Source organism: Geobacillus sp. YF-1, assembly GCF_052692335.1.
On sequence record NZ_CP199850.1, the window covers coordinates 92,501 to 147,651 of the forward strand.

The 55,151-nt window shown below is 52.8% G+C and carries 68 protein-coding genes, 2 rRNA genes and 2 other annotated features (1 of these 72 cut by a window edge); all 70 genes read left to right on the forward strand.

Annotation, left to right across the window (positions count from 1 at the left end):
* Positions 1-936 (forward strand): 23S ribosomal RNA (locus ACTVIM_RS00485); it begins 1,995 nt to the left of the window's first position.
* A 222-nt stretch (positions 937-1,158) separates the two neighbouring features.
* A 5S ribosomal RNA gene (gene rrf / locus ACTVIM_RS00490) occupies positions 1,159-1,275 on the forward strand.
* 238 nt (positions 1,276-1,513) lie between these two features.
* A complete protein-coding gene (locus ACTVIM_RS00495; protein ID WP_033021074.1) occupies positions 1,514-1,975 on the forward strand; it encodes a CtsR family transcriptional regulator in 462 nt (153 codons plus the stop codon).
* Between the two features lie 15 nt (positions 1,976-1,990).
* Positions 1,991-2,539 (forward strand): UvrB/UvrC motif-containing protein, encoded by a 549-nt coding sequence (locus ACTVIM_RS00500; protein WP_033021072.1) that lies wholly within the window; start codon positions 1,991-1,993, stop codon positions 2,537-2,539.
* A gap of 4 nt (positions 2,540-2,543) precedes the next feature.
* Positions 2,544-3,635 (forward strand): protein arginine kinase, encoded by a 1,092-nt coding sequence (locus ACTVIM_RS00505; RefSeq protein WP_445613336.1) that lies wholly within the window; start codon positions 2,544-2,546, stop codon positions 3,633-3,635.
* Positions 3,632-6,067: an ATP-dependent protease ATP-binding subunit ClpC gene (gene clpC / locus ACTVIM_RS00510; RefSeq protein ID WP_033021066.1), complete on the forward strand. Its 2,436-nt coding sequence runs from the start codon at positions 3,632-3,634 to the stop codon at positions 6,065-6,067. The genes ACTVIM_RS00505 and clpC overlap by 4 nt, the downstream gene beginning before the upstream one ends.
* 79 nt (positions 6,068-6,146) lie before the next feature.
* Positions 6,147-7,517 carry a DNA repair protein RadA gene (radA, locus tag ACTVIM_RS00515; protein WP_445613337.1) on the forward strand — a complete coding sequence of 457 codons (1,371 nt, stop codon included), beginning with the start codon at positions 6,147-6,149 and terminating at the stop codon, positions 7,515-7,517.
* 194 nt (positions 7,518-7,711) lie between these two features.
* A complete protein-coding gene (locus tag ACTVIM_RS00520) occupies positions 7,712-8,806 on the forward strand; it encodes a PIN/TRAM domain-containing protein (protein ID WP_445613338.1) in 1,095 nt (364 codons plus the stop codon).
* Between the two features lie 20 nt (positions 8,807-8,826).
* Positions 8,827-9,513: a 2-C-methyl-D-erythritol 4-phosphate cytidylyltransferase gene (ispD, locus tag ACTVIM_RS00525; protein ID WP_144972344.1), complete on the forward strand. Its 687-nt coding sequence runs from the start codon at positions 8,827-8,829 to the stop codon at positions 9,511-9,513.
* Between the two features lie 15 nt (positions 9,514-9,528).
* Positions 9,529-10,011: a 2-C-methyl-D-erythritol 2,4-cyclodiphosphate synthase gene (gene ispF / locus ACTVIM_RS00530; RefSeq protein WP_033021056.1), complete on the forward strand. Its 483-nt coding sequence runs from the start codon at positions 9,529-9,531 to the stop codon at positions 10,009-10,011.
* A 226-nt stretch (positions 10,012-10,237) separates the two neighbouring features.
* Complete coding sequence (gene gltX / locus ACTVIM_RS00535) at positions 10,238-11,710, forward strand: glutamate--tRNA ligase (RefSeq protein ID WP_445613339.1); 1,473 nt, start codon at positions 10,238-10,240, stop codon at positions 11,708-11,710.
* A gap of 71 nt (positions 11,711-11,781) precedes the next feature.
* Positions 11,782-12,016 (forward strand) — a binding site (T-box leader).
* A 192-nt stretch (positions 12,017-12,208) separates the two neighbouring features.
* Positions 12,209-12,883 carry a serine O-acetyltransferase gene (gene cysE / locus ACTVIM_RS00540; protein ID WP_033021051.1) on the forward strand — a complete coding sequence of 225 codons (675 nt, stop codon included), beginning with the start codon at positions 12,209-12,211 and terminating at the stop codon, positions 12,881-12,883.
* Positions 12,861-14,264 carry a cysteine--tRNA ligase gene (gene cysS, locus ACTVIM_RS00545; RefSeq protein ID WP_033021049.1) on the forward strand — a complete coding sequence of 468 codons (1,404 nt, stop codon included), beginning with the start codon at positions 12,861-12,863 and terminating at the stop codon, positions 14,262-14,264. The genes cysE and cysS overlap by 23 nt, the downstream gene beginning before the upstream one ends.
* A 3-nt stretch (positions 14,265-14,267) precedes the next feature.
* Entirely contained in the window at positions 14,268-14,690 is a 423-nt protein-coding gene (locus tag ACTVIM_RS00550) for a Mini-ribonuclease 3 (RefSeq protein ID WP_445613340.1), read from the forward strand.
* Positions 14,690-15,427 carry a 23S rRNA (guanosine(2251)-2'-O)-methyltransferase RlmB gene (gene rlmB, locus ACTVIM_RS00555; RefSeq protein ID WP_445613341.1) on the forward strand — a complete coding sequence of 246 codons (738 nt, stop codon included), beginning with the start codon at positions 14,690-14,692 and terminating at the stop codon, positions 15,425-15,427. The genes ACTVIM_RS00550 and rlmB overlap by 1 nt, the downstream gene beginning before the upstream one ends.
* Before the next feature lie 3 nt (positions 15,428-15,430).
* The gene (locus ACTVIM_RS00560; RefSeq protein ID WP_033021043.1) at positions 15,431-15,943 is read left to right on the forward strand and encodes an NYN domain-containing protein; all 513 of its coding nucleotides are present in this window, start codon (positions 15,431-15,433) and stop codon (positions 15,941-15,943) included.
* 69 nt (positions 15,944-16,012) lie between these two features.
* Positions 16,013-16,663, forward strand: a complete 651-nt coding sequence (gene sigH, locus ACTVIM_RS00565; protein ID WP_144972358.1) for an RNA polymerase sporulation sigma factor SigH — start codon at positions 16,013-16,015, stop codon at positions 16,661-16,663.
* 70 nt (positions 16,664-16,733) lie between these two features.
* On the forward strand, positions 16,734-16,865 hold the full coding sequence (locus ACTVIM_RS00570; RefSeq protein WP_255358694.1) for a hypothetical protein: 132 nt from the start codon (positions 16,734-16,736) through the stop codon (positions 16,863-16,865).
* 36 nt (positions 16,866-16,901) lie between these two features.
* Positions 16,902-17,084: a preprotein translocase subunit SecE gene (secE, locus tag ACTVIM_RS00575; RefSeq protein WP_033021039.1), complete on the forward strand. Its 183-nt coding sequence runs from the start codon at positions 16,902-16,904 to the stop codon at positions 17,082-17,084.
* 111 nt (positions 17,085-17,195) lie between these two features.
* Positions 17,196-17,729: a transcription termination/antitermination protein NusG gene (nusG, locus tag ACTVIM_RS00580; RefSeq protein WP_033021037.1), complete on the forward strand. Its 534-nt coding sequence runs from the start codon at positions 17,196-17,198 to the stop codon at positions 17,727-17,729.
* 238 nt (positions 17,730-17,967) lie between these two features.
* Positions 17,968-18,393 (forward strand): 50S ribosomal protein L11, encoded by a 426-nt coding sequence (gene rplK / locus ACTVIM_RS00585; protein WP_033842689.1) that lies wholly within the window; start codon positions 17,968-17,970, stop codon positions 18,391-18,393.
* Positions 18,394-18,556: 163 nt separating this feature from the next.
* Entirely contained in the window at positions 18,557-19,258 is a 702-nt protein-coding gene (gene rplA, locus ACTVIM_RS00590; RefSeq protein WP_033021026.1) for a 50S ribosomal protein L1, read from the forward strand.
* Positions 19,259-19,305: 47 nt separating this feature from the next.
* Positions 19,306-19,464 (forward strand) — a sequence feature (ribosomal protein L10 leader region).
* 51 nt (positions 19,465-19,515) lie between these two features.
* On the forward strand, positions 19,516-20,016 hold the full coding sequence (gene rplJ, locus ACTVIM_RS00595; protein ID WP_445613342.1) for a 50S ribosomal protein L10: 501 nt from the start codon (positions 19,516-19,518) through the stop codon (positions 20,014-20,016).
* Positions 20,017-20,069: 53 nt separating this feature from the next.
* On the forward strand, positions 20,070-20,438 hold the full coding sequence (gene rplL, locus ACTVIM_RS00600; protein WP_033008641.1) for a 50S ribosomal protein L7/L12: 369 nt from the start codon (positions 20,070-20,072) through the stop codon (positions 20,436-20,438).
* 111 nt (positions 20,439-20,549) lie between these two features.
* The gene (locus tag ACTVIM_RS00605) at positions 20,550-21,152 is read left to right on the forward strand and encodes a class I SAM-dependent methyltransferase (RefSeq protein WP_033842686.1); all 603 of its coding nucleotides are present in this window, start codon (positions 20,550-20,552) and stop codon (positions 21,150-21,152) included.
* 408 nt (positions 21,153-21,560) lie between these two features.
* The gene (gene rpoB, locus ACTVIM_RS00610; RefSeq protein ID WP_033021017.1) at positions 21,561-25,133 is read left to right on the forward strand and encodes a DNA-directed RNA polymerase subunit beta; all 3,573 of its coding nucleotides are present in this window, start codon (positions 21,561-21,563) and stop codon (positions 25,131-25,133) included.
* A 113-nt stretch (positions 25,134-25,246) separates the two neighbouring features.
* A complete protein-coding gene (gene rpoC / locus ACTVIM_RS00615) occupies positions 25,247-28,846 on the forward strand; it encodes a DNA-directed RNA polymerase subunit beta' (protein WP_033021013.1) in 3,600 nt (1,199 codons plus the stop codon).
* 132 nt (positions 28,847-28,978) lie between these two features.
* Positions 28,979-29,227 carry a 50S ribosomal protein L7ae-like protein gene (locus ACTVIM_RS00620; protein ID WP_445613343.1) on the forward strand — a complete coding sequence of 83 codons (249 nt, stop codon included), beginning with the start codon at positions 28,979-28,981 and terminating at the stop codon, positions 29,225-29,227.
* 91 nt (positions 29,228-29,318) lie between these two features.
* Positions 29,319-29,741, forward strand: coding sequence for a 30S ribosomal protein S12 (gene rpsL, locus ACTVIM_RS00625; protein ID WP_033021009.1), 423 nt, complete (start codon positions 29,319-29,321; stop codon positions 29,739-29,741).
* Positions 29,742-29,780: 39 nt separating this feature from the next.
* Positions 29,781-30,251, forward strand: coding sequence for a 30S ribosomal protein S7 (gene rpsG, locus ACTVIM_RS00630; protein WP_033021007.1), 471 nt, complete (start codon positions 29,781-29,783; stop codon positions 30,249-30,251).
* 171 nt (positions 30,252-30,422) lie between these two features.
* Positions 30,423-32,501 (forward strand): elongation factor G, encoded by a 2,079-nt coding sequence (fusA, locus tag ACTVIM_RS00635; RefSeq protein WP_445613344.1) that lies wholly within the window; start codon positions 30,423-30,425, stop codon positions 32,499-32,501.
* A gap of 125 nt (positions 32,502-32,626) precedes the next feature.
* Complete coding sequence (gene tuf, locus ACTVIM_RS00640; RefSeq protein WP_033021003.1) at positions 32,627-33,814, forward strand: elongation factor Tu; 1,188 nt, start codon at positions 32,627-32,629, stop codon at positions 33,812-33,814.
* A gap of 439 nt (positions 33,815-34,253) precedes the next feature.
* Positions 34,254-34,562: a 30S ribosomal protein S10 gene (rpsJ, locus tag ACTVIM_RS00645; protein WP_008881945.1), complete on the forward strand. Its 309-nt coding sequence runs from the start codon at positions 34,254-34,256 to the stop codon at positions 34,560-34,562.
* A gap of 20 nt (positions 34,563-34,582) precedes the next feature.
* Positions 34,583-35,224, forward strand: a complete 642-nt coding sequence (rplC, locus tag ACTVIM_RS00650) for a 50S ribosomal protein L3 (RefSeq protein WP_033021002.1) — start codon at positions 34,583-34,585, stop codon at positions 35,222-35,224.
* A gap of 29 nt (positions 35,225-35,253) precedes the next feature.
* On the forward strand, positions 35,254-35,877 hold the full coding sequence (gene rplD / locus ACTVIM_RS00655; protein WP_033021001.1) for a 50S ribosomal protein L4: 624 nt from the start codon (positions 35,254-35,256) through the stop codon (positions 35,875-35,877).
* Positions 35,877-36,164: a 50S ribosomal protein L23 gene (gene rplW / locus ACTVIM_RS00660; RefSeq protein ID WP_033020999.1), complete on the forward strand. Its 288-nt coding sequence runs from the start codon at positions 35,877-35,879 to the stop codon at positions 36,162-36,164. Before rplD ends, rplW begins: the two co-directional genes overlap by 1 nt.
* Before the next feature lie 35 nt (positions 36,165-36,199).
* A complete protein-coding gene (gene rplB / locus ACTVIM_RS00665) occupies positions 36,200-37,030 on the forward strand; it encodes a 50S ribosomal protein L2 (RefSeq protein WP_033020998.1) in 831 nt (276 codons plus the stop codon).
* Between the two features lie 33 nt (positions 37,031-37,063).
* The gene (rpsS, locus tag ACTVIM_RS00670; RefSeq protein WP_003247570.1) at positions 37,064-37,342 is read left to right on the forward strand and encodes a 30S ribosomal protein S19; all 279 of its coding nucleotides are present in this window, start codon (positions 37,064-37,066) and stop codon (positions 37,340-37,342) included.
* A gap of 18 nt (positions 37,343-37,360) precedes the next feature.
* On the forward strand, positions 37,361-37,702 hold the full coding sequence (rplV, locus tag ACTVIM_RS00675) for a 50S ribosomal protein L22 (protein WP_033020996.1): 342 nt from the start codon (positions 37,361-37,363) through the stop codon (positions 37,700-37,702).
* A gap of 3 nt (positions 37,703-37,705) precedes the next feature.
* Positions 37,706-38,362: a 30S ribosomal protein S3 gene (gene rpsC, locus ACTVIM_RS00680; RefSeq protein WP_033020994.1), complete on the forward strand. Its 657-nt coding sequence runs from the start codon at positions 37,706-37,708 to the stop codon at positions 38,360-38,362.
* A 2-nt stretch (positions 38,363-38,364) separates the two neighbouring features.
* Positions 38,365-38,790 carry a 50S ribosomal protein L16 gene (gene rplP / locus ACTVIM_RS00685; RefSeq protein WP_011229627.1) on the forward strand — a complete coding sequence of 142 codons (426 nt, stop codon included), beginning with the start codon at positions 38,365-38,367 and terminating at the stop codon, positions 38,788-38,790.
* Positions 38,790-38,990 carry a 50S ribosomal protein L29 gene (gene rpmC, locus ACTVIM_RS00690; RefSeq protein ID WP_011229628.1) on the forward strand — a complete coding sequence of 67 codons (201 nt, stop codon included), beginning with the start codon at positions 38,790-38,792 and terminating at the stop codon, positions 38,988-38,990. Before rplP ends, rpmC begins: the two co-directional genes overlap by 1 nt.
* Positions 38,991-39,015: 25 nt before the next feature.
* Positions 39,016-39,279 carry a 30S ribosomal protein S17 gene (gene rpsQ, locus ACTVIM_RS00695; RefSeq protein ID WP_033008672.1) on the forward strand — a complete coding sequence of 88 codons (264 nt, stop codon included), beginning with the start codon at positions 39,016-39,018 and terminating at the stop codon, positions 39,277-39,279.
* 49 nt (positions 39,280-39,328) lie between these two features.
* The gene (gene rplN / locus ACTVIM_RS00700; RefSeq protein WP_033020993.1) at positions 39,329-39,697 is read left to right on the forward strand and encodes a 50S ribosomal protein L14; all 369 of its coding nucleotides are present in this window, start codon (positions 39,329-39,331) and stop codon (positions 39,695-39,697) included.
* Positions 39,698-39,733: 36 nt separating this feature from the next.
* Complete coding sequence (rplX, locus tag ACTVIM_RS00705) at positions 39,734-40,045, forward strand: 50S ribosomal protein L24 (RefSeq protein ID WP_033020989.1); 312 nt, start codon at positions 39,734-39,736, stop codon at positions 40,043-40,045.
* A gap of 27 nt (positions 40,046-40,072) precedes the next feature.
* Positions 40,073-40,612, forward strand: a complete 540-nt coding sequence (gene rplE, locus ACTVIM_RS00710; protein WP_033020988.1) for a 50S ribosomal protein L5 — start codon at positions 40,073-40,075, stop codon at positions 40,610-40,612.
* A gap of 26 nt (positions 40,613-40,638) precedes the next feature.
* Positions 40,639-40,824, forward strand: coding sequence for a type Z 30S ribosomal protein S14 (locus tag ACTVIM_RS00715; protein WP_003247599.1), 186 nt, complete (start codon positions 40,639-40,641; stop codon positions 40,822-40,824).
* A gap of 32 nt (positions 40,825-40,856) precedes the next feature.
* Complete coding sequence (gene rpsH / locus ACTVIM_RS00720) at positions 40,857-41,255, forward strand: 30S ribosomal protein S8 (protein WP_012820490.1); 399 nt, start codon at positions 40,857-40,859, stop codon at positions 41,253-41,255.
* Positions 41,256-41,287: 32 nt separating this feature from the next.
* Positions 41,288-41,824, forward strand: a complete 537-nt coding sequence (rplF, locus tag ACTVIM_RS00725) for a 50S ribosomal protein L6 (protein WP_033020986.1) — start codon at positions 41,288-41,290, stop codon at positions 41,822-41,824.
* Positions 41,825-41,857: 33 nt separating this feature from the next.
* A complete protein-coding gene (gene rplR, locus ACTVIM_RS00730) occupies positions 41,858-42,220 on the forward strand; it encodes a 50S ribosomal protein L18 (RefSeq protein ID WP_033020984.1) in 363 nt (120 codons plus the stop codon).
* A 19-nt stretch (positions 42,221-42,239) separates the two neighbouring features.
* Positions 42,240-42,740: a 30S ribosomal protein S5 gene (rpsE, locus tag ACTVIM_RS00735; RefSeq protein WP_033020982.1), complete on the forward strand. Its 501-nt coding sequence runs from the start codon at positions 42,240-42,242 to the stop codon at positions 42,738-42,740.
* Positions 42,741-42,753: 13 nt separating this feature from the next.
* Positions 42,754-42,942, forward strand: a complete 189-nt coding sequence (gene rpmD / locus ACTVIM_RS00740; RefSeq protein WP_025039211.1) for a 50S ribosomal protein L30 — start codon at positions 42,754-42,756, stop codon at positions 42,940-42,942.
* A gap of 25 nt (positions 42,943-42,967) precedes the next feature.
* Positions 42,968-43,408, forward strand: a complete 441-nt coding sequence (rplO, locus tag ACTVIM_RS00745) for a 50S ribosomal protein L15 (protein WP_033020979.1) — start codon at positions 42,968-42,970, stop codon at positions 43,406-43,408.
* Positions 43,408-44,700 (forward strand): preprotein translocase subunit SecY, encoded by a 1,293-nt coding sequence (secY, locus tag ACTVIM_RS00750; RefSeq protein WP_061912140.1) that lies wholly within the window; start codon positions 43,408-43,410, stop codon positions 44,698-44,700. The genes rplO and secY overlap by 1 nt, the downstream gene beginning before the upstream one ends.
* Before the next feature lie 40 nt (positions 44,701-44,740).
* Entirely contained in the window at positions 44,741-45,394 is a 654-nt protein-coding gene (locus tag ACTVIM_RS00755; protein ID WP_445613345.1) for an adenylate kinase, read from the forward strand.
* Positions 45,391-46,137 (forward strand): type I methionyl aminopeptidase, encoded by a 747-nt coding sequence (gene map / locus ACTVIM_RS00760; RefSeq protein WP_033020971.1) that lies wholly within the window; start codon positions 45,391-45,393, stop codon positions 46,135-46,137. Before ACTVIM_RS00755 ends, map begins: the two co-directional genes overlap by 4 nt.
* 103 nt (positions 46,138-46,240) lie before the next feature.
* Complete coding sequence (gene infA / locus ACTVIM_RS00765; protein WP_011229642.1) at positions 46,241-46,459, forward strand: translation initiation factor IF-1; 219 nt, start codon at positions 46,241-46,243, stop codon at positions 46,457-46,459.
* Between the two features lie 36 nt (positions 46,460-46,495).
* The gene (rpmJ, locus tag ACTVIM_RS00770; RefSeq protein WP_011229643.1) at positions 46,496-46,609 is read left to right on the forward strand and encodes a 50S ribosomal protein L36; all 114 of its coding nucleotides are present in this window, start codon (positions 46,496-46,498) and stop codon (positions 46,607-46,609) included.
* Between the two features lie 21 nt (positions 46,610-46,630).
* Positions 46,631-46,996: a 30S ribosomal protein S13 gene (rpsM, locus tag ACTVIM_RS00775; protein WP_033020970.1), complete on the forward strand. Its 366-nt coding sequence runs from the start codon at positions 46,631-46,633 to the stop codon at positions 46,994-46,996.
* A gap of 25 nt (positions 46,997-47,021) precedes the next feature.
* Positions 47,022-47,411, forward strand: coding sequence for a 30S ribosomal protein S11 (rpsK, locus tag ACTVIM_RS00780; protein ID WP_011229644.1), 390 nt, complete (start codon positions 47,022-47,024; stop codon positions 47,409-47,411).
* A gap of 141 nt (positions 47,412-47,552) precedes the next feature.
* The gene (locus ACTVIM_RS00785; protein WP_033020967.1) at positions 47,553-48,497 is read left to right on the forward strand and encodes a DNA-directed RNA polymerase subunit alpha; all 945 of its coding nucleotides are present in this window, start codon (positions 47,553-47,555) and stop codon (positions 48,495-48,497) included.
* 109 nt (positions 48,498-48,606) lie between these two features.
* Positions 48,607-48,969 (forward strand): 50S ribosomal protein L17, encoded by a 363-nt coding sequence (gene rplQ / locus ACTVIM_RS00790; RefSeq protein ID WP_033020965.1) that lies wholly within the window; start codon positions 48,607-48,609, stop codon positions 48,967-48,969.
* A gap of 117 nt (positions 48,970-49,086) precedes the next feature.
* Complete coding sequence (locus tag ACTVIM_RS00795; protein WP_445613346.1) at positions 49,087-49,926, forward strand: energy-coupling factor ABC transporter ATP-binding protein; 840 nt, start codon at positions 49,087-49,089, stop codon at positions 49,924-49,926.
* Positions 49,902-50,774 (forward strand): energy-coupling factor ABC transporter ATP-binding protein, encoded by an 873-nt coding sequence (locus ACTVIM_RS00800; RefSeq protein WP_033020960.1) that lies wholly within the window; start codon positions 49,902-49,904, stop codon positions 50,772-50,774. The genes ACTVIM_RS00795 and ACTVIM_RS00800 overlap by 25 nt, the downstream gene beginning before the upstream one ends.
* Positions 50,767-51,564 (forward strand): energy-coupling factor transporter transmembrane component T family protein, encoded by a 798-nt coding sequence (locus tag ACTVIM_RS00805; RefSeq protein WP_033020958.1) that lies wholly within the window; start codon positions 50,767-50,769, stop codon positions 51,562-51,564. The genes ACTVIM_RS00800 and ACTVIM_RS00805 overlap by 8 nt, the downstream gene beginning before the upstream one ends.
* A 12-nt stretch (positions 51,565-51,576) precedes the next feature.
* The gene (truA, locus tag ACTVIM_RS00810; RefSeq protein WP_445613347.1) at positions 51,577-52,338 is read left to right on the forward strand and encodes a tRNA pseudouridine(38-40) synthase TruA; all 762 of its coding nucleotides are present in this window, start codon (positions 51,577-51,579) and stop codon (positions 52,336-52,338) included.
* 303 nt (positions 52,339-52,641) lie between these two features.
* Positions 52,642-53,079, forward strand: a complete 438-nt coding sequence (rplM, locus tag ACTVIM_RS00815; protein ID WP_033020954.1) for a 50S ribosomal protein L13 — start codon at positions 52,642-52,644, stop codon at positions 53,077-53,079.
* 22 nt (positions 53,080-53,101) lie between these two features.
* Positions 53,102-53,494, forward strand: coding sequence for a 30S ribosomal protein S9 (gene rpsI, locus ACTVIM_RS00820; protein WP_012820498.1), 393 nt, complete (start codon positions 53,102-53,104; stop codon positions 53,492-53,494).
* Positions 53,495-53,872: 378 nt separating this feature from the next.
* Positions 53,873-54,313 carry a YbaK family protein gene (locus ACTVIM_RS00825; RefSeq protein ID WP_445613348.1) on the forward strand — a complete coding sequence of 147 codons (441 nt, stop codon included), beginning with the start codon at positions 53,873-53,875 and terminating at the stop codon, positions 54,311-54,313.
* A 66-nt stretch (positions 54,314-54,379) separates the two neighbouring features.
* Positions 54,380-55,096, forward strand: coding sequence for an N-acetylmuramoyl-L-alanine amidase CwlD (gene cwlD, locus ACTVIM_RS00830; protein ID WP_445613349.1), 717 nt, complete (start codon positions 54,380-54,382; stop codon positions 55,094-55,096).
* The last annotated feature ends 55 nt before the right edge of the window (positions 55,097-55,151 follow it).

Consider the following 55,151-nt stretch of genomic DNA (forward strand, 5'->3'; position numbering starts at 1 on the left):
ACGAAAGGTGTAACGACTTGGGCGCTGTCTCAACGAGAGACCCGGTGAAATTATACTACCTGTGAAGATGCAGGTTTCCCGCGACAGGACGGAAAGACCCCGTGGAGCTTTACTGCAGCCTGATATGGAATTTTGGTATCGCTTGTACAGGATAGGTGGGAGCCTAAGAAGCCGGAGCGCCAGCTTCGGTGGAGGCGCCGGTGGGATACCACCCTGGCGGTATTGAAATTCTAACCCGCACCCCTTCAGCGGGGTGGGAGACAGTGTCAGGTGGGCAGTTTGACTGGGGCGGTCGCCTCCCAAAAGGTAACGGAGGCGCCCAAAGGTTCCCTCAGAATGGTTGGAAATCATTCGGAGAGTGCAAAGGCACAAGGGAGCTTGACTGCGAGACGGACAGGTCGAGCAGGGACGAAAGTCGGGCTTAGTGATCCGGTGGTTCCGCATGGAAGGGCCATCGCTCAACGGATAAAAGCTACCCCGGGGATAACAGGCTGATCTCCCCCAAGAGTCCACATCGACGGGGAGGTTTGGCACCTCGATGTCGGCTCATCGCATCCTGGGGCTGTAGTCGGTCCCAAGGGTTGGGCTGTTCGCCCATTAAAGCGGTACGCGAGCTGGGTTCAGAACGTCGTGAGACAGTTCGGTCCCTATCCGTCGCGGGCGTAGGAAATTTGCGAGGAGCTGTCCTTAGTACGAGAGGACCGGGATGGACGCACCGCTGGTGTACCAGTTGTCCCGCCAGGGGCACCGCTGGGTAGCTATGTGCGGACGGGATAAGCGCTGAAAGCATCTAAGCGTGAAGCCCCCCTCAAGATGAGATTTCCCATCGCGTTAGGCGAGTAAGATCCCTCGAAGATGACGAGGTCGATAGGTCCGAGGTGGAAGCGTGGCGACACGTGGAGCTGACGGATACTAATCGATCGAGGGCTTAACCTAGAAAAGCGGAGGACCCCCGCCGATCGGTGAAACGCGCTGGAGGGCCTGCGAGGAGGCTATACCGCCATAGCAGGACCGAAGCGTCGCGAGCCGATGGCGGCCGGAGCTAGACAGTACGAAGCGCGGCTTCTTCCGACGGTTATCTAGTTTTGAAGGAATGCGTTCCTTCTTGACAGGAATTAATTTTCTGGTATAATGATTCATGAAAAACGGAATGGCTTGCCTAGTGGTGATAGCGGAGGGGAAACACCCGTTCCCATCCCGAACACGGAAGTTAAGCCCTCCAGCGCCGATGGTAGTTGGGGCCAGCGCCCCTGCAAGAGTAGGTCGCTGCTAGGCAGTAGATCTTTTAGCACGCCTTTTCTTTTCGGAGAAAAGGCGTGCTTTTTGTTTATCTGTTTTTTTGACGTTTTGCCATTGGAAAAAGAGGATATTCTATAGATGCCCGCTGTTTTTCAGTAACGCTTGCATTTTTTCGCCATACATTATATAGTAAAAGTAAGGTCAAATATAGTCAAAGTCAACGGATGGATTTGATCGTCTGAGCAGTTCGGTTGTAAGGAAGGTGGGAGGTAGAGTGCCAAACATTTCCGACATTATTGAGCAATATTTAAAGCAAGTTCTCAATATGAGTGATCAAGATATTGTAGAAATTAAGCGAAGTGAAATCGCCAGTAAGTTTCAATGCGTTCCGTCACAAATCAATTATGTCATCAACACAAGGTTTACCTTGGAAAGAGGATATATTGTTGAAAGCAAACGCGGCGGCGGCGGGTATATTCGGATTATGAAGGTAAAGACAAAAAGTGAGGCGCAGCTCATTGATCAGCTGCTTGAGCTCATTGGTTCTCGCATCAGCCAGTCGAATGCTGAGAATATGGTGAAACGTCTCGTTGATGAAAACGTGATTTCGGAGCGCGAGGCAAAAATGATGTTAAGTGTCATGGATCGCTCCGTTTTATACATTGACCTGCCTGAACGGGATGAACTGCGAGCGCGCATGCTGAAGGCGATGTTGACGTCGCTGAAATATAAATAGGGGGAGGGGAAGTCTTTGGTTTGCCAAGAATGCAAGCAACGGCCGGCTACGATGCATTTTACGAAAATCGTCAACGGAGAAAAAACGGAGTTTCATCTTTGCGAACAATGCGCTAAGGAGCACGGCCATATGTTTATGTTATATGGCCACGACGATTTTCCACTCAACAACTTGTTGGCGGGGTTACTCAACTTCGAGGCTCCGGTGAAGGAGATGACGGCGAACGCGTTTCCAAACCCGGATTTGCTGCAGTGCCAGACATGCCAGATGACCTATCATCAGTTTACACAAATTGGGCGGTTCGGCTGTGCGGATTGTTATCGAACATTTGCCCGTTACTTGCCGCCGATCTTGAAACGGCTTCATAGCGGCAATACGGCCCATTCAGGGAAAATTCCGAAGCGAAAAGGGGGCGTGCTTCATTTGCGCAAGCAGCTTGCCGCTCTGAAACAAAAGCTTCAGGAATTGATCGCCCGCGAGGAATTTGAGCGGGCGGCAGAGGTGCGTGACCAAATCCGCTCGTTGGAAAATGAACTTCGCCAGCGCGGAGAGGGGGATATGTAACGGCATGTCGTTTGAGAAATTTTTCAATACTGCGGTCAGTTCGTGGATGAGTCAAGAGGGACCGGATTCGGATATCGTCTTAAGCAGCCGCATCCGGCTGGCGCGCAATATCGTTGATTTTCGTTTTCCGACGCTGTTCAGCAGCGAGGAGGCAAGACAAATCGTCTCGCTGTTCGAGCGGGCGTTTGCGCACCGCTCTTATAGGGAGGCGGGGCGTTTCGAGCTGTTGAAAATGTCGGAGCTTCAGCCAATTGAAAAGAGGGTTTTGGTGGAAAAACATTTGATCAGTCCTCATTTGGCGGAAGATTCGCCGTTTGGCGCCTGCCTGCTCTCGGAGAACGAAAAAATCAGCATCATGATTAACGAAGAGGATCATATTCGCATCCAATGCCTGTTCCCCGGTTTGCAGCTTGCTGAGGCGCTGGAAGCAGCGAGCGAATTGGACGATTGGATTGAAGGGCATGTCAACTACGCCTTCGATGAACGGCTTGGCTATTTGACAAGCTGTCCCACCAATGTGGGGACGGGGTTGCGGGCTTCGGTAATGATGCATCTTCCGGCGCTTGTCTTGACGCAGCAAATGAACCGCATTGTTCCGGCGATCAATCAACTCGGTCTTGTCGTTCGCGGGACATACGGCGAAGGGAGCGAGGCGTTGGGGAACATTTTCCAAATTTCCAACCAGATCACACTCGGCAAATCGGAGGAAGATATTGTCGCTGATTTGCATATGATCGTCCAGCAGCTGATCGCCCAAGAACGAGCGGCGCGCCAGGCATTAGTCAAAACTTTGGGCATACAATTAGAAGATAAAGTGTTCCGTTCATACGGCATATTGGCCAACTGCCGCGTCATCGAATCAAAAGAGGCGGCGCAATGTTTGTCCGATGTGCGTCTTGGCATTGATTTAGGATATATCCAAAACATCTCGCGCAACATTTTAAATGAGCTGATGATTTTGACGCAGCCAGGATTTTTGCAACAGTACGCCGGTGGGGCGCTCCGCCCGGAAGAACGCGACGTCCGCCGTGCAGCGCTGATTCGAGAACGTCTAAAAATGGAAGAAAGAAGAAAGATGGAGGGTGATGAACGATGATGTTTGGCAGATTTACGGAACGGGCACAAAAGGTGCTGGCGCTGGCGCAAGAAGAAGCCATTCGCCTTGGCCATAACAATATCGGGACCGAACATATTTTGCTCGGATTGATTCGTGAAGGGGAAGGAATTGCAGCCAAAGCGCTCATGGCGCTCGGACTAGGCCCTGAAAAAATTCAAAAAGAAGTCGAATCGCTCATCGGCCGTGGCAATGAAGCGTCGCACACGATTCATTATACGCCGCGGGCGAAAAAAGTCATTGAGCTGTCGATGGATGAAGCGCGGAAGCTTGGCCATTCCTATGTCGGCACGGAACATATTTTGCTTGGGCTCATCCGTGAAGGGGAAGGGGTAGCGGCCCGTGTGCTGAACAACTTGGGCGTCAGCTTGAACAAAGCGCGCCAACAAGTGCTGCAGCTGCTCGGCAGCAACGAATCGATCTCAGGCCATGGAGGCGGAGGGGCCTCACATGTGAGCACGCCAACGCTTGACAGCCTCGCTCGCGACCTGACGGCGATCGCTCGCGAAGGTCGCCTTGATCCGGTTATCGGCCGGAGCAAAGAGATTCAGCGCGTCATTGAAGTATTAAGCAGACGGACGAAAAACAACCCGGTGCTGATTGGGGAGCCGGGAGTCGGAAAAACCGCGATCGCTGAAGGGCTGGCGCAGCAAATCGTCAATAACGAGGTGCCGGAAACGCTGCGCGACAAACGGGTGATGACGCTCGATATGGGAACGGTTGTCGCCGGAACGAAATACCGTGGCGAGTTCGAAGACCGTTTGAAAAAAGTGATGGATGAAATCCGGCAGGCGGGCAACATCATTCTGTTCATCGATGAACTGCATACGCTGATCGGCGCCGGCGGGGCGGAAGGAGCGATCGACGCGTCGAATATTTTAAAACCGGCGTTGGCGCGCGGAGAATTGCAATGCATCGGAGCGACGACGCTTGATGAATATCGGAAGTACATCGAGAAAGATGCTGCTCTTGAACGTCGTTTCCAGCCGATTTATGTCGATGAACCGACTGTTGAAGAATCGATCCAAATTTTAAAAGGGCTGCGCGACCGCTATGAGGCGCACCATCGTGTTTCCATTTCCGATGAAGCGATTGAGCAAGCAGTGAAGCTGTCCGATCGTTACATTACCGACCGTTTCCTGCCCGATAAGGCGATTGACTTGATCGACGAAGCTTGCTCGAAAGTGCGCCTCCGTTCGTTTACAGCGCCGCCGAAGCTGAAAGAGCTCGAGCAAAAGCTCGAGGAAGTGCGGAAGGAAAAAGATGCTGCCGTGCAAAGCCAAGAGTTTGAAAAGGCGGCTTCGCTGCGCGATATGGAACAACGGCTGCGCGAAGAGTTGGAAGAGACGAAACGGGCGTGGAAGGAAAAACAAGGGCAAGAAAACTCGGAAGTCACGGTGGAGGATATCGCTGCGGTTGTGTCAAGCTGGACCGGCATCCCGGTATCGAAACTGGCCGAAACGGAAACAGAACGATTGCTCAAGCTTGAGGAGATTTTGCATGCCCGCGTCGTCGGCCAAGATGAGGCGGTGAAAGCGGTGGCGAAAGCGGTGCGCCGCGCCCGCGCCGGTCTGAAAGATCCGAAACGCCCGATCGGTTCGTTTATTTTCCTCGGCCCGACCGGCGTTGGGAAAACGGAATTGGCTCGCGCCTTAGCAGAAGCGATGTTTGGCGATGAAGACGCCCTGATCCGCATCGACATGTCGGAGTATATGGAAAAACACTCGACATCGCGGCTCATCGGTTCACCGCCGGGGTATGTCGGCTACGAAGAAGGCGGCCAGCTGACAGAAAAAGTGCGCCGCAAGCCGTACTCCGTCATTTTGCTCGATGAGATGGAAAAGGCGCATCCGGATGTGTTCAATATTTTGCTGCAGGTGCTGGAAGACGGGCGCTTGACTGACTCGAAAGGACGGACGGTCGACTTCCGCAACACGATCATCATTATGACGTCGAACGTTGGCGCCGACGCGCTGAAGCGGAACAAATACGTCGGATTTAACATTCAAGATCAGCATCAGCAGTATAAAGACATGAAAAGCAAGGTGATGGACGAACTGAAAAAGGCGTTCCGTCCAGAGTTTTTAAACCGGATCGACGAAATTATCGTCTTCCATTCGCTTGAAAAAGAACATTTGAAACAAATTGTCCGCCTGATGGCCGATACGCTTGTGAAACGCCTGAAGGAACAGGATATTGACTTGGAGTTGACCGAGGCGGCCATTGAGAAAATTGCCGCTGAAGGGTTTGATCCGGAATACGGCGCTCGCCCATTGCGCCGCGCCTTGCAAAAGCATATCGAAGATCGGTTGTCGGAAGAGTTGCTAAAAGGCACGATCGCCAAAGGGCAGACAGTCGTCGTCGATGTCAAAGACGGGGAGTTTGTCGTGCTGGCGAAACAGGCGGTTGTGTAAGGGAAGGGGTATGCGGCAGTTTGCTGCCCATACCTTTTTTCTCATCTTGCCGATCCGGCGATAGAAGGGGTTTGTAGAAATGGTCAAAAAGAAAACGAAGTTTGTTTGTCAAGAGTGCGGCTATGAGTCGGCCAAATGGCTCGGCCGCTGTCCAGGATGCCAAACGTGGAATTCGTTTGTGGAGGAAATCGAGCGGGCGGTTTCTGGGCGCGGCGCGTTTTTTCACACTGAACCGTCCAGTTCGGCCCAACCGGTTCCGATTACCGCGGTCACAGCTACGCAAGAGCCGCGCATCCGAACGAACAGCGCGGAACTCGATCGCGTGCTCGGCGGCGGGATCGTCAAAGGTTCGCTCGTCTTGATCGGCGGTGACCCTGGGATTGGCAAATCGACGTTGCTGCTGCAGACGTCGGCCCAGCTCGCCGCGGCCCGCCACAAGGTGTTGTATATATCCGGGGAGGAATCAGTGAAGCAGGTGAAGCTGCGCGCCGGGCGCCTCCACGCCGAATCAAATGAACTATATGTGTTAGCCGAAGCGAATATGGAATATATTGTAACAGCGGTGGAAACGATTCAGCCTGCCTGTGTGATCATCGATTCCATTCAGACGGTGTACCGAACCGATATTACGTCAGCCCCGGGCAGCGTCGCCCAAGTGCGCGAATGTACGGCCGAGCTGATGAAAATCGCCAAAACGAAAGGCATCGCCATTTTCATTGTCGGCCATGTGACGAAAGAAGGGGCGATCGCCGGGCCGCGCTTGCTTGAACATATGGTTGATACGGTTCTTTATTTTGAAGGGGAGCGGCATCATACGTACCGTATTTTGCGGGCGGTGAAAAACCGCTTCGGTTCGACGAATGAAATCGGCATTTTTGAAATGCGCGACATCGGGCTGCGAGAGGTGGAAAACCCGTCGGAAGTGTTTTTGGAAGAGCGGTCGCGTGGAGCGGCGGGCTCAACGGTCGTCGCGGCCATGGAAGGGACGCGCCCGGTGCTCGTTGAAATTCAGGCGCTCGTTTCGCCGACGAGTTTTGGCAACCCAAGGCGAATGGCGACCGGCCTCGATCACAACCGCGTTTCGCTGCTGATGGCGGTGCTTGAAAAGCGGGTCGGGCTGCTGTTGCAAAACCAAGACGCCTACTTGAAGGTAGCGGGCGGGGTAAAGCTTGACGAACCGGCCATTGACTTGGCGGTCGCCGTTAGCATCGCCTCAAGTTTTCGCGACCGGCCGACCCATCCGGCCGATGTGATCATCGGCGAGGTTGGCTTGACCGGCGAGGTGCGCCGTGTCTCGCGCATTGAACAACGGGTGCAAGAGGCGGCCAAACTAGGGTTTTCGCGCGTCATTGTGCCAAAAAACAATATCACGGGCTGGCAGCCCCCCGACGGCATCCAAGTAATCGGCGTATCACATGTCGCTGAGGCGCTCGAGCATACGATGTTATAAAGCGGGCGAAACGTGAACCCTTTTTGCTTCCATCAACGTAAGAAAATCATGGGCGCAAACTGCCGCGGCATCATCGGCATTTCTATTGTTACAAGTTGATGTCGAATGTTCAAAAATAGTGAAAAATGGTCTTCCAATTGGTTTCAAACATGGGAAACTGTTTATAATGTTAAATAGGAGGTGAAAATGGGCCGATGGTGAAACGGATTGTACAATTGTTTTTTCTTGCCGTAGGCGGAACGTTAGGCGCCATGTTTCTGCCCGATTTGTTTCAGTTGTTGAATGTAAGCGGCCTGCCGCTTCTTCATCATTCATATTTGTTGGCGCTCTTGGGGGCCGTTCTGTTCTTTTTGCTGACGTTTTGGCTTGTGGATTATGTCGTCGATATGATCCGATGGGTTGAGGAAACATTGGTGAAAGCGCCAGCCGTCGATGTGCTGTTTGGCAGCCTTGGGTTGATTTTTGGTCTCATTATCGCGTTTTTCATTGTCATGCCGTTGCAGTCGTTTCGCATTGAAGTGCTCAATACAGTGCTGCCGGTTTTTTTGACCATTTTGCTCGGCTATTTAGGGTTTCGCGTTGGTTGGAAGAAACGGAATGAGCTAATGAATTTATTTTCGCTTTCCAACCGCATGACAAAGAAAAAAAGCGCAGAGGTTGAGAACGAACCGTCAAAAGGCGGCGCCGTCAAAATTTTGGACACGAGCGTCATCATCGATGGGCGGATTGCGGACATTTGTCAAACCGGCTTTTTGGAAGGACCGCTTGTCATCCCGCGATTTGTCCTCGAAGAATTGCAGCATATCGCCGATTCGTCCGACGTGCTGAAGCGGAACCGCGGCCGCCGCGGCTTGGACATTTTGAACCGCATTCAAAAAGAAATGGCCATGAAAGTAGAAATTCATGAAGCGGATTTTAATGATGTCCAAGAAGTCGACAGCAAGCTTGTCAAATTGGCTAAGCAGCTGCAAGGGGTCGTTGTGACGAACGATTTCAATTTAAACAAAGTATGTGAGCTGCAAAACGTGCGCGTCTTAAACATCAACGACTTGGCGAACGCGGTCAAACCGGTCGTGCTGCCGGGGGAAGAGCTGAACGTGCACGTCATCAAAGACGGCAAAGAGCATAACCAAGGTGTCGCCTATTTGGACGATGGGACAATGATCGTTGTGGAAGATGGCAAAGAATATATCGGCAAACGGGTTGACGTTTTGGTGACTAGCGTGTTACAAACATCTGCGGGGAGAATGATTTTTGCCAAGCTAAAACTGTTGCAAAAAGCGCTTTAGAAGAATAGGGGAAACGTCCAATGAAGTATGAAGCGATCGTGTTGGCGGCCGGACAAGGAAAGCGGATGAACGCCGGCATGAACAAGCAATTTCTTGAACTTGGCGGCGAACCGCTCATCGTTCGGACATTGAAAGTGTTTGACGGCGATGAGCGGTGCGCCGGCATTGTGCTCGTCGTCAACCCGGCTGAACGACAGCGGTTGGCGCAACTGCTTGAACGTTATCGCATCCGCAAAGTCACAGCGCTGGCCAACGGCGGACAGGAGCGGCAGCATAGCGTGTATAACGGGCTGCAGGCGCTCAAGGGAGAGGGGATCGTCCTCATCCATGACGGCGCTCGCCCGTTTATTCGCGTCCGGCAGTTGCATGAGCTGGCCGATGCCGCGGTTCAAGACGGGGCGGCCATTCCAGCCGTGCGGGTGAAAGACACGATTAAAAAAGCGAACGGCTTGTTTGTTGAAGAAACGATCGATCGTTCCAGCTTGTGGGCGGTGCAAACGCCACAAGCTTTTCGTCTGTCTTTGATCATGGAGGCGCACGAGGCGGCGAAACGGGATGGTTACCTAGGCACGGATGATGCCAGCCTCATCGAACGGCTCGGCAAGCCGGTGAGGCTTTTGGAGGGAGACTATCAGAACATTAAGTTGACAACACCGGACGATCTGCTGTTTGCCGAAGCGATTTTAGCAAGCCGCCTTGTCGAGTAGAATGGGGGAAAAGATATGTTTCGCATTGGACAAGGGTTTGACGTTCATCAGCTCGTGGAAGGGCGCCCGCTTATCATCGGTGGTGTTCATATCCCATATGAGAAAGGGTTGCTCGGTCATTCTGATGCCGATGTGCTGTTGCACGCGGTGGCCGATGCGTGCCTCGGCGCGATTGGCGCTGGCGACATCGGGCGGCACTTCCCTGACACCGATCCGCGTTATAAAGATGCTGATTCAGCCGAACTGCTTGCTCGCGTATGGGGGCTCGTTCGGCAAGAAGGCTATGTGTTGGCGAACATGGACTGTACGATTATTGCCCAAAAACCAAAGATGGCCCCGTATATTGAGGAGATGAGGGCGATCATCGCCCGGCTGCTCGAAGCTGAGCGTTCGCAAGTGAATGTGAAGGCGACGACGACAGAAAAACTGGGATTCACTGGGCGCGAAGAAGGCATTGCTGCCCAGGCGGTCGTATTGCTGCAAAAGAGCGGGGCGTAATATTAGGGTGCTGCGATGCCGTATGATGACCGCTTAGGAAGCGGCGGCATGACGGATCCGGAAGCGTTCCGGCCTCGTGTTTTTCCGCTGGGGCGTGAAGGCGTCGAGCGGAAGAGGCCGGCGTCCGGCGGCACAGCGCTGATGAGGCGAGCCGTCCGTTTTGAACATTGCCGCGATAAACGGTACAATAATAGCACAAGTTTGATGGAAGTGGAGGGGTTGGACGATGGCAAAAGAGGTGCGCGTGCGCTATGCGCCGAGCCCGACCGGCCATTTGCATATCGGCGGGGCGCGAACAGCGTTGTTTAATTATTTGTTTGCCCGCCACCACGGTGGAAAAATGATCGTCCGCATCGAGGATACGGATCTTGAACGGAACATTGAAGGCGGCGAACAGTCGCAGCTTGAAAACTTACAATGGCTTGGCATCGACTATGATGAGTCGGTCGACAAAGACGGCGGCTACGGTCCGTACCGGCAGACGGAGCGGCTCGATATTTATCGGAAATATGTGAATGAATTGCTTGAGCAAGGCCATGCGTACAAATGTTTTTGCACGCCGGAGGAGCTTGAACGGGAACGCGAGGAACAGCGGGCCGCCGGCATCGCCGCTCCGCAATACAGCGGCAAATGCCGGCATTTGACCCCGGAGCAAACGGCGGAGTTGGAAGCGCAAGGAAAGCCATATACCATTCGCCTCAAGGTACCGGAAGGAAAAACGTATGAGTTTGACGACTTGGTGCGCGGAAAAGTGACGTTTGCGTCCAAGGATGTCGGCGGTGACTGGGTGATCGTCAAAGCGAACGGCATTCCGACGTACAACTTTGCGGTCGTCATTGATGACCATTTGATGGAGATCAGCCATGTGTTCCGCGGCGAGGAACATTTGTCCAATACGCCGAAGCAGCTCATGGTATACGACTATTTCGGCTGGGAGCCGCCGCAGTTCGCCCATTTGACGCTGATTGTCAACGAGCAGCGGAAAAAACTGTCGAAGCGCGATGAATCGATCATTCAGTTCGTTTCGCAATACAAAGAGCTCGGCTATTTGCCAGAAGCGATGTTCAACTTTTTCGCGCTGCTTGGCTGGTCGCCGGAAGGGGAAGAAGAAATTTTTACGAAAGACGAATTGATCCGCTTGTTTGACGTCTCTCGGCTGTCGAAATCGCCGTCGATGTTTGATACGAAAAAGCTGGCCTGGATGAACAACCAATACATGAAACAGCTCGATCTCGATCGGCTCGTTGATCTCGCTTTGCCGCATTTAGTGAAAGCCGGGCGCCTGCCGGCGGATATGACGGAGGAGCAGCGGCAATGGGCGCGCGATTTGATCGCCTTGTACCAAGAGCAAATGAGCTACGGGGCGGAGATTGTTCCGCTGTCCGAGCTGTTCTTCAAGGAAGAGGTCGACTATGAAGAGGAAGCGCGTCAAGTGCTGGCCGAGGAGCAGGTGCCGGAAGTGCTGTCTGCCTTTTTAGCGAACGTGCGGGAGCTTGAACCGTTTACGGCCGATGAGATTAAAGCAGCGATCAAAGCGGTGCAAAAGTCGACCGGACAAAAAGGGAAAAAGCTGTTCATGCCGATCCGCGCCGCAGTGACCGGACAAACGCACGGGCCGGAGCTGCCGTTTGCCATTCAGCTGCTCGGCAAACAAAAAGTGATCGAGCGGCTGGAGCGGGCGCTGCAGCAAAAATTTTAACTCCGCTTTGCACGTTCAGGCGGTAAATGTGATATAATAATACAAAGTTTTTGGTGGAACAAGTTCATCATGATAAAGCGTTGACGAGGAAAAGTAGGAGGCATCGGCATTCCAGAGAGAGCCGTCTTGGCTGGGAGCGGCTTATGTGCGGTGCCATCCGAAATGCGCCTCGGAGCCTCCTTTCGAACCGGAACAGAGACGTTCTGCAGTAGAGGGGAGCGGAGCATCTCCGTTATCGGACTCGAGTGAGCGAAGCGCCCCCCGTTTCGCTAAACAGAGTGGAACCGCGCCAACAGCGTCTCTGTGTCTTCGGCACAGAGACGTTTTTTATTCGAGACAGCTTAGGAGGCTGGTGAAAAACGGTTGTTTCTCTTGAGCAATGGGGGAACGCTTGAAAGGCGATCCTGATGCGACAAGGCTTATCTATTTGAGAAACGGGCTTGATAAGCGACTTGTCCCCTTAAATCACCGGTCTCTTAGAAGTGGAGGGAGGATGTCATGTTTAAAACATTGAAAGAGGACATTGAAGTCATTTTTGAACAAGACCCGGCGGCGAGAAGCTATTTGGAAGTCATTTTAACGTATTCCGGCCTTCATGCCATCTGGGCGCACCGGATCGCCCACGCGCTTTACAAGCGGAAATTTTATTTCCTTGCCCGCTTGATTTCACAAATCAGCCGCTTTTTCACCGGCATTGAAATCCATCCGGGCGCGAAAATCGGCCGCCGCTTTTTCATCGATCACGGCATGGGCGTGGTGATCGGCGAGACGTGCGAAATCGGCGACAATGTCACGGTCTATCAAGGGGTCACATTAGGCGGGACAGGAAAAGAAAAAGGGAAGCGCCATCCGACGATTAAAGATAACTGTTTGATCGCTGCCGGCGCGAAAGTGCTCGGATCGATTACGATCGGGGAAAACTCGAAAATCGGCGCCGGCTCGGTCGTGTTAAAAGACGTGCCGCCCAATTCAACCGTCGTCGGCATCCCGGGCCGTGTCGTCGTGCGCGACGGGGTAAGGGTGAAGAAAGATTTAAACCATACTGACCTGCCTGATCCGATCGCCGACCGGTTCCGGGAGCTTGAAGAGGAAATCGCTCGGCTGAAAAGCGAGCTTGAGGCATTGAAACAACAAGAAAGGAAGAACGAGTATGAGCAGCATACGGCTTTATAATACGTTGACGCGAAAAAAAGAACCGTTTGAGCCGTTGGAACCGAACAAGGTGAAAATGTATGTGTGCGGCCCGACGGTGTATAACTATATTCATATCGGCAATGCGCGGGCCGCCATCGTTTTTGACACGATCCGCCGCTATTTGGAGTTCCGCGGCTATGATGTGACGTATGTATCGAACTTTACCGATGTTGATGACAAGCTGATCAAAGCGGCTCGCGAGCTCGGCGAGAGCGTTCCGGCAATCGCCGAGCGGTTCATTGAGGCGTATTTTGAGGACATTCAAGCGCTCGGCTGCAAAAAAGCGGACATCCATCCGCGCGTGACCGAAAACATCGGTACGATTATCGAATTTATTCAGACGCTCATTGACAAAGGATATGCCTACGAAGTCGAAGGCGATGTGTATTACCGGACGCGCAAGTTCCGCGAATACGGCAAGCTGTCCCATCAATCGATCGATGAGCTGCAAGCGGGGGCGCGCATTGAAGTTGGCGAGAAAAAGGACGATCCGCTTGATTTTGCCCTTTGGAAAGCGGCGAAAGAAGGGGAGATTTCATGGGACAGCCCATGGGGGAAGGGGCGGCCCGGCTGGCATATCGAATGCTCGGCGATGGCGCGCAAATATTTGGGCGATACGATCGATATTCACGCCGGCGGCCAAGACTTGACGTTTCCGCACCATGAAAACGAAATCGCCCAGTCGGAGGCGCTGACCGGCAAACCGTTCGCGAAATATTGGCTGCACAATGGGTATTTAAATATTAACAACGAAAAAATGTCGAAGTCGCTTGGCAATTTCGTGCTCGTTCACGATATCGTCCGGCAGATCGACCCGCAAGTGCTGCGCTTTTTCATGCTGTCGGTGCATTACCGCCATCCGATCAACTACAGCGAAGAGCTGCTTGAGAGCGCGCGGCGCGGGCTTGAGCGCCTGAAGACGGCGTACAGCAATTTGCAGCATCGCCTGCAGGCAAGCACGAACTTGACGGACAATGATGAGGAATGGTTGTCGCGCCTTGCTGACATCCGCGCTTCGTTCATCCGTGAAATGGACGACGATTTCAACACCGCAAACGGCATTGCGGTATTGTTTGAATTGGCGAAACAGGCCAACTTGTACTTGCAGGAAAAAACGACGTCCGAGAAGGTCATTGCCGCGTTTTTGCGCGAGTTCGAGCAGCTGACGGGCGTACTGGGACTTACCTTGAAACAGGAGGAGCTGCTTGATGAGGAAATCGAAGCGCTGATCCAAAAGCGCAATGAAGCGCGAAAAAATCGCGATTTTGCCTTGGCTGACCGCATTCGCGACGAACTGAGAGCCAAAAACATCATTTTGGAAGACACGCCGCAAGGAACGAGATGGAAACGAGGATCGTAAGCGATGATGCCGTTTGAGACAGTCGAGAATGCAGGGCAGTTAAACGGTTTGGCGCTCGCTTACATCGGCGATGCGGTCTATGATGTGTACGTGCGCCGCCATTTGCTCGCGGCTGGGAACGTTCGGCCGCATGAGCTGCACCGGCGGGCGGTTCGCTATGTGTCGGCGCGGGCGCAAGCGAAAGTCATTTTCGCGCTGCTTGACGAAGGCGTGCTGACCGATGAGGAAAAAGAGATTGTTCGCCGCGGCCGCAACGCCAAATCCGGCACGATCCCCAAAAATACCGATGTGCAAACGTATCGGCACAGCACGGCCTTTGAAGCGCTGATTGGGTATCATTTTTTAGTGAATAACGAAGCGCGGATTATGGAATTGATCAGCCGTTCCTTTGCCATTATTGAAAGGGAAGAAAGGGCGTTGGAATGATGGACTACATTATCGGTAAAAATCCGGTCATTGAAGCGCTCAAAGCGGGGCGTGACATCAATAAAATTTGGATCGCTGAAGGGGCGCAGCGCCATACCGTCGAACCTGTGCTTGAATGGGCGAAACGGCGGGGCGTGCTCGTTCAATACGTCCCGAAACGCAAGCTGGACCAAATGGCGGAAGGGGCCCATCAAGGGGTGATCGCCCAGGCGGCGGCTTACCGCTACTATGAAATCGATGACTTGTTCGCTCGCGCCGGCGAGCGGGGCGAGGCGCCGTTTTTTCTCATTTTGGACGAGCTTGAGGATCCGCACAATTTAGGGGCGATCATGCGCACCGCTGACGCCGTCGGGGCGCATGGCCTCATCATTCCGAAGCGGCGTTCGGTCGGGCTGACCCCAACGGTGGCCAAGGCTTCGACCGGGGCGATTGAGCACGTTCCGGTCGCGCGTGTCACAAACTTGGCGCGGACGATGGACGAGCTGAAAGAGCGCGGCGTCTGGATCGCCGGCACCGATGCGGCTGCCAAAGATGACTACCGTTCGCTCGATGGCACGATGCCGCTGGCGCTCGTGATCGGCAGCGAAGGGAAAGGGATCAGCCGGTTGGTGCTGGAAAAATGCGATTTTTTGGTTCGGCTGCCGATGCGCGGGCACGTCACCTCGCTCAACGCCTCTGTCGCCGCCAGCCTGCTCATGTACGAGGTGTACCGGAAGCGGTATCCGTTAGGGGAATAGCCGATGAACATTTTGATTGTCGACGGCTATAACATGATCGGGGCATGGCCGGCGCTGCGCCGGCTGAAAGAAGAGGGCGATCTGGCAGCGGCAAGGGATTTGTTAATTGCGAAACTGGCCGATTATAAAGGATTCACCGGCGATCATGTCGTCATTGTGTTTGACGCCCACCTCGTGCAAGGCAATGAAAAAAAATATAAGCATTATGATATTGACGTCATTTTTACAAAAGAGCATGAGACGGCCGATGAGCGGATTGAACGGTTGGCAAAAACATTGATGAACGCGCGCACGAAAGTGTACGTCGCTACCTCCGACTACACCGAGCAGTGGACGGTGTTCAGCCAAGGGGCCTTGCGCAAATCGGCCCGCGAGCTGTTATATGAGGTTGAATCGGTCGAGCGGGACATTTCCAAAAAACTGAGCGATATCAAACAGCACACCCCAACCTCGAAAATGCCGCTCAGTGACCAAGTTGCCGAAATCTTCGAAAAATGGCGAAGAGGGCAAAAATGAGCGGTTGACGCTGTAAAAATTTGTCCTGTATAATAACTAATAGCGAGTTATGCGGTCGGGGGGATCAGCGTGGGGGAATGCGTCAACGTACATAAAATCAAGGATTATCGCCACCTTGATGACGAACAGCTTGTTGCGCTTGTTCATGAGGGGGATGGGGAAGCGCTCGATTTTTTGATCCATAAGTACCAAAATTTTGTGCGCGCTAAGGCCCGCTCCTATTTTTTGGTCGGCGCTGACCGGGAGGATATCGTGCAGGAAGGGATGATCGGCCTGTATAAGGCCGTCCGCGACTTCAAGGGGGACAAGCTTTCTTCGTTTAAAGCGTTTGCAGAACTTTGTATCACTAGGCAAATGATCACCGCCATTAAAACGGCGACCCGCCAAAAGCATATTCCGCTCAATTCATATGTGTCTTTGGACAAACCGATTTATGATGATGAATCGGACCGCACGCTGATGGACGTGCTGTCCGGCACGCAGGCGACCGATCCGGAACAGCTGATCGTCAACCGTGAGGAAGTAGGGGACATTGAGTTGAAGATGGCTGAGCTGTTAAGCGACCTCGAGCGGAAAGTGCTCGCGTTATATTTGGATGGGCGCTCGTACCAAGAAATTTCCGAAGAATTGAACCGCCATGTCAAGTCGATTGATAACGCGTTGCAGCGCGTCAAGCGGAAGCTGGAAAAATACTTGGAATATCGTGAAGTTCATTTGTAGGTGGCGTGTCGGCAGCGACAAGGAGAAAAACATGACATTGACAGCGGAACGGACAGTATGATAAATTTTTATGGACATCTGGCTGAAACAGGCGGAACGTTGGAGCGTCGAACAGCGCCGTTGCCGCGCAGACGATCGGCGCGCGCCTAGTGCTGACCAAGATGCGGCAAGCGTGCGGTCCATCGCCAAATCAAACCGGTGATGGAGACAGTTTGGAGCGATCGTGGAGGTACGAGTGATGCAGCGGATAACAAATTTTTTGCGTGAAGTTGTGCGCGAGCTAAAAAAAGTAAGCTGGCCCAACCGGAAGGAATTGGTGAACTATACGGCGATTGTGTTGGCTACGGTGGTGTTTTTCACCGTCTTTTTTGCCGTTGTCGACCTCGGCATTTCCGAACTCATTCGTCTTTTGTCTGAATAAGCAGGCGAATGATATGCTATAATGAAAGATAATCGCACGAGCATGGAACCCGGCAACGGGTTTTTGTTTTGCGCAAAAATGGGATAAAAACCGCCCGAGGGAGGCTCGCTGATGGAGAAAAACTGGTATGTCGTCCATACCTATTCGGGATACGAAAACAAAGTGAAGGCGAATTTGGAAAAGCGTGTTGAATCGATGGGGATGCAGGATAAAATTTTTCGCGTCATCGTTCCGGAAGAGACCGAGACCGACGTGAAAAACGGAAAACGAAAAACGACCAAGAAAAAAGTGTTTCCTGGCTATGTGCTTGTTGAAATGGTCATGACGGACGACTCATGGTATGTAGTGCGCAATACGCCGGGGGTGACCGGATTTGTCGGCTCAAGCGGAGCCGGCTCAAAACCGACGCCGCTGATGGAGGAGGAAGTCAAACTAATTTTGAAGCGGATGGGCATGCCGCTCGCTGAGGTGGACGTCGACTACGAAGTGAACGAAATGGTCCGCATCAAAGAAGGGCCGTTTGCGAACTTTGTCGGGAAAATTGAAGCTATTGACCCAGACAAGCATAAAGTGAAACTGTTGATCGATATGTTTGGGCGCGAAACGCGGATGGAGCTCGAGTTTTCCCAAATTGAAAAAATCTAGCTGGATAAAGAACTTGCAATTACTAGGGAAAAGTGATACTATTTTAAAGTCAGTATGTCTCTGAACCGGAGACATCAAGCAATGAACTTATACCGGCGCGTATAAGGGAGCCTGTTATTGTTCTGCTGATCCTCTCAACGGAAACGGGAGATATCGAAACGGCTCATAAGATGGGGAGCCGGATGAGTGGGAGGGGCAATCCCTAATACCACATCACGGACGTAAGGAGGTGTGTCTCGTGGCGAAAAAAGTCATCAAGGTCGTCAAATTGCAAATTCCTGCAGGAAAAGCGAATCCGGCGCCGCCAGTAGGTCCTGCGCTCGGTCAAGCCGGTGTCAATATTATGGCGTTTTGCAAAGAGTTTAATGCTCGCACGGCTGATCAAGCAGGGTTGATCATTCCGGTTGAAATTACGGTTTTTGAAGACCGTTCGTTTACATTCATCACGAAAACGCCGCCTGCCGCTGTATTGCTGAAAAAAGCGGCTGGCATTGAATCGGGCTCCGGCGAACCGAACCGCAACAAAGTGGCGACGATCAAACGCGACAAAGTGCGTGAGATCGCCGAGCTGAAAATGCCGGATTTGAACGCGGCGAGCATTGAAGCCGCCATGCGCATGGTCGAAGGCACGGCCCGCAGCATGGGCATCGTGATTGAAGACTAATGCTGTCGCGCGGCTCGGGAGGAGAGGTTGCATCAAGTGGCAACCTCTTTCTCCATGAATGACACTTGCCTGCCGCGCCTTTCTTCACTTTCTTCGCGGGGTGAAGAGCGTTTCGTGTGGGAGGTTTTTTCCGCTACAACCACAACCGAGGAGGATGTTTTATATGCCAAAAAGAGGAAAAAAATACTTGGAAGCATTGAAGCTTGTTGATCGCTTTAAAGCGTACCCGATTGCCGAAGCGATCGAGCTCGTGAAGAAAACGAACGTAGCGAAGTTTGACGCCACGGTCGAAGTCGCGTTCCGTTTGGGCGTTGACCCGAAAAAAGCGGACCAGCAAATCCGCGGCGCTGTCGTCCTGCCGCATGGCACAGGGAAAGTCGCGCGCGTGTTGGTATTCGCGAAAGGGGAAAAAGCGAAAGAAGCGGAAGCCGCTGGCGCTGACTATGTCGGCGATACCGAATATATCAACAAAATCCAGCAAGGTTGGTTTGACTTTGACGTCGTCGTTGCTACGCCGGACATGATGGGCGAAGTCGGGAAACTCGGCCGCATCTTAGGCCCGAAAGGCTTGATGCCAAACCCGAAAACCGGAACCGTCACGTTTGACGTCGCGAAAGCGGTGCAAGAAATCAAAGCCGGGAAAGTGGAGTACCGCGTTGATAAAGCAGGGAACATCCATGTTCCAATCGGCAAAGTGTCGTTTGACAACGAGAAGCTGGCTGAAAACTTCGCCGCTGTTTACGAAGCGATTTTGAAAGCGAAGCCGGCGGCGGCGAAAGGGACGTACGTGAAAAACGTCACGATTACGTCAACGATGGGCCCTGGCATCAAAGTCGATCCGTCGACGGTAGCTGTCGCGCAATAACCGTTGACTTTTGCTTGCCCATCTGCTAAAATGCCATTTGGCTGAGCAAATGAATATCATTTGTACCGTAGACAGTAGGTGCCCGTTTGCGGCTTAATTTCCTACCGAGGTATGTGGACGATAGAACAGCGCGCCGTCTGTTTTCCGTTCGGTGCGCTGAACGATACCTCCATGTCTACGCGGCATGGAGGTTTTTTGTTGAACGCCCAAGCGGTATAAGTGGTATTCTTCGATTCTTTTCACAGGAGGTGCAGAACGTGTCGAGCGCGATTGAACTGAAAAAACAGGTCGTCGCTGAAATCGCGGATAAATTCCGGGCCAGCAAGGCGACGGTCATCGTCGACTACCGCGGCTTGAACGTGGCGGAAATGACCGAGCTGCGTAAACAGCTGCGTGAGGCGGGCATTGAGTTTAAAGTGTACAAGAACACATTAACCCGCCGGGCGCTCGCGGAAGTCGGCTTGGAAGGATTGGATGAAGTGTTTACGGGTCCGAACGCCATTGCCTTCAGCAATGAAGATGTCGTGGCGCCGGCGAAAATTTTAAGCGAATTTGCTAAAACGCACGAGGCGTTGGAAATCAAGGGCGGTGTCATTGAAGGAAGCGTCGCCAGCAAAGAAGAAATCGATGCCTTGGCCAAACTCCCGTCCCGCGAAGGCTTGCTTTCGATGCTGCTTAGCGTCCTTCAAGCCCCGATCCGCAACTTGGCGCTTGCGGTTAAAGCGGTGGCTGACAAGCAAGAAGAGCAAGGCGCGTAACAGCGCGCTCGGATATGCGTAAACGATCATGATCAAAAAAGGAGGAAGTCACGATGACGAAAGAACAAATCATTGAAGCAGTGAAAAACATGACGGTATTGGAGTTAAACGAACTTGTTAAAGCGATTGAAGAAGAATTTGGCGTAACGGCTGCGGCTCCGGTTGTTGTAGCGGGCGGCGCAGCGGCTGGCGCTGAAGCGGCGGCTGAGAAAACCGAATTCGATGTCATTCTCGCTGACGCTGGTGCGCAAAAAATCAAGGTCATCAAAGTCGTTCGTGAACTTACTGGCCTTGGCTTGAAAGAAGCGAAAGACTTGGTTGACAACACGCCGAAACCGATCAAAGAAGCTGTCTCCAAAGAAGAAGCTGAAGAAATTAAAGCAAAACTCGAAGAAGTTGGCGCGAAAGTCGAAGTCAAGTAATGGCTGCGCCGCTGAAAAAAGAGGCTGGCCCGAAGCAAGGGTCGGTCTCTTTTTTGTTACACTATGGGATGAAGGCGGTGCAATCTGTCAGCAAAAAAGGAGGGAACGATCGTGAGTGAGCATTATTACTCGGTCCGTCCAGCGTCGGAGCGAAATCCGCAAACGTGGACGTACGTGCTGCGAGGACATGAATTCCGCTTCACGACGGACAGCGGAGTGTTTTCGAAACGCGACGTGGACTTTGGTACACGCTTGTTAATCGAAACGTTCGAAGAGCCTGAAGTGGCGGGGGATTGGTTGGATGTCGGCTGTGGATACGGGCCGATCGGGTTGGCCTTGGCTCGATCGTTTCCGGATCGGCGTGTTCACATGATTGACATCAACGAACGGGCGCTCGAGCTGGCGGAGACAAACAGGCGAGCGAACGCGATTGCCAATGCGGTCGTTTACCAAAGCGACCTGTTTTCTGCAGTCGGCGAACAGCGGTTTGCGGCCATTATCACCAATCCGCCGATCCGGGCCGGCAAGCGGGTCGTGTACGCAATTTTTGAACAAAGCCGCGATCATCTGCTTGATCAAGGCGAGCTATGGGTGGTCATCCAAAAAAAACAAGGCGCCCCTTCCGCTTTGCAAAAGCTGAACGAATGGTTTCCCGTTGTAGAAGTCGTCGCCAAGAAAAAAGGATATTATATCATAAAGGCGAAAAAATGTTGACACCGTTTTTTGATTGTGGTAGCATTATAAAATGCTAAATAGGCACATTTCCCGTGTAAAGGGGAGACGTATAATTTTGTGTGCAATGGAAAAAATGATAAAATCCATAAGCAATGAACCATATGGTTTTCTATTGCAATAGAAACCATTTTCTTTTTTTCCCCATTCAACGCCTGGTTTCCTCGCACCGGGAGCGTGTTGAAATCCCCTTTCCCGAAACGGTGGTGCACGCAAGCAAAGCCGTTTCCGCCCGGACGGCGGGGGCCGGCCGCAAGCATGCCTGCTTTGCCCCGGAATGACGGAGCGGGCCAACTGATAGGGATGGTTTTTTATGTCCCTTCCGATCCGTTGGCGACCACGTTCCGGTTCCGGTTTTCATAATGTCTACATTTGAGGGGTGAATCACTCTTGACAGGCCGACTGGTTCAATATGGGCGACACCGCCAACGCAGAAGCTACGCACGCATTAGCGAAGTGCTGGAATTGCCGAACTTGATTGAAATTCAAACGTCCTCTTACCAATGGTTTCTCGATGAAGGGCTGCGGGAAATGTTCAAGGAAATTTCCCCGATCGAAGATTTTTCCGGCAATCTCTCGCTTGAATTTATCGACTATAGTTTAGGAGAGCCAAAATACTCGGTGGAAGAGGCGAAAGAACGCGATGTTACATATGCGGCTCCGCTTCGCGTCAAAGTTCGCCTGATCAATAAGGAAACGGGCGAAGTGAAGGAACAAGACGTGTTTATGGGTGATTTTCCGCTCATGACGGAAACCGGGACGTTTATCATCAACGGAGCGGAACGCGTCATTGTGTCCCAGCTCGTTCGTTCACCAAGCGTGTACTACAGCGACAAAGTGGACAAAAACGGCAAGCGCGGCTACTCGGCGACGGTGATTCCGAACCGCGGCGCATGGCTTGAGTACGAAACCGATGCGAAAGACGTCGTTTACGTGCGTATCGACCGCACCCGCAAACTGCCGGTGACGGTGCTTCTTCGTGCGCTCGGGTTCAGCTCCGACCAAGAAATCATCGATCTGCTTGGCGACAATGAATACTTGCGCAATACGCTCGAAAAAGATAATACCGACAGCACAGAAAAGGCGTTGATCGAAATTTATGAGCGCCTCCGTCCAGGCGAGCCGCCGACGCTTGAGAACGCGAAAAATTTGCTGGCGTCGCGCTTTTTTGACCCGAAACGCTACGACTTGGCCAGCGTGGGGCGCTATAAAATCAACAAAAAGCTTCATATTAAAAACCGGCTGTTCAATCAGCGGCTCGCTGAGACGATCGCCGACCCGGAAACCGGGGAGGTCATTGCGGAAGCGGGAGCGATGATCGACCGCCGAACGCTGAACCGTCTTCTTCCTTATTTGGAAAAAGGTATCGGTTTGCGAACGTACCGACCGATTGAAGGGGTGGCGGACGGCGACATTTCCGTGCAGACGGTCAAAATTTACGCCCCGAATGATTTAGATGGCGACAAAGTGATCAATGTCATCGGCAACGGCTTTATTGCTGAGGATGTGAAACATATTACGCCAGCGGACATCATTGCGTCGATCAGCTATTTCTTCAACTTGCTCCACGGCGTCGGCGATACGGATGACATCGACCATTTAGGCAACCGCCGCCTCCGTTCGGTCGGCGAACTGCTGCAAAACCAATTCCGCATCGGCCTATCGCGCATGGAGCGCGTTGTGCGCGAACGCATGTCGATCCAAGATACAAATACGATTACACCACAGCAGTTGATCAACATTCGGCCAGTCATTGCGTCGATCAAAGAGTTTTTCGGCAGCTCGCAGCTGTCGCAGTTCATGGATCAAACGAACCCGTTGGCCGAACTGACGCATAAGCGCCGCCTGTCCGCGCTTGGCCCTGGCGGATTGACGCGCGAGCGCGCCGGGTTTGAGGTGCGCGATGTTCACTATTCGCACTACGGGCGGATGTGTCCGATCGAGACGCCGGAAGGTCCGAACATCGGCCTCATCAACTCGTTGTCGACCTACGCGAAAGTGAACAAGTTCGGCTTTATTGAGACGCCGTACCGGCGCGTTGACCCGGAAACAGGGAGAGTAACCGACCATATTGATTATTTGACGGCCGACGAGGAAGATAACTATGTCGTGGCGCAGGCGAACGTGCCGCTTGCCGAAGACGGAACGTTTCTTGAAGAAAACGTCATCGCCCGTTTCCGCGGCGAAAACATCGTTGTCAAGCGCGACCGCGTCGACTACATGGACGTTTCGCCCAAACAAGTCGTCTCGGCCGCGACCGCTTGCATTCCGTTTTTGGAAAACGACGACTCGAACCGCGCCTTGATGGGAGCCAACATGCAGCGACAAGCGGTGCCGCTGCTCGAGCCGGAAGCGCCGATCGTCGGCACGGGCATGGAGTACGTCTCGGCGAAAGACTCCGGCGCGGCGGTCATTTGCAAACACCGCGGCATTGTCGAACGCGTGGAGGCGAAGGAAATTTGGGTGCGCCGGCTCATTGAAGTCGACGGCAAAGAAGTCAAGGGTGATTTAGATAAATATCGGCTGCTGAAATTTGTGCGCTCAAACCAAGGCACGTGCTACAATCAACGGCCAATTGTGAAAAAAGGCGACATTGTCGAGAAAGGCGAGATTTTGGCGGACGGTCCGTCGATGGATAAAGGCGAACTCGCTCTTGGCCGCAACGTGCTCGTCGCCTTCATGACATGGGATGGTTACAACTATGAGGATGCCATCATTATGAGCGAGCGGCTCGTCAAAGAAGATGTGTACACGTCAATTCATATCGAAGAATACGAAGCCGAATCGCGCGACACGAAGCTCGGCCCGGAAGAAATTACGCGCGACATCCCGAACGTCGGTGAAGACGCGCTGAGAAACTTGGATGAACGCGGCATCGTCCGCATCGGTGCAGAAGTGAAGGACGGCGACTTGCTCGTTGGCAAAGTGACGCCAAAAGGGATGACCGAACTGACGGCTGAAGAACGGCTGCTGCACGCGATCTTCGGGGAAAAAGCGCGCGAGGTGCGCGATACGTCATTGCGTGTGCCGCACGGCGGCGGCGGCATCGTCCTCGATGTCAAAGTGTTCAACCGCGAAGACGGCGACGAGCTTCCGCCAGGCGTCAACCAATTGGTGCGCGTTTACATTGTGCAAAAGCGAAAAATTTCCGAAGGTGACAAAATGGCTGGTCGTCACGGGAACAAAGGGGTCATTTCCCGTATTCTTCCGGAAGAAGATATGCCGTTCTTGCCGGATGGCACTCCGGTTGATATCATGCTAAACCCGCTCGGCGTTCCGTCGCGGATGAACATTGGGCAAGTGTTTGAGCTGCACCTTGGCATGGCGGCGAAAAAGCTCGGCTTGCATATCGCCTCTCCGGTCTTTGACGGCGCAACGGAAGAGGATGTATGGAACATTCTCGAAGAGGCCGGCATGGCCCGCGACGCGAAAACCGTGCTGTATGACGGCCGCACCGGTGAGCCGTTTGACAACCGCGTGTCAGTCGGGATTATGTACATGATCAAACTCGCCCACATGGTGGACGACAAGCTTCACGCTCGCTCGACGGGCCCGTATTCGCTCGTCACGCAACAGCCGCTTGGCGGCAAGGCGCAGTTTGGCGGCCAGCGCTTTGGCGAAATGGAAGTATGGGCGCTTGAGGCGTACGGAGCTGCCTATACGCTGCAAGAAATCCTAACTGTCAAGTCCGATGACGTCGTCGGCCGCGTCAAAACGTACGAGGCGATCGTCAAAGGGGAGAATATCCCTGAGCCGGGGGTGCCGGAGTCGTTTAAAGTGTTGATTAAGGAATTGCAAAGCTTGGGCATGGATGTCACGGTTTTGACGAGCGACGAGCAAGAGATCAACATGGAACACTTTGATGACGATGACGACCATGTTCCGGACGCCATTATGGCTGACGTCAAGCCGGTTGAAGCGGAAGAAGCTGACGAAGAAAAAGATGTCGTGACGAAAGAGTGAAGCGGTCATGACGGTTAGGCGGGGGGATTCCCCCGCCGCCGGCCGTTCGAGCGGATGGACGGCAAACAAGCCATGGAGCAAAACCGACGGATCAAATAAGGGAGGTATACCCCTTGCTGGATGTCAATAAATTTGAGTACATGAAAATCGGGCTCGCTTCCCCAGAAAAAATTCGTTCTTGGTCGTACGGCGAAGTGAAAAAGCCGGAGACGATCAACTACCGGACGCTGAAGCCGGAAAAGGACGGCCTGTTTTGCGAGCGCATTTTCGGCCCGACGAAAGACTGGGAGTGCCACTGCGGCAAATATAAGCGCGTTCGCTACAAAGGCGTCGTCTGCGACCGTTGCGGTGTCGAAGTGACGCGTTCGAAAGTTCGCCGCGAACGGATGGGCCATATTGAGCTCGCCGCCCCGGTGTCGCACATTTGGTATTTCAAAGGGATCCCAAGCCGAATGGGGCTCGTCCTTGACATGTCGCCGCGGGCGCTTGAGGAAGTCATTTATTTTGCTTCCTACGTCGTCACCGACCCGGGCGATACACCGCTTGAGAAAAAACAGCTGCTGTCGGAAAAAGAGTACCGCGCCTATCGCGAAAAATACGGCCAATCATTCCAAGCGTCGATGGGGGCGGAGGCGATCAAAAAACTGCTCCAGGACATTGATTTAGATAAAGAAGTCAACGCGCTGAAAGAAGAGTTGAAAACGGCGCAAGGTCAGCGGCGCACCCGCATCATTAAGCGCCTAGAGGTACTTGAGGCGTTCCGCAGCTCAGGAAACGATCCAGCATGGATGGTGCTTGATGTGCTGCCGGTCATTCCGCCGGAATTGCGCCCGATGGTGCAGCTTGACGGCGGTCGGTTTGCGACGTCGGACTTAAACGATTTGTACCGCCGCGTCATCAACCGCAACAATCGGCTGAAACGGCTTCTCGACCTCGGCGCGCCGAACATTATCGTCCAAAACGAGAAACGGATGTTGCAAGAGGCCGTTGATGCGTTGATCGACAACGGCCGCCGCGGCCGTCCGGTGACGGGTCCCGGGAACCGTCCGTTAAAGTCGCTCTCTCATATGCTGAAAGGGAAGCAAGGCCGCTTCCGGCAAAACTTGCTCGGCAAGCGGGTCGACTATTCCGGCCGTTCCGTCATTGTCGTCGGCCCGAACTTGAAAATGTATCAATGCGGCTTGCCGAAAGAAATGGCGCTTGAGCTGTTTAAGCCGTTTGTTATGAAGGAGCTTGTCGAGCGGGGCTTGGCGCACAACATTAAAAGCGCGAAACGGAAAATCGAGCGCGTCCATCCGGAAGTATGGGATGTGCTCGAAGATGTCATTAAAGAACATCCGGTGCTGTTAAACCGCGCCCCGACGCTGCACCGTCTCGGCATTCAGGCGTTCGAGCCGACGCTTGTCGAAGGGCGGGCGATCCGTCTTCATCCGCTCGTTTGTACGGCGTACAACGCCGACTTCGACGGCGACCAAATGGCCGTGCACGTGCCGTTGTCGGCTGAGGCGCAAGCCGAAGCGCGCTTGTTGATGTTGGCGGCGCAAAACATTTTGAACCCGAAAGACGGCAAACCGGTCGTTACCCCATCGCAAGACATGGTTTTAGGAAACTACTACTTGACGATGGAGCGCGAAGGGGCCATCGGCGAAGGCATGGTGTTCAAAGACACGGACGAGGCGTTGCTTGCTTATCATAACGGTTACGTCCATCTCCATTCGCGCATCGCCATTCATGCCGGCTCGCTGAACAACGAAACGTTTACTGAGGAACAAAACAGCAAGCTGCTCCTGACGACCGTCGGCAAGCTCATTTTCAATGAAATTTTGCCGAAGTCGTTCCCGTACATCAACGAGCCGACAACGGAAAACATTGAAGGGCGGACGCCGGATAAGTACTTCCTTGACAAAGGGGTCAACGTGCGCGAAGAGATTCGCAAACGCGAGCCTGTCCCGCCGTTTAAGAAAAAAGTGCTCGGGCAAATTATCGCTGAAGTGTTCAAGCGTTTCAAAATTACTGAAACATCGAAAATGCTTGACCGGATGAAAGACCTCGGCTTCCAATATTCGACGAAGGCGGGCATCACGATCGGTGTCGCTGACATCGTCGTTTTGCCGGAAAAACAAGAAATTTTGGATGAAGCGCAAACGAAAGTCGATACGGTTTTGAAGCAGTTCCGCCGCGGATTGATTACCGACGAAGAGCGGTATGAGCGCGTCATTTCCATCTGGAGCGCGGCGAAAGACAAAATTCAAGACCGGCTGATGAAATCGCTCGACAAGCGCAACCCGATTTTTATGATGAGCGATTCCGGCGCTCGCGGGAACGCCTCGAACTTTACGCAGCTTGCGGGGATGCGCGGCTTGATGGCCAACCCGGCCGGCCGGATCATCGAGCTGCCGATCAAGTCGTCGTTCCGCGAAGGTTTGACGGTCTTGGAATACTTTATCTCCACACACGGCGCGCGGAAAGGGTTGGCGGATACGGCGCTCAAAACAGCCGACTCGGGTTACCTCACGCGCCGCCTCGTCGACGTGGCGCAAGACGTCATCGTCCGCGAGGAAGATTGCGGCACCGACCGCGGCATTTTGGCGCGAGCGCTGACCGACGGCACAGAAGTGGTGGTCAAGCTCGAGGAACGGCTTGTCGGCCGCTATGCGCATAAAACGGTGCGCCATCCGGAAACGGGAGAGGTGATCGTTCGCAAAGACGAGATGATCACCGAAGATATCGCCAATGAGATCGTGAAAGCCGGCATAACGGAAGTGTGGATTCGCTCCGTCTTCGCCTGCAACACGCGCCATGGCGTCTGCAAAAAATGTTATGGCCGCAACATGGCGACCGGCATGGACGTCGAAGTTGGCGAAGCGGTCGGCATCATCGCCGCTCAGTCGATCGGCGAGCCGGGCACGCAGCTGACGATGCGGACGTTCCATACAGGCGGCGTCGCCGGCGATGATATCACCCAAGGGTTGCCGCGGGTGCAAGAGCTGTTTGAAGCGCGCAATCCGAAAGGGCAAGCCGTGATTTCGGAAATCGACGGCACGGTTATTTCGATTAACGAAACGCGCGACAACCAATATGAAATCGTCGTCCAAAGCGAGGTGGAAACGCGCACGTACGTAGCGCCGTACAACGCGCGGCTGAAAGTCCAAGAAGGGCAGGGTGTCGAACGCGGCCAAGAGCTGACGGAAGGCTCGGTTGACCCGAAACAGCTGCTGCGCGTGCGCGACATCACGTCCGTCCAAGAATACTTGCTCCGCGAAGTACAAAAAGTTTACCGGATGCAAGGGGTGGAAATCAGCGATAAGCACATTGAGGTCATGGTGCGGCAAATGCTGCGCAAAGTGCGCGTCATTGATGCCGGAGACACCGACGTGCTGCCGGGCACGCTGTTGGACGTTCATCAATTTACGGACGTCAATGCCCAAGCTCTGCGCGAAGGAAAACGCCCGGCCACGGCTCGTCAAGTGCTGCTTGGCATTACCAAAGCCTCGCTGGAGACCGATTCGTTCTTGTCGGCTGCTTCGTTCCAAGAAACAACGCGCGTCTTGACGGATGCAGCCATCAAAGGAAAACGCGATGAGCTCCTTGGCTTGAAGGAAAACGTCATTATCGGAAAATTGGTCCCGGCCGGAACCGGCATGGCCCGCTATCGCAACGTAAAACCGGCCATCAAGAAAGAAACGGCCGGCGACCCGGTTTCGTCCAAATAATGTGAACGGCGCCGCCCGCTAAGGTTATCCTTAGCGGCGGCACCGACTGCAAAATGCTGTTGACAATCGCCAAAGAAAATGGTAGTCTAATAAAGGTGTTCCAACAACCTGGTACTTTGGAGGATATGTTACATGTCTTATGAAAAAGTATTACAGGCTGGGAAAATTGTGATTGGAACCAAACAAACGATAAGGGCTTTAAAGGAAGGGAAAGCGGTAGAAGTGATCGTGGCGACGGATGCCGACTCGCCGATCATCGAGCAAGTGGCGACGGCCGCCAATGAGGCGAATGTGCCGGTCACGAAAGTCGATTCGATGAAAAAGCTCGGCAAAGCTTGCAAAATCCAGGTCGGCGCGGCCGCGGTGGCGATTCTTCGCTAAGCGCTTTTCTTTTGCCTTTAAACCTTTGTTTGCATAAAGGATGAACCGCCTGGATATGTGGGCTTAAAACATGCGAAAGGAGGAGCTTTTCATGCCTACAATCAACCAATTGGTCCGCAAAGGACGCGAGAAAAAAGTATTTAAGTCAAAATCCCCTGCGTTGAACAAAGGGTACAACAGCTTCAAAAAAGAACAAACGAACGTGTCGTCTCCGCAAAAGCGCGGCGTATGCACGCGTGTCGGCACAATGACGCCGAAAAAACCGAACTCGGCGCTTCGGAAGTACGCCCGTGTCCGCCTGACGAACGGCATTGAAGTAACGGCCTATATTCCGGGGATTGGCCACAACTTGCAAGAACATAGCGTTGTGTTGATCCGCGGCGGACGTGTCAAAGACTTGCCAGGGGTGCGCTACCATATCATCCGCGGCGCGCTCGATACCGCTGGCGTAGCGAACCGGATGCAAGGTCGTTCGAAGTACGGCGCGAAAAAACCAAAAGCAGCGAAAAAATAATGAAATGAAGAGAATGTTTTCCTGAAGGGAGGAAACACTATGCCACGTAGAGGCCCTGTTGCTAAGCGTGACGTATTGCCGGATCCGATTTACAATTCCAAACTGGTTACCCGTCTGATCAATAAAATTATGGTTGACGGCAAAAAATCGAAAGCACAAAAAATTCTTTATACATCGTTTGATATGATCCGTGAACGCACGGGTAAAGATCCGATGGAAGTGTTTGAGCAAGCGTTGAAAAACGTGATGCCGGTGTTGGAAGTGCGCGCTCGCCGCGTCGGTGGGGCGAACTACCAAGTTCCGGTCGAAGTCCGTCCGGACCGCCGCATTTCCCTCGGTCTGCGTTGGCTCGTGCAATACGCCCGCCTTCGCAATGAAAAAACGATGGAAGAGCGCTTGGCAAACGAAATTATGGACGCTGCCAACAACACGGGCGCAGCGGTGAAAAAACGCGAAGACACGCACAAAATGGCCGAAGCGAACAAAGCTTTCGCCCACTACCGCTGGTAAGGACCGCCGCTTAACTTAAAAGGAATAGGTGAGAAGGCACGATCGCTGCCTGTTCACCTATCTTCCTATATATTGGAGCTTTTTTCAGCAAGGCTGTTCCGCTTTGTGAAAGAAAAGAGGGCGGCGCCATCTGTTTATACTTTATATTGAAGGAAGGAGAAAATAACCGCTATGGCACGAGAGTTCTCCTTAGAAAACACTCGCAACATCGGGATCATGGCGCACATTGACGCCGGGAAAACGACGACAACCGAGCGGATCTTGTTCTACACCGGCCGCGTTCATAAAATCGGGGAAGTGCACGAAGGCGCAGCCACGATGGACTGGATGGAGCAAGAACAAGAACGCGGGATTACGATTACGTCGGCGGCGACAACGGCGCAATGGAAAGGCCATCGCATCAACATCATTGACACGCCGGGGCACGTCGACTTTACGGTTGAGGTTGAGCGGTCGTTGCGCGTGTTGGACGGCGCGATTACCGTATTGGACGCGCAATCCGGCGTAGAGCCGCAAACGGAAACCGTTTGGCGTCAAGCAACGACTTACGGTGTTCCGCGGATTGTGTTTGTCAACAAAATGGACAAAATCGGCGCCGATTTCTTGTATGCGGTAAAAACGCTTCATGACCGCCTGCAAGCAAACGCGCATCCAGTGCAGCTGCCGATCGGCGCTGAGGACCAGTTTTCTGGCATCATCGACCTTGTCGAAATGTGCGCGTATCATTATCACGATGAGCTCGGTAAAAACATCGAGCGCATCGAAATTCCGGAAGACTACCGCGATATGGCGGAAGAATATCGCGCCAAGCTCATTGAAGCAGTGGCTGAGCTTGACGAAGAGCTGATGATGAAATATTTAGAAGGGGAAGAAATCACGAAAGAAGAGTTGAAAGCGGCGATCCGCAAAGCGACGATCAGCGTGGAATTCTTCCCGGTCTTCTGCGGCTCGGCCTTCAAAAACAAAGGCGTTCAGCTGCTGCTTGACGGAGTTGTCGACTACTTGCCGTCTCCGATCGACATTCCGGCGATTCGCGGTATCGTTCCGGATACGGAAGAAGAAGTGACTCGCGAAGCGCGTGACGACGCTCCATTTGCGGCGCTCGCGTTCAAAATCATGACCGACCCGTATGTTGGAAAATTGACGTTCTTCCGCGTCTATTCCGGCACGCTTGATTCCGGCTCGTACGTCATGAACTCGACGAAACGCAAACGCGAACGGATCGGCCGTCTCTTGCAAATGCACGCGAACCACCGGCAAGAAATTTCGAAAGTGTATGCCGGCGATATTGCGGCCGCAGTTGGTTTAAAAGACACGACGACCGGCGATACTCTATGTGATGAGAAAAATCTCGTCATCCTTGAATCGATGCAGTTCCCAGAGCCGGTCATTTCGGTGGCGATCGAACCAAAATCGAAAGCCGACCAAGACAAAATGAGCCAAGCGTTGCAAAAATTGCAAGAAGAAGACCCGACATTCCGCGCTCACACCGATCCGGAAACGGGACAAACGATCATCTCGGGAATGGGCGAGCTGCATCTTGACATCATCGTCGACCGGATGCGCCGTGAATTCAAAGTCGAAGCGAACGTCGGCGCGCCGCAAGTCGCTTACCGTGAAACGTTCCGCAAATCGGCGCAAGTCGAAGGGAAGTTTATCCGTCAGTCCGGTGGCCGCGGTCAATACGGTCACGTTTGGATTGAATTTTCGCCAAACGAGCGCGGCAAAGGCTTCGAATTCGAGAACGCCATCGTTGGTGGGGTCGTTCCGAAAGAATACGTGCCGGCCGTTCAAGCGGGTCTGGAAGAAGCGATGCAAAACGGCGTCTTAGCCGGCTATCCGGTTGTCGACATTAAAGCGAAACTGTTCGACGGATCGTACCACGATGTCGACTCGAGCGAAATGGCGTTCAAAATCGCCGCTTCCATGGCGCTGAAAAACGCCGCTGCGAAGTGTGATCCGGTTCTGTTGGAGCCGATCGCGAAAGTGGAAGTGGTCATTCCTGAAGAGTACCTTGGTGACATCATGGGTGACATCACGTCCCGGCGCGGCCGTGTTGAGGGAATGGAAGCGCGCGGCAACGCTCAAGTCGTTCGCGCGATGGTGCCGCTGGCCGAAATGTTCGGTTATGCGACATCGCTCCGTTCGAACACGCAAGGGCGCGGAACATTCTCGATGGTGTTTGATCATTACGAAGAAGTTCCGAAAAACATCGCCGATGAAATTATCAAAAAAAATAAAGGCGAATAATTGATTTCTTCTGCTAGTTTCGCTATAAATACTTATGTAAGTAAGACTTGGGAACATTTTGTTCCCAAGCATCCTATACTTAACAACCATATCCATTATATTTTCATTTTTAAGGAGGATCTCTCATGGCTAAAGCGAAATTCGAACGCACGAAACCGCACGTCAACATCGGCACGATTGGCCACGTTGACCATGGGAAAACGACGTTGACAGCTGCCATCACGACGGTTTTGGCAAAACAAGGAAAGGCGGAAGCGAGAGCATACGACCAAATCGACGCGGCTCCGGAAGAGCGTGAGCGCGGAATCACGATCTCGACGGCGCACGTTGAGTATGAAACGGACAATCGCCACTATGCGCACGTTGACTGCCCAGGGCACGCGGACTACGTCAAAAACATGATCACGGGCGCAGCGCAAATGGACGGTGCAATCCTTGTTGTATCGGCAGCGGACGGTCCGATGCCGCAAACGCGCGAGCACATTCTTCTCTCTCGCCAAGTTGGCGTTCCGTACATCGTTGTGTTCTTGAACAAATGCGACATGGTGGACGACGAAGAATTGCTTGAGCTCGTTGAAATGGAAGTTCGCGATCTGCTCTCTGAATACGACTTCCCGGGCGATGAAGTGCCGGTCATCAAAGGTTCGGCATTAAAAGCGCTCGAAGGCGACCCGCAATGGGAAGAAAAAATTCTTGAACTGATGAACGCGGTTGACGAGTACATCCCGACGCCGCAACGTGAAGTAGACAAACCGTTCATGATGCCGATCGAGGACGTCTTCTCGATTACGGGCCGCGGTACGGTTGCGACGGGCCGTGTTGAGCGCGGTACGTTGAAAGTCGGCGATCCGGTTGAAATCATCGGTCTTTCCGATGAACCGAAATCGACGACGGTTACGGGCGTAGAAATGTTCCGCAAGCTTCTCGACCAAGCGGAAGCCGGCGACAACATCGGTGCGCTTCTCCGCGGTGTATCGCGCGATGAAGTTGAGCGCGGTCAAGTGTTGGCGAAACCGGGCTCGATCACGCCGCATACGAAGTTTAAAGCGCAAGTTTACGTTTTGACGAAAGAAGAAGGCGGACGCCATACGCCGTTCTTCTCGAACTACCGTCCGCAATTCTACTTCCGTACGACGGACGTAACGGGCATCATCACGCTTCCGGAAGGCGTTGAGATGGTTATGCCTGGCGACAACGTCGAAATGACGGTTGAACTGATCGCTCCGATCGCGATCGAAGAAGGAACGAAATTCTCGATCCGTGAAGGCGGCCGCACGGTTGGCGCTGGTTCGGTATCGCAAATCATTGAATAATTGAAGCGAAAAGAGGGTGTCCGGAAACGATCGGGACACCCTCTTTCGTTTTCTATCAGGTTGTGCGATCTTGAACGGCGGCGTCTTTTCGGTCAGCCTTTTTCTTTTGCCTGTTTGGCCAAAAGAGCGACGCCCCCAACGTTGGTTCACCCCTTTTCCTCGAGCGAGCGCGGTGCTTGCATGTGCTCCCCTTCCATCTTTCCTTTTCCCGAGGCGATGTTGAAAACGGCCCGGTGCCTCGGTATAATGAAGAAGTGTGGGAAAAGCGAAGAAATGGCTTGCAATCTCCCTTACATACCAGTATAATATCAAATGTTGGTCTTTGACTGCGATGAAGCGGAAGGTTGCTGACACACCCGGCCGCTTTGCCACGGCGGGGTGCAGGAAATTTCCGTGGAGAAGTCTATTTTCAAAATAGGCGAAGAAGGAGGGAAACCAAATGGCAAAAGAAAAAATTCGCATTCGTTTAAAAGCTTACGATCATCGAATTTTGGATCAGTCAGCGGAGAAAATTGTGGAAACCGCAAAACGTTCTGGGGCAAAAGTGTCGGGTCCGATTCCGCTGCCGACAGAAAGAACGGTGTATACGATCCTGCGCGCCGTTCACAAATACAAAGACTCCCGTGAACAATTCGAGATGCGGACACATAAGCGCTTGATTGACATCATCAATCCGACTCCGCAAACGGTGGATTCGTTAATGCGATTGGATTTGCCGTCCGGTGTGGACATTGAAATTAAACTTTAATGGATTAGGAGGTGTGACCAATGACGAAAGGAATCTTAGGAAGAAAAATCGGTATGACGCAAGTATTTGCGGAAAACGGCGATTTGATTCCGGTAACTGTCATCGAAGCGACGCCGAACGTCGTTTTGCAAAAGAAAACGATCGAAAACGACGGTTACGAAGCGATTCAATTAGGTTTTGAAGACATTCGCGAAAAGCGCGCCAACAAACCGCAAATCGGCCATGCTGCCAAAGCAAACACGGCACCTAAGCGCTTCATTCGCGAAATCCGCGGCGCCAACGTGGATGAATACGAAGTTGGTCAAGAAGTGAAAGTGGACATTTTCAGCGAAGGCGACATCGTTGACGTCACAGGCACTTCGAAAGGGAAAGGGTTCCAAGGGGCCATCAAGCGCCACGGCCAATCTCGCGGACCAATGGCTCACGGTTCTCGCTACCATCGTCGCCCTGGTTCGATGGGGGCCATCGCGCCGAACCGCGTATTCAAAACGAAAAACTTGCCGGGCCGCATGGGTGGCGAGCGTGTGACGATCCAAAACTTGAAAATCGTCAAAGTCGATCCGGAACGCAACTTGCTGCTCATTAAAGGCAATGTGCCAGGACCGAGAAAAGGCTTAGTGATTGTCAAAAGCGCTGTGAAAGCGGCGAAGAAGGCGAAATAACATCCGGCCAAGAAAGGAGGAACTACGTAATGCCAAAAGTAGCATTGTACAACCAAAACGGACAGACAGTCGGCGAAATTGAACTGAACGACGCCGTTTTTGGGATTGAGCCAAATAAACATGTGTTGTTTGAAGCAGTCATCATGCAACGCGCTTCGATGCGCCAAGGAACGCACAAAACGAAAAACCGCGCTGAAGTGAGCGGCGGCGGCCGCAAACCGTGGCGTCAAAAAGGGACAGGACGCGCCCGCCAAGGTTCGATTCGCGCTCCGCAATGGCGCGGCGGCGGCACGGTCTTCGGTCCGGTACCGCGCAGCTACAGCTACAAACTGCCGAAAAAAGTTCGCCGTTTGGCGATCAAATCGGCTTTGTCTTCGAAAGTGCTCGAAAACGACATCGTTGTCTTGGACCAATTGTCGTTGGAAGCGCCGAAAACGAAAGAAATGGTAAAAATTTTGAATAACCTCTCGGTTGACCGGAAAGCGCTCATTGTCACCGACGAATTGAACGAAACCGTGTATTTGTCGGCGCGCAACATCCCGGGCGTCAAAGTGGTGGCGGCCAGCGGCATCAATGTGCTTGATGTGCTGAACCACGACAAGCTCGTCATTACGAAGGCGGCCGTGGAGAAGGTAGAGGAGGTGCTTGCATAATGAAAGACCCTCGCGACATTATTAAGCGCCCCATCATCACGGAAAACACAATGGACTTGATCGGGCAAAAAAAATATACGTTTGAAGTCGACGTCAAAGCGAACAAAACGGAAGTAAAAGACGCCGTTGAGAAAATTTTTGGCGTCAAAGTCGAAAAAGTCAACATCATGAACTATAAAGGGAAATTTAAACGCGTCGGCCGTTACAGCGGCTATACGAACCGCCGCCGCAAAGCGATCGTGACGCTGACGCCGGACAGCAAAGAGATCGAACTGTTCGAAGTGTAACGAACTCATATTTGTGACGAAGGAGGGACATTCCGATGGCGATTAAAAAATATAAACCGACATCGAACGGCCGTCGCGGCATGACGGTGCTGGACTTCTCGGAAATTACGACAGATCAGCCGGAAAAATCGCTGCTCGCTCCGTTAAAGAAAAAAGCGGGCCGCAACAACCAAGGGAAAATCACGGTTCGCCATCAAGGTGGTGGCCATAAACGCCAATACCGGATCATCGACTTTAAACGCGACAAAGACGGAATTCCGGGACGCGTTGCTACGATCGAATACGATCCGAACCGTTCCGCCAATATCGCGCTCATCAACTATGCTGATGGCGAGAAGCGCTACATTATCGCGCCGAAAAACTTAAAAGTGGGCATGGAAATCATGTCCGGCCCGGACGCAGACATTAAAGTGGGCAATGCGCTGCCGCTTGAGAACATCCCGGTCGGTACGCTCGTCCACAACATCGAGCTGAAACCAGGCCGCGGCGGGCAATTGGTGCGCGCAGCCGGCACATCAGCCCAAGTGCTTGGGAAAGAAGGAAAATATGTCATCGTTCGTCTTGCTTCCGGCGAAGTGCGCCTGATTTTGGGCAAATGCCGCGCTACGGTCGGCGAAGTCGGCAACGAGCAGCATGAGCTTGTCAACATCGGGAAAGCGGGACGCGCTCGCTGGCTTGGCATTCGTCCGACAGTCCGCGGTTCGGTCATGAACCCGGTTGACCATCCGCACGGCGGTGGTGAGGGCAAAGCGCCAATCGGACGCAAATCGCCGATGACGCCGTGGGGCAAACCGACGCTTGGCTACAAAACGCGCAAAAAGAAAAACAAATCGGATAAATTCATCATCCGTCGCCGCAAGAAGTAATGAACGAGCGCAATTCAGAAGGGAGGTTCACTTATGGGTCGCAGCTTGAAAAAAGGTCCGTTTTGCGATGAACATTTGATGAAAAAGATTGAAAAATTGAATGAAACAGGGCAAAAACAAGTGATCAAAACATGGTCTCGCCGTTCGACGATCTTCCCGCAATTTGTCGGGCATACGATCGCAGTGTACGATGGCCGTAAACACGTTCCCGTTTACATCACGGAAGACATGGTCGGGCACAAGCTCGGGGAATTCGCGCCGACGCGCACGTTCCGCGGCCATGCCGGCGATGACAAGAAAACGAAACGGTAATGAGAGGAGGTTCTAGATATGCAAGCTAAAGCAGTTGCGAGAACCGTTCGCATCGCTCCTCGCAAAGCGCGCTTAGTCATTGACTTGATTCGCGGCAAAGAAGTCGGCGAAGCGTTCGCGATTTTGCGCCATACGCCAAAAGCGGCTTCTCCGATCATCGAAAAAGTATTGAAATCAGCGGTCGCCAACGCTGAGCACAACTATGACATGGACGTTACCAACTTGGTGGTTTCTCAAGCCTATGTCGATGAAGGCCCGACGCTGAAACGTTTCCGTCCGCGCGCGATGGGACGGGCAAGCGCCATCAACAAACGCACAAGCCATATTACGATCGTCGTTTCAGAAAAGAAGGAGGGATAATCCGTGGGTCAAAAGGTTCATCCGATCGGTCTGCGCATCGGCATCATTCGTGACTGGGAATCAAGATGGTATGCGGAAAAAGACTACGCCGATCTGTTGCACGAAGACTTGAAAATCCGTGAATATCTCAACAAACGCCTGCAAGATGCGGCCGTTTCCCGCGTGGAGATCGAACGGGCAGCCAACCGCGTCAACGTCACGATCCATACGGCAAAACCGGGCATGGTGATTGGGAAAGGCGGCTCTGAAGTCGAAGCGCTCCGCAAAGCGCTCGCGCAGCTGACGGGCAAGCGGGTTCATATCAACATCGTTGAAATTAAAAAGCCGGATTTGGACGCGAAACTTGTCGCTGAAAATATCGCTCGCCAATTGGAAAACCGCGTTTCGTTCCGCCGGGCGCAAAAACAAGCGATTCAACGGGCGATGCGCGCTGGGGCGAAAGGGATCAAAACGATGGTATCCGGCCGTTTAGGCGGTGCCGATATTGCTCGTTCGGAACATTACAGCGAAGGGACGGTTCCACTCCATACGTTGCGCGCTGACATTGACTATGCGACGGCAGAAGCCGACACGACGTACGGAAAAATCGGCGTCAAAGTATGGATTTATCGTGGGGAAGTCCTTCCGACTAAGAAAAAAGCCGAGGAAGGAGGAAAATAATCATGTTGATGCCAAAACGCGTCAAATATCGCCGCGAACACCGCGGACGGATGAAAGGCCGCGCGAAAGGCGGTACGGAAGTTCATTTCGGTGAATTTGGCTTGCAAGCATTGGAATCGGCTTGGATTACGAACCGGCAAATCGAAGCGGCTCGCCGGGCGATGACTCGTTACATGAGACGGGGCGGGAAAGTATGGATCCGCATTTTCCCATCCAAACCGTATACCGCCAAGCCGCTTGAAGTGCGGATGGGTTCCGGTAAAGGGGCGCCGGAAGGATGGGTTGCCGTTGTGAAACCGGGCAAAGTGATGTTTGAAGTGGGCGGTGTTTCTGAAGAAGTGGCACGTGAAGCATTGCGTCTCGCTTCTCACAAACTTCCGATCAAATGCAAATTTGTAAAACGTGAAGAAACTGGTGGTGAAGCGTAATGAAAGCGAAAGAAATCCGTGAGTTGACCACTGCCGAAATCGAACAAAAAATTAAAGCGTTGAAGGAAGAACTGTTCAACCTTCGCTTCCAGCTGGCGACCGGCCAATTGGAAAACACGGCGCGCATCCGTCAAGTGCGCAAAGACATCGCCCGCATGAAAACGATCATTCGCGAACGTGAGCTCGCTGCCAATAAATAATGTTGTTTGAGAGGAGGTTTGCGAAATGAGCGAACGCAATCAACGCAAAGTGTACGTTGGACGGGTTGTATCGGACAAAATGGACAAAACGATCACCGTATTGGTGGAAACGTACAAAAAACATCCGCTGTACGGCAAGCGCGTGAAATATTCGAAAAAATACAAAGCGCACGATGAACATAACGAAGCGAAAGTCGGCGACATCGTCAAAATCATGGAGACTCGCCCGCTGTCGGCCACGAAACGCTTCCGTTTGGTCGAAATCGTCGAGAAAGCCGTTGTTCTTTAATGGTTCTTCGCTTAGTTCGGAGAGATAATTCCGAAAGGAGGTTTCGTCGATGATTCAACAAGAATCTCGCTTGAAAGTAGCTGATAACTCTGGCGCACGCGAAGTGCTCGTCATTAAAGTGCTTGGAGGCTCGGGCCGCCGCTATGCGAACATCGGCGACATCGTGGTCGCTACGGTTAAAGATGCGACACCAGGTGGCGTTGTTAAAAAAGGTCAAGTCGTGAAAGCGGTCGTTGTTCGCACGAAACGCGGAGTGCGCCGTCCGGATGGCTCTTACATCCGTTTTGACGAAAACGCCTGCGTCATCATCCGCGATGACAAAAGCCCGCGCGGCACGCGGATTTTCGGACCGGTTGCCCGCGAACTGCGCGACAAAGACTTCATGAAAATCATTTCGTTGGCCCCGGAAGTTATCTAACGGAACGGAACAGCGTTTCAAGGAGGTGCGAATGCGATGCATGTAAAAAAAGGTGATAAAGTGCAAGTGATCTCCGGAAAAGACAAAGGCAAACAAGGCGTCATCCTCGCGGCATTTCCGAAGAAAAACCGCGTCATCGTCGAAGGCGTCAACATCGTGAAAAAGCACGCGAAACCGTCGCAAGCCAACCCGCAAGGCGGCATTATCGAAAAAGAAGCGCCGATCCATGTTTCCAAAGTGATGCCGCTCGATCCGAAAACAGGCGAACCGACGCGCATTGGCTATAAAGTGGTTGACGGCAAAAAAGTGCGCTACGCGAAAAAATCCGGAGAGATTTTAGATAAATAACCGTGACGCAGGAAAGGAGGTACTTTTATGAACCGCCTGAAAGAGAAGTATGTAAATGAAGTCGTTCCTGCTCTCATGAGCAAGTTCAACTATAAATCGATCATGCAAGTGCCAAAAATCGAAAAAATCGTCATCAACATGGGCGTCGGCGACGCGGTGCAAAATCCGAAAGCGTTAGACAGCGCCGTTGAAGAGCTGACATTGATCTCCGGCCAACGTCCAGTAGTGACACGCGCGAAAAAATCGATCGCTGGCTTCCGCCTGCGCCAAGGAATGGCGATCGGGGCGAAAGTGACGCTGCGTGGCGAACGGATGTATGAGTTTCTCGATAAGCTGATTTCGGTCTCGCTTCCGCGCGTGCGCGACTTCCGCGGCGTATCGAAAAAATCGTTTGACGGCCGCGGCAACTATACGCTCGGCATTAAAGAACAGCTCATTTTCCCAGAGATCGACTACGATAAAGTGAACAAAGTGCGCGGCATGGACATCGTGATCGTCACAACGGCCAACACCGACGAAGAAGCGCGCGAATTGCTGGCATTGCTCGGCATGCCATTCCAAAAATAATCCCATAGCACAAGGGAGGCGAAATCGTGGCTAAAAAATCGATGATCGCGAAACAAAAACGGACGCCGAAGTTTAAAGTAAGAGCGTACACCCGCTGCGAGCGCTGCGGCCGCCCGCACTCGGTTTACCGCAAATTTAAACTGTGCCGTATTTGTTTCCGTGAACTCGCATATAAAGGTCAACTTCCAGGCATTAAAAAAGCCAGCTGGTAATCAACCCATTGATTGGGAAGGAGGTAAAACAAATGGTGATGACAGATCCAATTGCTGATATGCTGACTCGCATCCGCAATGCGAACATGGTGCGTCACGAAAAACTCGAAGTCCCGGCTTCGAAAATCAAGCGGGAAATCGCGGAAATCTTAAAGCGCGAAGGGTTTATTCGTGATTATGAATATATCGAAGACAACAAACAAGGGATTCTCCGCATTTTTCTGAAATACGGTCCGAACAACGAACGTGTCATTACCGGGCTGAAACGCATCAGCAAGCCAGGATTGCGCGTGTATGTCAAAGCCCATGAAGTGCCGCGCGTCTTAAACGGCTTAGGAATCGCCATTCTTTCGACATCGCAAGGCATTTTAACGGACAAAGAAGCACGGCAAAAAGGCACGGGCGGCGAAGTGATCGCCTACGTTTGGTAATTTATCTGCTCAAGAATGGAGGTGTTTTTGACATGTCACGTGTCGGCAAAAAACCAATTGAAATTCCGGCCGGTGTTACGGTTACGATCAACGGCAATACGGTCACGGTGAAAGGGCCAAAAGGGGAACTGACCCGCACGTTCCACCCGGATATGACGATCACCGTTGAGGGCAACGTGATGACGGTGACGCGTCCAAGCGATGAAAAACAACATCGTGCGCTGCACGGCACAACGCGCAGCCTGCTCGCCAACATGGTCGAAGGCGTTTCGAAAGGCTACGAAAAAGCGCTCGAACTCGTTGGGGTCGGATACCGGGCGTCGAAACAAGGGAAAAAGCTGGTGTTGAGCGTCGGTTATTCTCATCCGGTCGAAATTGAGCCGGAAGAAGGGCTTGAAATTGAAGTGCCGTCCCAAACGAAAATCATCGTCAAAGGCGCAGACAAACAGCGCGTCGGCGAGCTGGCGGCCAACATTCGCGCCGTACGTCCGCCGGAGCCGTATAAAGGCAAAGGCATTCGCTACGAAGGCGAACTGGTGCGCTTAAAAGAAGGCAAAACGGGTAAATAACGCGGCATAGCGAAGCGAAAGGAGTGACATTCGATGATCACGAAAGTGGATCGAAACGCGGTTCGGAAAAAAAGACACGCACGCATCCGCAAAAAAATCTTTGGCACGGCTGAACGTCCGCGGTTGAGCGTGTTCCGTTCGAACAAACACATTTACGCGCAAGTGATCGACGATACGAAATCGGCAACGATCGTCAGCGCCTCGACATTGGATAAAGAATTCACTTTGGATTCGACAAACAACATTGAAGCAGCGAAGAAAGTCGGCGAACTCGTCGCCAAGCGGGCGTTGGAAAAAGGCATTAAACAAGTCGTCTTTGACCGCGGCGGGTATTTGTACCACGGCCGAGTGAAAGCATTAGCGGATGCCGCCCGTGAAACTGGCCTGGAATTCTAATTACAAAGGAGGGACAACGATGCGTCGTATCGACCCAAACAAACTTGAATTGGAAGAACGTGTAGTCGCAGTCAACCGTGTAGCAAAAGTCGTGAAAGGCGGACGCCGCCTGCGCTTCTCTGCCTTGGTTGTCGTCGGCGACAAAAACGGCCATGTCGGCTTTGGCACTGGGAAAGCGCAAGAAGTTCCGGAAGCGATCCGCAAAGCGATTGAAGATGCGAAGAAAAACTTAATTGAAGTGCCGATCGTTGGCACGACGATTCCACACGAAGTGATCGGCCACTTTGGCGCTGGAGAAATCATTTTAAAACCGGCTTCCGAAGGTACGGGAGTCATCGCCGGCGGTCCGGCGCGCGCCGTTTTGGAGCTGGCAGGCATCAGCGACATTTTGTCGAAGTCCATTGGTTCGAACACACCGGTCAACATGGTGCGTGCCACGTTTGACGGCTTAAAACAATTGAAACGCGCCGAAGACGTCGCAAAATTGCGCGGCAAAACAGTCGAGGAACTGTTAGGATAAGGGGGGAACGATCATGGCAAAAAAACTGGCGATTACCCTCACACGCAGCGTGATTGGCCGTCCGGAAGATCAACGCGTCACCGTTCGAACGCTCGGCTTGCGGAAAATGCATCAGACTGTCGTTCATAACGATAATCCTGCCATTCGCGGGATGATTAACAAAGTCGCTCACCTTGTCAACGTGAAAGAAATCGAAGAATAATGAGGTCATAAGGAGGTGCTTTGCGATGAAACTTCATGAATTGCAACCAGCGCCGGGTTCCCGCAAAAAAGCGGTTCGCGTCGGCCGCGGGATCGGTTCGGGCAACGGCAAAACGTCTGGTCGTGGTCAAAAAGGTCAAAATGCTCGTTCTGGCGGGGGCGTGCGCCTCGGTTTTGAAGGAGGACAAACGCCGCTGTTCCGCCGCTTGCCGAAACGCGGGTTTACGAACATCAATCGGAAAGAATATGCGGTCGTAAACTTGGACAAATTGAACCGCTTTGAAGACGGAACGGAAGTCACGCCGGAGCTGCTTCTTGAAACGGGCGTCATCAGCAAGCTCAAATCGGGCGTGAAAGTTTTAGGCAAAGGCCAAATCGAGAAAAAGCTGACGGTCAAAGCGCACAAGTTCTCGGCGTCGGCAAAAGCAGCCATTGAGGCGGCTGGCGGTAAAACTGAGGTGATTTAATGTTTCGGACAATCTCCAACTTTATGCGCGTCAGTGACATTCGAAACAAAATTATCTTTACTCTTCTTATGTTGATCGTGTTCCGCATCGGCACGTTCATTCCGGTTCCGAACGTGAACGCGGATGTATTAAAACTGCAAGATGAACTGAATGCATTCGGCGTCCTGAACATTTTCGGCGGCGGGGCGCTGCGGAATTTTTCAATCTTTGCCATGGGGGTTATGCCCTACATTACGGCGTCGATTATCGTCCAACTGCTGCAAATGGACGTCGTTCCGAAGTTTACGGAATGGTCCAAGCAAGGCGAGGTTGGCCGGCGTAAATTAGCTCAGTTTACCCGCTATTTTACGATTGTGCTCGGGTTCATCCAAGCCCTCGGCATGTCGTACGGCTTTAACAATTTGGCCAACGGGATGCTTATTCAAAATCCAGGCATTGGCACGTATTTGCTCATTGCGGTCGTCTTGACTGCGGGCACCGCCTTTTTGATGTGGCTCGGTGAGCAAATCACGGCCAAAGGAGTCGGAAACGGGATTTCGATCATCATTTTCGCCGGGATCGTTTCCGGCATTCCGACGGTGTTGAACCAAATTTACGCCCAACAGTTTGAAAATGTTGGCGATGACTTGTTTTTGCGCATCGTCCGGCTGCTGCTTGTCGCGTTGGCGATCATCGCCGTGATCGTTGGCGTCATTTACATCCAGCAGGCGTTCCGGAAAATTCCGATTCAATACGCGAAGCGGTTGGAAGGGCGAAGCCCAGTGGGCGGCCACTCGACCCATCTGCCGCTGAAAGTGAACCCGGCCGGGGTCATTCCGGTCATTTTCGCGGTGTCGTTTTTGATTGCGCCACCGACGATTGCATCGTTTTTTGGCACGAATGACGTAACATTATGGATTCGCCGAACGTTTGACTATACCCATCCGGTTGGCATGACTCTCTACGTCGCGCTCATCATCGCTTTTACGTACTTTTACGCGTTCGTTCAAGTCAACCCGGAGCAGATGGCGGACAATCTGAAAAAGCAAGGCGGCTATATTCCAGGTATTCGCCCAGGGAAAAGCACGCAAGAATATGTGACAAAAATTTTGTATCGATTGACATTGGTCGGTTCAATCTTTTTGGCGGTGATCGCGATCTTGCCGGTGTTCTTCGTAAACTTTGCCAACTTGCCGCCCTCTGCCCGCATTGGCGGCACGAGCTTGCTTATTGTTGTCGGTGTGGCTTTGGAGACGATGAAACAGCTCGAGAGCCAGCTAGTCAAACGCCACTACCGCGGATTCATCAAATAAGGCAAGAGCGGACGTCCCTTGCCGTTTAGGGGGAGTTAGGGTGAATTTAGTGCTGATGGGGCTGCCAGGTGCCGGAAAAGGTACACAGGCTGAGAAGATTGTCGAAGCGTACGGAATCCCGCACATTTCCACGGGAGATATGTTCCGGGCAGCGATCAAAGAAGGCACTCCGTTAGGGAAGCAGGCCAAACAATACATGGATCGCGGTGATCTCGTTCCTGACGAAGTGACGATCGGCATCGTCCGTGAGCGGTTGAGCAAGGCGGATTGCCAAAACGGGTTTTTGCTCGATGGCTTTCCGCGTACGGTCGCCCAAGCCGAAGCGCTCGAAACGATGCTTTCGGAAATCGGCCGCCAACTCGATTATGTCATTCACATTGATGTCCGCCGCGAAGTGTTGCTCGAGCGTCTGACCGGCAGACGAATTTGCCGCAATTGCGGAGCGACGTACCATCTCGTTTTTCATCCGCCCGCGGTGCCAGGGGTGTGCGATAAATGCGGCGGCGAGTTATACCAGCGCGCCGATGACAATGAAGCGACGGTAGCCAATCGGCTTGAGGTGAATCAAAAGCAAATGAAGCCGCTGCTCGATTTTTATGAGCAAAAAGGCTATTTGCGCCATATCAACGGCGAACAGGACATGGAAAAGGTGTTTGCTGATATCCGGGAATTGCTCGGGGGATTGTCTGCATGATCCGCTGCAAAACCGCGCAGGAAATCGCGCTAATGCGCGAGGCGGGAAAAATCGTGGCCCTTGTCTTGGAAACGTTGAGAAAGGAAATCCGTCCCGGGATGACGACAAAGGAATTGGACGCCATTGCGGAGGAAACGATTCGTTCCCATGGCGCCATTCCGTCGTTTAAAGGATATCAAGGGTTTCCGGGCAGCATTTGCGCTTCGGTGAATGAAGAGCTTGTGCACGGCATTCCCGGCGAGCGAGTGCTAAAGGAAGGCGATATTATCACTGTTGACGTTGGTGCCCAATATCAAGGGTATCATGCTGACTCCGCTTGGACGTATCCTGTCGGGGAAATCGATGCCGAGACGAAGCGGCTGCTCGATGTGACGGAGCAGGCGCTCTACATCGGGCTCGCTGAGGCGAAGCCAGGGACGCGGTTGACGAATATCTCCCACGCGATTCAAATGTACGTGGAAGCGAATCACTTTTCCGTCGTCCGGGAGTATGTGGGGCACGGAATTGGTCAACACTTACATGAAGACCCACAAATCCCACATTATGGGCCACCAAACAAAGGGCCGGTGTTGCGGCCGGGAATGACCTTATGCATCGAACCGATGGTCAACGCCGGCAGCCGTCATGTGAAAACACTGGCGGATGACTGGACCGTTGTCACCGCGGATGGGAAACGGTGTGCCCATTTTGAGCATACCATTGTGATCACAGACGCTGGCTATGAAATTTTAACCGTTTTGTAAAAGCTCCCAGTCGCGAGGAGCGAATGAAAAGATCGCCCGCTCAATGTCCGTTCGGTTTTGCGCAACACCATGTTACTCATTCGTAAGGAGGGGGAGCCGCCCGATGGCTAAGGACGATGTAATCGAAGTGGAAGGCACCGTCATTGAAACATTGCCAAATGCGATGTTTCGTGTAGAATTAGAAAATGGGCATACGGTGTTGGCCCATGTGTCCGGCAAAATCCGCATGCACTTTATCCGCATTTTGCCCGGAGACCGGGTGACGGTGGAGTTGTCGCCGTATGATTTGACGCGGGGACGAATTACGTATCGGTATAAATAAAAGACGCACTCCGTTTCATTTAAGGAGGGAAACAACATGAAAGTAAGACCGTCCGTCAAGCCGATTTGCGAAAAATGCAAAGTCATTCGCAGACGCGGCAAAGTGATGATCATTTGCGAAAATCCAAAGCATAAACAACGCCAAGGGTAATTTTCAAGGAGGTGCACAACGATGGCACGTATTGCAGGTGTTGACATTCCGCGCGACAAACGAGTCGTCATTTCGTTGACATACATTTACGGAATTGGAAAATCGACCGCGCAAAAAATCTTAAAAGAAGCGGGTGTATCGGAAGACACGCGCGTTCGTGACCTGACGGAAGAGGAGCTTGGCCGCATTCGCGAAATCGTCGGCCGCCTGAAAGTGGAAGGCGATTTGCGTCGGGAAGTATCGCTCAACATCAAACGGTTGATGGAAATTGGCTGCTATCGTGGTCTTCGCCATCGCCGCGGCTTGCCGGTTCGCGGACAAAACACGAAAAACAATGCCCGCACGCGCAAAGGTCCGCGCCGTACGGTAGCGAACAAGAAAAAATAATCACGCAAAGGAGGTCATTTGACGAATGGCACGCAGAACAAACACGCGCAAACGTCGGGTAAGAAAAAACATTGATACAGGCATCGCTCATATCCGTTCGACATTCAATAACACGATCGTGACGATCACGGATGTTCACGGCAACGCCATCGCTTGGGCGAGCGCCGGTTCGCTCGGATTCAAAGGTTCGCGCAAATCGACGCCGTTTGCGGCACAAATGGCAGCTGAAGCGGCAGCGAAAGCGTCGATGGAACATGGCATGAAAACGGTCGAAGTGAACGTCAAAGGTCCAGGGGCTGGCCGTGAAGCAGCGATCCGCGCTTTGCAAGCGGCTGGATTGGAAATTACGGCGATCAAAGACGTCACTCCAATCCCGCACAATGGATGCCGTCCGCCAAAACGTCGCCGCGTGTAACGCTTCGTATAGAATTTGCCCCATTGTCAATAATGGGATATGATAAAGACCATGGCAAAAAGAAAGATTCATGGGGGAATGTTGTTAGGCGTGTACCGTTTGGTCGGGGTCTCGACGTTTTGAAGGAGGGTATAATAATCGATGATTGAAATTGAGAAGCCGAAAATTGAAACGGTCGAGCTGAGCGAAGATGCCACCTACGGCAAATTCGTCGTCGAACCGCTTGAGCGCGGATATGGTACAACTTTAGGAAACTCCTTGCGTCGTATCCTATTGTCTTCACTCCCTGGTGCGGCTGTAACATCGGTGCAAATTGACGGCGTTCTGCATGAGTTTTCAACGATCGAAGGCGTCGTCGAAGATGTGACGGCCATCATTTTAAATATTAAAAAGCTGGCGTTGAAAATTTATTCGGATGAGGAAAAAACGTTAGAAATCGATGTGCAGGGTGAAGGAGTTGTCACAGCTGCCGATATTACTCATGACAGCGATGTCGAAATTTTAAACCCAGACCTTCATATTGCGACGCTGGCGGAAGGCGGCCGCCTGCGCATGCGCATGACCGCCAAACGGGGGCGCGGCTATGTCCCGGCTGAGGCGAACAAGCGCGAAGACCAGCCGATTGGCGTCATTCCGATCGACTCCATTTATACACCGGTCTCCCGCGTTTCTTATCACGTGGAGAATACGAGGGTCGGTCAAGTGACGGATTATGACAAACTGACCATCGATGTGTGGACGGATGGAAGCATCGGACCGAAAGAAGCCATTTCGCTCGGGGCCAAAATTTTGACTGAGCACTTGAACATCTTTGTCGGCCTGACCGATGAAGCGCAAAATGCCGAAATCATGGTCGAAAAAGAAGATGATCAAAAAGAAAAAGTGCTGGAAATGACGATCGAGGAGCTTGATCTTTCGGTTCGCTCCTACAACTGCCTGAAACGGGCCGGCATCAACACCGTTCAGGAGCTCACGCAAAAAACGGAAGAAGATATGATGAAAGTGCGGAACCTTGGCCGCAAATCGCTTGAGGAGGTCAAAGCGAAGCTCGCTGAGCTGGGTCTCAGCTTGCGCAAAGACGATTAAAAGCCGCCCTTTGGCGAAAGCGGCGCCGTGCTTTGGCCATATCTTTTGCGGTGCGGCCGGTGCGATCAGCAGCAAAGAATTGCATCACTCTAAAAGGGAGGGACATTTGATGTCGTACAGAAAGTTAGGACGCACGACTTCGCAACGGAAAGCGTTGCTTCGTGATTTAGCCACTGACCTGATCATCAATGAACGCATCGAAACGACGGAAGCGCGGGCCAAAGAATTGCGCTCGGTGATGGAAAAAATGATTACGCTTGGCAAACGCGGCGATTTGCATGCCCGTCGCCAAGCAGCGGCGTTCATCCGCAAGGAAGTCGCCAACAGCGAAACGGGCCAAGATGCGTTGCAAAAGCTGTTCAGCGACATTGCGCCGCGCTACCAAGATCGCCAAGGCGGCTATACGCGCATTTTGAAACTTGGTCCTCGCCGCGGTGACGGGGCGCCGATGGTGATTATTGAACTCGTGTAACGGTTTCATTCAACAAGGGCGAGACAGTTTCGTTTGAACTGGATCTATGCCCTTTTTTTGTTTACCATATCTTAAAAGCCGCATCGGCAAACGCGGCGGGAGCAAGGGGAAACGATCATGGCCGAACCGATCTTGTCGCTGGAAGAAGTATGTTTTCGTTATCCAAATCAGTCGGAGTATGCGGTTCAACACGTCAGCTTTCAAGCCGAACGCGGGGAATGGCTGGCGATCGTCGGCCATAATGGATCCGGCAAGTCCACGATCGCCCGTCTGGTGATCGGCTTGCTTCGGCCGGAGCGGGGCGTGATTCGTCTGTTTGGCCGCCCACTGGATGAAACAACGGTGTGGGATGTGCGCCGTCGCGTAGGCATGGTGTTTCAAAATCCAGACAATCAGTTTGTCGGCACGACGGTCGAGGACGACATCGCTTTTGGCTTGGAAAACAACGGTATTCCGCGTGATGAGATGGCTTGGCGCATCGATGAAGCGATCCGTCAAGTGCATATGGAGCCGTTCCTTCATCATGAGCCGCATCGGCTTTCCGGCGGACAAAAACAGCGCGTCGCCATCGCCGGCATTTTGGCGCTTCGCCCCGATATGATCATCTTGGATGAAGCGACATCCATGCTGGATCCTCGAGGGCGCGACGAAGTGTTGGAGACGGTGCGCCGCCTGAACCGCCAGCATCGCATCACCGTCTTGTCGATCACCCATGATCTTGAAGAAGCGGCCAAGGCCGATCGCCTGATCGTCATGAACAAAGGGGAAGTGATGGCGGAAGGGACGCCTGAGCAAATCTTTCGGCTCGGCAGCAAATTGGAACGCATCGGTCTTGATTTGCCGTTTGCGGTAAAAATGGGCAGCCGCTTGCGGGAACAAGGGCTGCCGCTGAGGCTAGGGTATTTTACCATGGAGGAGTTGGTCGAGGAGCTATGGACATTGTATTCGAAAACGTAGAGCACATATACAATGCCCGCTCTCCGCTCGCCCGCCGCGCCCTATATCACGTCAACGTCACGATTCGAAGCGGAGCGTATGTCGCCATCGTCGGCCATACCGGTTCGGGCAAATCGACGCTCCTTCAGCACTTGAACGGCCTCTTGCAGCCGACAAGCGGCACGGTGAAAATTGGCGAAGAGACGATCACAAGCGGCAAACGGCCCAAGCAGCTCAAACCGCTTCGCAAAAAGGTCGGGATCGTGTTTCAATTCCCGGAGCACCAACTGTTTGAAGAGACGGTTGAAAAAGATATTTGCTTTGGTCCGCTGAATTTCGGCGTGCCCGAGGAAGAAGCCAAGCGGAAAGCAAGGGAGCTCATCCGGCTGGTCGGGTTGGACGATGAAACGCTTGCCAAATCGCCGTTTGACTTAAGCGGCGGACAGATGCGGCGCGTCGCTATCGCCGGCGTGCTCGCGCTTGAGCCGGAAGTGCTGGTGCTCGACGAGCCGACCGCCGGGTTGGATCCGCGGGGGCGGAGGGAGATTATGGAGATGTTTTACCGTCTCCATCGCGAAAAGCGGCTAACGACCGTATTGGTAACGCATAGTATGGAAGATGCGGCTCGGTATGCCGATGAGCTGATCGTGATGCACGAAGGAACGGTGTGGGGCCAAGGGACCCCCGAGGAAGTATTTCGCGACGCCGAGCGACTGGCGGCCATCGGTTTAAGCGTGCCGGAGACCGTCAAGTTGAAACGGGCGTTGGAAAGGCGGTTTGGCGTCGCCATTCCGTCGCCATGTTTAACGATCGAACAGGCGGCCGAAGCGATTCGCGACTGGTTTTCTAGGGTGAGCGCTCATGAGTAATCATTTGATTATCGGGCAATACGTGCCCGGACAATCGATCATTCATCGCCTTGATCCGCGCGCCAAGCTGCTCATTGTGTTCGCCTATGTCTTGATTGTGTTTTTGGCCAATAATGCTGCGACCTATGCCCTGTTGTCCGTGTTTGCGTTCTTGTTCGCCGCCCTGTCGCGCATCCCGTTTTCCTATATCATGCGTGGGTTGAGGCCAGTGATATGGGTGGTGCTGTTTACCTTCGTTTTGCATGTATGGATGACAAAAGAAGGGGATGTGCTCTATCGAATCGGTGCGCTGACGATTTATGAGGAAGGCGTTCGGCAAGGCATCTTTATTTCGCTCCGATTTTTGTTGCTTGTGCTGATGACGACGATGCTGACGCTGACGACGACGCCGATTGAAGTGACCGACGGCGTCGAGAGTTTGCTCGGGCCGCTCAAAAAGATGCGCGTCCCCGTCCATGAGCTCGCCTTGATGATGGCCATTTCGCTCCGTTTTATTCCGACCCTTATGGAAGAGACGGAAAAAATCATGAAGGCGCAGGCGGCCCGCGGGGTCGACTTCTCCGGCGGTCGCTTTTCCGAGCGGATGAAAGCGATCGTCTCGCTGCTCGTTCCCTTGTTTATCAGCTCATTCAAGCGAGCTGATGAGCTGGCGACAGCCATGGAGGCGCGCGGCTATCGCGGCGGGGAAGGACGGACGAAATTTCGCCAGCTCGCTTGGAAACGGACGGATACGGTCTTTTTCGCGGCGGTTGTGCTGCTTGCCATTCTTCTTTGTCTACTACGCTCATAGCGGAGGAAAGCCATGGTGCGAAGGATAAAATGTGTGATCGCGTATGACGGCACCCATTTTTTTGGCTACCAAATTCAGCCGGGAAAACGGACGGTGCAGGGCGAACTGGAACGCGTGCTCAAGCGAATGCACAAGGGAAAGGAAGTGCGCGTGGCAGCTTCCGGACGAACCGATGCCGGTGTTCATGCTTACGGGCAAGTCATCCACTTTGACACGCCGCTTTCCCTTTCTCCTGAGCAATGGAAAAAAGCGTTGAACGCCCAGCTGCCCGATGATATTGTCGTTCGTTCAGCTGCTGAGACCGATTCCGCCTTCCACGCCCGGTTTTCCGCCAAAGCGAAAGAGTATCGCTATAACGTATGGACCGCGGCCGAGCGCGACGTCTTTCGCCGCCATTACTGCGCATGGCACCCGTATCCGCTCCACATAGACGCCATGAATGAGGCGCTCGTCCCGCTGAAGGGGACACACGATTTTACGGGCTTTTGTTCGGCTAAAACAGCGATGGAGGACCGTGTGCGCACCATTTACCACGCCGAAGTGGAAGCGGACGGCCCAATGCTTCAATTTCGTTTGATCGGCAGCGGTTTTTTATATAATATGGTGCGCATTATCGTCGGCACGGTGCTTGAGGTCGGCCAAGGGAAACGTTCGCCGTCTGACATCGAATGGCTCCTTGCCGCCAAGGACCGCCGGCTTGCTGGTCCGACGGCGCCGGCGCAGGGACTGTACTTGTGGCGCGTATACTACGGAGACGAACGTTTCGATCAGTAGCTTGAGGTCGCCTCTTCCGCTCCGCCAAGAGCGCTGCGACAAGGGCGCTTCGGCTTCGGGAGCTTTTCCGTGGCCGAGAGCTTAAGGAATGAGCGGCGGAGGCAACTTGATTTTCCACCTCCATCGCCACGAGAGGAACGATGACAACGAATCCTCGTGTAACATCTTCTTGACATCGGCGTTCCAGCAGGCTATTATATCATATGGCATGTATTTTCCACGATTAGCCCCGGACAGCAAATCGTGTTGAAATAAAGAGCTAACCTTATTCGTTCATTTTTTATGATTTAGGAGGGAAAGGCATTGCGTACGACTTACATGGCAAAACCGAATGAAGTAGAGCGTAAATGGTACGTTGTCGACGCAGCTGGCAAGACGTTAGGTCGTTTGGCCAGCGAAGTAGCGGCGCTGTTGCGCGGCAAGCATAAACCGATCTTCACTCCGCATGTCGATTGCGGCGATCACGTCATCGTGATCAATGCGGACAAAGTCGAGCTGACAGGGAAAAAGCTAACGAAAAAGCTGTATTATCGCCACAGCTTGTATCCGGGCGGTTTGAAAGTGAGAACCGCGCTTGAAATGCGCACAAATTACCCGGAACAAATGATTGAACGGGCGGTGCGTGGCATGCTTCCAAAAGGCAGCCTTGGCCGTCAAATGTTCAAAAAACTGCACGTTTACCGCGGAAGCGAACATCCGCATCAAGCGCAAAAACCGGAAGTATACGAACTTCGCGGATAATTGATAAGGGAGGGTATTGGTGTTGGCACAAGTACAATATTACGGCACAGGTCGTCGCAAAAGCTCGGTTGCCCGCGTCCGCCTTGTTCCGGGCGATGGACGCATCATCGTCAATAAAAGAGATATTCGCGAATATATTCCGTCGGAAGCGCTCATCGAAATGGTGAAACAGCCGCTTGTGTTGACGGAAACGCTCGGCAGCTATGACGTTTTGGTCAATGTTCAAGGCGGTGGATTTGCTGGTCAAGCGGGCGCCATTCGCCACGGCATCGCTCGCGCCCTGCTTGAAGTGGATCCGGAGTTCCGCGCGGTGCTGAAGCGCGCTGGTTTGCTGACGCGCGATGCCCGCGTCAAAGAGCGGAAAAAATACGGGCTCAAAGGCGCCCGCCGCGCTCCGCAGTTCTCGAAACGCTAAAACAAGCCTTTCGGTTCGGGCTCTCAATCGTTATCGATTGGGGGCCTTTTTCAGTTGCCACACGGCACGATTTTATCTTTAAGGAAAAATACTGCTGAGTTCCATCCATTTCTCAATGAGAGAAACCTCACACAATCAGCTTTCTTTTCTGAATGAAAATGTCTCCAATTGGTGTGACAGCGCCTTTTCACCGGCCTTCAAAGGAAACCACTGTTTTTTACTAGCCATCTACAGGTTGTGCTCAACACCCTTGTACTTGGCGTCGGGGTGTTTTTGTTGTCGTTTCTGGCTGGTTTTTTTGCTGATTTCTGCCTTTCGTCCGCACGTATGAATGCGCCTGATCGTTAAACACTACATCGTAAAGGAGCGTGAAAGACGATGGCCGTCATCACTTCATTGGCGGAGAAAAGGCAGGAAAAGCAATTGCGCTACGAACGGAACATGCTGCGCGAATTATCGTTGGAGAAGCTGCGGGCGAAAGTGCTTGAGCACTTTCTTTCCTTCTATACAACCTATCGGGTGTTTCCGTCCGTTGTCGAGGAAGGTTGCATCGACTTGGCCATTGAAGCCTACTTGCTCGGCGCCCGTTACAGCCGGTTTGGCTATTATGGGGAGGAGGCGGACAGCGTGCGCCGGCGCTGTGTTCAGGAAGAGAAGTACTTAGTCGACACTTTGTTTGATTTTCTTTGTTTCTGGGGCGGCATCGATGAAGACTTCGTGAGCCAGTCGCTCTACTATGCGTGTGAACACTATATCGGCGGTTGGTGGATGGAAGGATTTGAACGGGGAAAAAAACGGCGCCGGTTAAAACTTCGCTAAACGAGTTCTATTCCCGCGCCTTGTCCCATATAAGATAGAGAAGGGAAACGCGCGGGAGGAGAAACAATGAACAAAAAGTGGAAGTGGCTAGCCATTTTGGCTGTTGTCACGATCACAGCGCTTTTTCTATTTCCACCTCTATTTTCCGATTTGACCTCAACAAAGCCATGGAATCTCCCGCTCTCCGGGAGAATCATCGTATTGGACCCCGGCCACGGCGGACCGGATGGCGGCGCCGTTGGCGGCGAAGTGCTGGAAAAAGAAATTGCCTTGAGCGTCGCGAAAAAACTGCGCGACTATTTGCAACAGCAAGGGGCGCTCGTTCTCATGACGCGCGAAACAGACCGCGACTTGGCCAGCCCGTCAACGCGCGGTTACAGCCGGCGCAAAACGGAGGACTTGCGTGAGCGCACCGCTTTGATCAACCAAGCGGAGGCCGATCTATTCATTAGCATCCATCTCAATGCCATTCCCTCCCCCCGCTGGCGAGGAGCGCAGACGTTTTATTACGGTTCATTGATTGAAAATAAACGCTTGGCCAAGTTCATCCAAGCTGAACTACGACGCAATTTGGAAAATACCGATCGATCGGCGAAAATGATCGATACGGTTTATTTGTTAAAGCACGCCAAGATTCCAGGGGCGCTTGTTGAGGTCGGTTTTTTATCGAACCCAGACGAACGGGAGCTGCTCGCCTCGGACCATTATCAAACAAAGTTGGCCGCCTCGATTTACAAAGGAGTGCTGCGCTATTTTTCAAACGAACCGACTCCCCGTGAATAGCGGGGAGTTGTGCTTTTTGCCCTGTTGGCGAAAAAAATGCTCATGGCCTAGCCCG

Bases quoted from the DNA above. Each gene is read 5' to 3' on its own strand.
- ACTVIM_RS00505 (WP_445613336.1), top strand. From the start codon at position 2,544: ATGTCGTTTGAGAAATTTTTCAATACTGCGGTCAGTTCGTGGATGAGT.
- clpC (WP_033021066.1), top strand. From the start codon at position 3,632: ATGATGTTTGGCAGATTTACGGAACGGGCACAAAAGGTGCTGGCGCTG.
- radA (WP_445613337.1), top strand. From the start codon at position 6,147: ATGGTCAAAAAGAAAACGAAGTTTGTTTGTCAAGAGTGCGGCTATGAG.
- ACTVIM_RS00520 (WP_445613338.1), top strand. From the start codon at position 7,712: ATGGTGAAACGGATTGTACAATTGTTTTTTCTTGCCGTAGGCGGAACG.
- ispD (WP_144972344.1), top strand. From the start codon at position 8,827: ATGAAGTATGAAGCGATCGTGTTGGCGGCCGGACAAGGAAAGCGGATG.
- ispF (WP_033021056.1), top strand. From the start codon at position 9,529: ATGTTTCGCATTGGACAAGGGTTTGACGTTCATCAGCTCGTGGAAGGG.
- gltX (WP_445613339.1), top strand. From the start codon at position 10,238: ATGGCAAAAGAGGTGCGCGTGCGCTATGCGCCGAGCCCGACCGGCCAT.
- cysE (WP_033021051.1), top strand. From the start codon at position 12,209: ATGTTTAAAACATTGAAAGAGGACATTGAAGTCATTTTTGAACAAGAC.
- cysS (WP_033021049.1), top strand. From the start codon at position 12,861: ATGAGCAGCATACGGCTTTATAATACGTTGACGCGAAAAAAAGAACCG.
- ACTVIM_RS00550 (WP_445613340.1), top strand. From the start codon at position 14,268: ATGATGCCGTTTGAGACAGTCGAGAATGCAGGGCAGTTAAACGGTTTG.
- rlmB (WP_445613341.1), top strand. From the start codon at position 14,690: ATGGACTACATTATCGGTAAAAATCCGGTCATTGAAGCGCTCAAAGCG.
- ACTVIM_RS00560 (WP_033021043.1), top strand. From the start codon at position 15,431: ATGAACATTTTGATTGTCGACGGCTATAACATGATCGGGGCATGGCCG.
- ACTVIM_RS00570 (WP_255358694.1), top strand. From the start codon at position 16,734: ATGGACATCTGGCTGAAACAGGCGGAACGTTGGAGCGTCGAACAGCGC.
- secE (WP_033021039.1), top strand. From the start codon at position 16,902: ATGCAGCGGATAACAAATTTTTTGCGTGAAGTTGTGCGCGAGCTAAAA.
- nusG (WP_033021037.1), top strand. From the start codon at position 17,196: ATGGAGAAAAACTGGTATGTCGTCCATACCTATTCGGGATACGAAAAC.
- rplA (WP_033021026.1), top strand. From the start codon at position 18,557: ATGCCAAAAAGAGGAAAAAAATACTTGGAAGCATTGAAGCTTGTTGAT.
- rplL (WP_033008641.1), top strand. From the start codon at position 20,070: ATGACGAAAGAACAAATCATTGAAGCAGTGAAAAACATGACGGTATTG.
- ACTVIM_RS00620 (WP_445613343.1), top strand. From the start codon at position 28,979: ATGTCTTATGAAAAAGTATTACAGGCTGGGAAAATTGTGATTGGAACC.
- rpsL (WP_033021009.1), top strand. From the start codon at position 29,319: ATGCCTACAATCAACCAATTGGTCCGCAAAGGACGCGAGAAAAAAGTA.
- rpsG (WP_033021007.1), top strand. From the start codon at position 29,781: ATGCCACGTAGAGGCCCTGTTGCTAAGCGTGACGTATTGCCGGATCCG.
- fusA (WP_445613344.1), top strand. From the start codon at position 30,423: ATGGCACGAGAGTTCTCCTTAGAAAACACTCGCAACATCGGGATCATG.
- tuf (WP_033021003.1), top strand. From the start codon at position 32,627: ATGGCTAAAGCGAAATTCGAACGCACGAAACCGCACGTCAACATCGGC.
- rpsJ (WP_008881945.1), top strand. From the start codon at position 34,254: ATGGCAAAAGAAAAAATTCGCATTCGTTTAAAAGCTTACGATCATCGA.
- rplC (WP_033021002.1), top strand. From the start codon at position 34,583: ATGACGAAAGGAATCTTAGGAAGAAAAATCGGTATGACGCAAGTATTT.
- rplD (WP_033021001.1), top strand. From the start codon at position 35,254: ATGCCAAAAGTAGCATTGTACAACCAAAACGGACAGACAGTCGGCGAA.
- rplW (WP_033020999.1), top strand. From the start codon at position 35,877: ATGAAAGACCCTCGCGACATTATTAAGCGCCCCATCATCACGGAAAAC.
- rplB (WP_033020998.1), top strand. From the start codon at position 36,200: ATGGCGATTAAAAAATATAAACCGACATCGAACGGCCGTCGCGGCATG.
- rpsS (WP_003247570.1), top strand. From the start codon at position 37,064: ATGGGTCGCAGCTTGAAAAAAGGTCCGTTTTGCGATGAACATTTGATG.
- rplV (WP_033020996.1), top strand. From the start codon at position 37,361: ATGCAAGCTAAAGCAGTTGCGAGAACCGTTCGCATCGCTCCTCGCAAA.
- rplP (WP_011229627.1), top strand. From the start codon at position 38,365: ATGTTGATGCCAAAACGCGTCAAATATCGCCGCGAACACCGCGGACGG.
- rpmC (WP_011229628.1), top strand. From the start codon at position 38,790: ATGAAAGCGAAAGAAATCCGTGAGTTGACCACTGCCGAAATCGAACAA.
- rpsQ (WP_033008672.1), top strand. From the start codon at position 39,016: ATGAGCGAACGCAATCAACGCAAAGTGTACGTTGGACGGGTTGTATCG.
- rplN (WP_033020993.1), top strand. From the start codon at position 39,329: ATGATTCAACAAGAATCTCGCTTGAAAGTAGCTGATAACTCTGGCGCA.
- rplX (WP_033020989.1), top strand. From the start codon at position 39,734: ATGCATGTAAAAAAAGGTGATAAAGTGCAAGTGATCTCCGGAAAAGAC.
- rplE (WP_033020988.1), top strand. From the start codon at position 40,073: ATGAACCGCCTGAAAGAGAAGTATGTAAATGAAGTCGTTCCTGCTCTC.
- rpsH (WP_012820490.1), top strand. From the start codon at position 40,857: ATGGTGATGACAGATCCAATTGCTGATATGCTGACTCGCATCCGCAAT.
- rplF (WP_033020986.1), top strand. From the start codon at position 41,288: ATGTCACGTGTCGGCAAAAAACCAATTGAAATTCCGGCCGGTGTTACG.
- rplR (WP_033020984.1), top strand. From the start codon at position 41,858: ATGATCACGAAAGTGGATCGAAACGCGGTTCGGAAAAAAAGACACGCA.
- rpsE (WP_033020982.1), top strand. From the start codon at position 42,240: ATGCGTCGTATCGACCCAAACAAACTTGAATTGGAAGAACGTGTAGTC.
- rpmD (WP_025039211.1), top strand. From the start codon at position 42,754: ATGGCAAAAAAACTGGCGATTACCCTCACACGCAGCGTGATTGGCCGT.
- rplO (WP_033020979.1), top strand. From the start codon at position 42,968: ATGAAACTTCATGAATTGCAACCAGCGCCGGGTTCCCGCAAAAAAGCG.
- secY (WP_061912140.1), top strand. From the start codon at position 43,408: ATGTTTCGGACAATCTCCAACTTTATGCGCGTCAGTGACATTCGAAAC.
- map (WP_033020971.1), top strand. From the start codon at position 45,391: ATGATCCGCTGCAAAACCGCGCAGGAAATCGCGCTAATGCGCGAGGCG.
- infA (WP_011229642.1), top strand. From the start codon at position 46,241: ATGGCTAAGGACGATGTAATCGAAGTGGAAGGCACCGTCATTGAAACA.
- rpmJ (WP_011229643.1), top strand. From the start codon at position 46,496: ATGAAAGTAAGACCGTCCGTCAAGCCGATTTGCGAAAAATGCAAAGTC.
- rpsM (WP_033020970.1), top strand. From the start codon at position 46,631: ATGGCACGTATTGCAGGTGTTGACATTCCGCGCGACAAACGAGTCGTC.
- rpsK (WP_011229644.1), top strand. From the start codon at position 47,022: ATGGCACGCAGAACAAACACGCGCAAACGTCGGGTAAGAAAAAACATT.
- ACTVIM_RS00785 (WP_033020967.1), top strand. From the start codon at position 47,553: ATGATTGAAATTGAGAAGCCGAAAATTGAAACGGTCGAGCTGAGCGAA.
- rplQ (WP_033020965.1), top strand. From the start codon at position 48,607: ATGTCGTACAGAAAGTTAGGACGCACGACTTCGCAACGGAAAGCGTTG.
- ACTVIM_RS00795 (WP_445613346.1), top strand. From the start codon at position 49,087: ATGGCCGAACCGATCTTGTCGCTGGAAGAAGTATGTTTTCGTTATCCA.
- ACTVIM_RS00800 (WP_033020960.1), top strand. From the start codon at position 49,902: ATGGACATTGTATTCGAAAACGTAGAGCACATATACAATGCCCGCTCT.
- ACTVIM_RS00805 (WP_033020958.1), top strand. From the start codon at position 50,767: ATGAGTAATCATTTGATTATCGGGCAATACGTGCCCGGACAATCGATC.
- truA (WP_445613347.1), top strand. From the start codon at position 51,577: ATGGTGCGAAGGATAAAATGTGTGATCGCGTATGACGGCACCCATTTT.
- ACTVIM_RS00825 (WP_445613348.1), top strand. From the start codon at position 53,873: ATGGCCGTCATCACTTCATTGGCGGAGAAAAGGCAGGAAAAGCAATTG.
- cwlD (WP_445613349.1), top strand. From the start codon at position 54,380: ATGAACAAAAAGTGGAAGTGGCTAGCCATTTTGGCTGTTGTCACGATC.